47 protein-coding genes and 3 pseudogenes (2 of these 50 only partly in view) are annotated in these 57,671 nt (G+C 60.6%); 39 read left to right on the plus strand and 11 right to left on the minus strand.

Annotated elements, in window-relative coordinates:
* From NLN62_RS22955 to NLN62_RS22965, 3 genes are all read left to right on the plus strand, one after another.
* A protein-coding gene (locus NLN62_RS22955; RefSeq protein ID WP_371933015.1) for an ArdC family protein crosses the window boundary here: on the plus strand, positions 1-240 show its final stretch. 468 nt of this gene lie to the left of the window's left edge; only the last 240 of its 708 coding nucleotides appear in the window; the start codon falls outside the window, past its left edge; it ends in the stop codon at positions 238-240.
* A gap of 251 nt (positions 241-491) precedes the next feature.
* Positions 492-1,913, plus strand: a complete 1,422-nt coding sequence (locus NLN62_RS22960; RefSeq protein ID WP_254113471.1) for a site-specific integrase — start codon at positions 492-494, stop codon at positions 1,911-1,913.
* Positions 1,914-1,990: 77 nt separating this feature from the next.
* Entirely contained in the window at positions 1,991-3,694 is a 1,704-nt protein-coding gene (locus NLN62_RS22965; RefSeq protein ID WP_254108996.1) for a hypothetical protein, read from the plus strand.
* Positions 3,695-3,717: 23 nt separating this feature from the next.
* On the opposite strand, the gene NLN62_RS53545 is transcribed toward NLN62_RS22965, so the two are convergent.
* Both NLN62_RS53545 and NLN62_RS53550 read right to left on the minus strand, forming a co-directional pair.
* On the minus strand, positions 3,718-4,383 hold the full coding sequence (locus NLN62_RS53545) for a hypothetical protein (RefSeq protein WP_371932982.1): 666 nt from the start codon (positions 4,381-4,383) through the stop codon (positions 3,718-3,720).
* Between the two features lie 18 nt (positions 4,384-4,401).
* A complete protein-coding gene (locus NLN62_RS53550; protein ID WP_371932981.1) occupies positions 4,402-4,629 on the minus strand; it encodes a hypothetical protein in 228 nt (75 codons plus the stop codon).
* On the opposite strand from NLN62_RS53550, the gene NLN62_RS53555 reads away from it, so the two are divergent.
* The 5 genes from NLN62_RS53555 to NLN62_RS22990 all read left to right on the plus strand — a co-directional run bounded on the left by NLN62_RS53555 (position 4,624) and on the right by NLN62_RS22990 (position 9,934).
* Positions 4,624-5,853, plus strand: a complete 1,230-nt coding sequence (locus tag NLN62_RS53555; protein ID WP_371932980.1) for a hypothetical protein — start codon at positions 4,624-4,626, stop codon at positions 5,851-5,853. The genes NLN62_RS53550 and NLN62_RS53555 overlap by 6 nt on opposite strands.
* A 350-nt stretch (positions 5,854-6,203) precedes the next feature.
* Positions 6,204-7,109 carry an ArdC family protein gene (locus NLN62_RS22975; protein ID WP_254108994.1) on the plus strand — a complete coding sequence of 302 codons (906 nt, stop codon included), beginning with the start codon at positions 6,204-6,206 and terminating at the stop codon, positions 7,107-7,109.
* Positions 7,106-7,366, plus strand: a complete 261-nt coding sequence (locus NLN62_RS22980) for a zincin-like metallopeptidase domain-containing protein (RefSeq protein ID WP_254110304.1) — start codon at positions 7,106-7,108, stop codon at positions 7,364-7,366. The genes NLN62_RS22975 and NLN62_RS22980 overlap by 4 nt, the downstream gene beginning before the upstream one ends.
* Positions 7,367-7,411: 45 nt before the next feature.
* Positions 7,412-8,647, plus strand: coding sequence for an IS701 family transposase (locus NLN62_RS22985; RefSeq protein WP_254108561.1), 1,236 nt, complete (start codon positions 7,412-7,414; stop codon positions 8,645-8,647).
* Positions 8,648-9,604: 957 nt separating this feature from the next.
* Entirely contained in the window at positions 9,605-9,934 is a 330-nt protein-coding gene (locus tag NLN62_RS22990; protein WP_254110305.1) for a hypothetical protein, read from the plus strand.
* Between the two features lie 1,391 nt (positions 9,935-11,325).
* Here NLN62_RS22990 and NLN62_RS22995 read toward each other — a convergent pair.
* On the minus strand, positions 11,326-12,756 hold the full coding sequence (locus tag NLN62_RS22995) for a hypothetical protein (RefSeq protein ID WP_254110306.1): 1,431 nt from the start codon (positions 12,754-12,756) through the stop codon (positions 11,326-11,328).
* A gap of 362 nt (positions 12,757-13,118) precedes the next feature.
* A complete protein-coding gene (locus NLN62_RS23000; protein ID WP_254110307.1) occupies positions 13,119-13,520 on the minus strand; it encodes a CesT family type III secretion system chaperone in 402 nt (133 codons plus the stop codon).
* A 1,175-nt stretch (positions 13,521-14,695) separates the two neighbouring features.
* Between NLN62_RS23000 and NLN62_RS23005 the strand changes: the two genes are divergently transcribed.
* On the plus strand, positions 14,696-16,747 hold the full coding sequence (locus NLN62_RS23005) for an HrpF/NolX family T3SS translocon protein (protein ID WP_305881675.1): 2,052 nt from the start codon (positions 14,696-14,698) through the stop codon (positions 16,745-16,747).
* Positions 16,748-16,873: 126 nt separating this feature from the next.
* Here the strand turns inward: NLN62_RS23005 and NLN62_RS23015 are convergent, their stop codons facing one another.
* From NLN62_RS23015 to NLN62_RS23040, 6 genes are all read right to left on the minus strand, one after another.
* Positions 16,874-17,200, minus strand: coding sequence for a recombinase family protein (locus tag NLN62_RS23015; protein ID WP_254110308.1), 327 nt, complete (start codon positions 17,198-17,200; stop codon positions 16,874-16,876).
* Entirely contained in the window at positions 17,190-17,426 is a 237-nt protein-coding gene (locus NLN62_RS23020; protein WP_254110309.1) for a hypothetical protein, read from the minus strand. Before NLN62_RS23020 ends, NLN62_RS23015 begins: the two co-directional genes overlap by 11 nt.
* Positions 17,427-17,885: 459 nt before the next feature.
* The gene (locus NLN62_RS23025; protein ID WP_254110310.1) at positions 17,886-19,442 is read right to left on the minus strand and encodes an AMP-binding protein; all 1,557 of its coding nucleotides are present in this window, start codon (positions 19,440-19,442) and stop codon (positions 17,886-17,888) included.
* A gap of 83 nt (positions 19,443-19,525) precedes the next feature.
* Positions 19,526-20,497, minus strand: coding sequence for a nitronate monooxygenase family protein (locus NLN62_RS23030; RefSeq protein ID WP_254110311.1), 972 nt, complete (start codon positions 20,495-20,497; stop codon positions 19,526-19,528).
* Between the two features lie 98 nt (positions 20,498-20,595).
* Positions 20,596-21,810: an ABC transporter substrate-binding protein gene (locus NLN62_RS23035; protein WP_254110312.1), complete on the minus strand. Its 1,215-nt coding sequence runs from the start codon at positions 21,808-21,810 to the stop codon at positions 20,596-20,598.
* Positions 21,811-22,307: 497 nt separating this feature from the next.
* Entirely contained in the window at positions 22,308-23,714 is a 1,407-nt protein-coding gene (locus tag NLN62_RS23040; RefSeq protein WP_254113634.1) for a short-chain fatty acyl-CoA regulator family protein, read from the minus strand.
* Between the two features lie 122 nt (positions 23,715-23,836).
* Between NLN62_RS23040 and NLN62_RS23045 the strand changes: the two genes are divergently transcribed.
* The 6 genes from NLN62_RS23045 to scpA are packed head-to-tail and all read left to right on the plus strand — an operon-like array spanning position 23,837 to position 33,284.
* Positions 23,837-24,427: a biotin transporter BioY gene (locus NLN62_RS23045; RefSeq protein ID WP_254108933.1), complete on the plus strand. Its 591-nt coding sequence runs from the start codon at positions 23,837-23,839 to the stop codon at positions 24,425-24,427.
* A complete protein-coding gene (locus tag NLN62_RS23050) occupies positions 24,420-25,952 on the plus strand; it encodes an acyl-CoA carboxylase subunit beta (protein WP_254108932.1) in 1,533 nt (510 codons plus the stop codon). The genes NLN62_RS23045 and NLN62_RS23050 overlap by 8 nt, the downstream gene beginning before the upstream one ends.
* A gap of 7 nt (positions 25,953-25,959) precedes the next feature.
* Positions 25,960-27,975, plus strand: coding sequence for an acetyl/propionyl/methylcrotonyl-CoA carboxylase subunit alpha (locus NLN62_RS23055; protein WP_254108931.1), 2,016 nt, complete (start codon positions 25,960-25,962; stop codon positions 27,973-27,975).
* A 51-nt stretch (positions 27,976-28,026) separates the two neighbouring features.
* Positions 28,027-29,136: a CaiB/BaiF CoA-transferase family protein gene (locus NLN62_RS23060; protein ID WP_254110313.1), complete on the plus strand. Its 1,110-nt coding sequence runs from the start codon at positions 28,027-28,029 to the stop codon at positions 29,134-29,136.
* A gap of 60 nt (positions 29,137-29,196) precedes the next feature.
* Positions 29,197-31,083, plus strand: a complete 1,887-nt coding sequence (locus tag NLN62_RS23065) for a methylmalonyl-CoA mutase family protein (RefSeq protein ID WP_371933016.1) — start codon at positions 29,197-29,199, stop codon at positions 31,081-31,083.
* A 47-nt stretch (positions 31,084-31,130) separates the two neighbouring features.
* Positions 31,131-33,284: a methylmalonyl-CoA mutase gene (scpA, locus tag NLN62_RS23070; protein ID WP_254110315.1), complete on the plus strand. Its 2,154-nt coding sequence runs from the start codon at positions 31,131-31,133 to the stop codon at positions 33,282-33,284.
* 453 nt (positions 33,285-33,737) lie between these two features.
* Here the strand turns inward: scpA and NLN62_RS23075 are convergent, their stop codons facing one another.
* Positions 33,738-35,279, minus strand: coding sequence for an acyl-CoA synthetase (locus tag NLN62_RS23075; protein ID WP_254110316.1), 1,542 nt, complete (start codon positions 35,277-35,279; stop codon positions 33,738-33,740).
* A 273-nt stretch (positions 35,280-35,552) separates the two neighbouring features.
* On the opposite strand from NLN62_RS23075, the gene NLN62_RS23080 reads away from it, so the two are divergent.
* The 24 genes and pseudogenes from NLN62_RS23080 to NLN62_RS23200 form a co-directional block, all read left to right on the plus strand.
* On the plus strand, positions 35,553-36,227 hold the full coding sequence (locus tag NLN62_RS23080; RefSeq protein WP_254110317.1) for a TetR/AcrR family transcriptional regulator: 675 nt from the start codon (positions 35,553-35,555) through the stop codon (positions 36,225-36,227).
* Between the two features lie 835 nt (positions 36,228-37,062).
* Entirely contained in the window at positions 37,063-38,214 is a 1,152-nt protein-coding gene (locus tag NLN62_RS23085) for an acyl-CoA dehydrogenase family protein (protein ID WP_254110318.1), read from the plus strand.
* 17 nt (positions 38,215-38,231) lie between these two features.
* Positions 38,232-38,492 carry a hypothetical protein gene (locus tag NLN62_RS23090; protein WP_254110319.1) on the plus strand — a complete coding sequence of 87 codons (261 nt, stop codon included), beginning with the start codon at positions 38,232-38,234 and terminating at the stop codon, positions 38,490-38,492.
* A gap of 4 nt (positions 38,493-38,496) precedes the next feature.
* On the plus strand, positions 38,497-39,702 hold the full coding sequence (locus NLN62_RS23095) for an acetyl-CoA C-acyltransferase (protein ID WP_254110320.1): 1,206 nt from the start codon (positions 38,497-38,499) through the stop codon (positions 39,700-39,702).
* A gap of 24 nt (positions 39,703-39,726) precedes the next feature.
* Positions 39,727-40,353, plus strand: a complete 627-nt coding sequence (locus NLN62_RS23100) for an SDR family NAD(P)-dependent oxidoreductase (RefSeq protein ID WP_254110321.1) — start codon at positions 39,727-39,729, stop codon at positions 40,351-40,353.
* Complete coding sequence (locus NLN62_RS23105) at positions 40,350-41,525, plus strand: acyl-CoA dehydrogenase family protein (protein ID WP_254110322.1); 1,176 nt, start codon at positions 40,350-40,352, stop codon at positions 41,523-41,525. Before NLN62_RS23100 ends, NLN62_RS23105 begins: the two co-directional genes overlap by 4 nt.
* An 83-nt stretch (positions 41,526-41,608) precedes the next feature.
* On the plus strand, positions 41,609-42,589 hold the full coding sequence (locus NLN62_RS23110) for a phosphotransferase family protein (protein ID WP_371933132.1): 981 nt from the start codon (positions 41,609-41,611) through the stop codon (positions 42,587-42,589).
* Positions 42,586-43,362: an enoyl-CoA hydratase/isomerase family protein gene (locus NLN62_RS23115; RefSeq protein ID WP_256575946.1), complete on the plus strand. Its 777-nt coding sequence runs from the start codon at positions 42,586-42,588 to the stop codon at positions 43,360-43,362. Before NLN62_RS23110 ends, NLN62_RS23115 begins: the two co-directional genes overlap by 4 nt.
* 13 nt (positions 43,363-43,375) lie before the next feature.
* Positions 43,376-44,539: an acetyl-CoA C-acetyltransferase gene (locus NLN62_RS23120; protein WP_254110325.1), complete on the plus strand. Its 1,164-nt coding sequence runs from the start codon at positions 43,376-43,378 to the stop codon at positions 44,537-44,539.
* A complete protein-coding gene (locus tag NLN62_RS23125; RefSeq protein WP_254110326.1) occupies positions 44,536-45,531 on the plus strand; it encodes a nitronate monooxygenase family protein in 996 nt (331 codons plus the stop codon). Before NLN62_RS23120 ends, NLN62_RS23125 begins: the two co-directional genes overlap by 4 nt.
* A gap of 54 nt (positions 45,532-45,585) precedes the next feature.
* Positions 45,586-46,365, plus strand: coding sequence for an ABC transporter ATP-binding protein (locus NLN62_RS23130; protein WP_371933017.1), 780 nt, complete (start codon positions 45,586-45,588; stop codon positions 46,363-46,365).
* Positions 46,362-47,075, plus strand: coding sequence for an ABC transporter ATP-binding protein (locus NLN62_RS23135; protein WP_254109166.1), 714 nt, complete (start codon positions 46,362-46,364; stop codon positions 47,073-47,075). Before NLN62_RS23130 ends, NLN62_RS23135 begins: the two co-directional genes overlap by 4 nt.
* Before the next feature lie 13 nt (positions 47,076-47,088).
* On the plus strand, positions 47,089-47,967 hold the full coding sequence (locus tag NLN62_RS23140; RefSeq protein WP_027521301.1) for a branched-chain amino acid ABC transporter permease: 879 nt from the start codon (positions 47,089-47,091) through the stop codon (positions 47,965-47,967).
* Between the two features lie 2 nt (positions 47,968-47,969).
* Entirely contained in the window at positions 47,970-48,983 is a 1,014-nt protein-coding gene (locus NLN62_RS23145; protein ID WP_254110328.1) for a branched-chain amino acid ABC transporter permease, read from the plus strand.
* A gap of 27 nt (positions 48,984-49,010) precedes the next feature.
* Positions 49,011-50,222 carry an ABC transporter substrate-binding protein gene (locus NLN62_RS23150; RefSeq protein ID WP_254110329.1) on the plus strand — a complete coding sequence of 404 codons (1,212 nt, stop codon included), beginning with the start codon at positions 49,011-49,013 and terminating at the stop codon, positions 50,220-50,222.
* Positions 50,223-50,389: 167 nt separating this feature from the next.
* Complete coding sequence (locus NLN62_RS23155) at positions 50,390-51,535, plus strand: acyl-CoA dehydrogenase family protein (protein WP_254110330.1); 1,146 nt, start codon at positions 50,390-50,392, stop codon at positions 51,533-51,535.
* Positions 51,536-51,609: 74 nt separating this feature from the next.
* A complete protein-coding gene (locus tag NLN62_RS23160) occupies positions 51,610-52,587 on the plus strand; it encodes an NADPH:quinone oxidoreductase family protein (protein ID WP_254110331.1) in 978 nt (325 codons plus the stop codon).
* Positions 52,588-52,610: 23 nt separating this feature from the next.
* Positions 52,611-53,282 (plus strand): nitroreductase, encoded by a 672-nt coding sequence (locus NLN62_RS23165; protein WP_254110332.1) that lies wholly within the window; start codon positions 52,611-52,613, stop codon positions 53,280-53,282.
* A gap of 140 nt (positions 53,283-53,422) precedes the next feature.
* Positions 53,423-53,911: pseudogene (locus tag NLN62_RS23170) on the plus strand (enoyl-CoA hydratase-related protein); the annotation flags it as partial.
* Positions 53,912-54,050: 139 nt separating this feature from the next.
* The gene (locus tag NLN62_RS23175) at positions 54,051-54,725 is read left to right on the plus strand and encodes a reverse transcriptase domain-containing protein (RefSeq protein WP_256575949.1); all 675 of its coding nucleotides are present in this window, start codon (positions 54,051-54,053) and stop codon (positions 54,723-54,725) included.
* 266 nt (positions 54,726-54,991) lie between these two features.
* A pseudogene (locus tag NLN62_RS23185) lies at positions 54,992-55,261 on the plus strand (transposase); the annotation flags it as partial.
* Positions 55,262-55,825: 564 nt separating this feature from the next.
* Positions 55,826-57,022, plus strand: coding sequence for a diaminopropionate ammonia-lyase (locus tag NLN62_RS23190; RefSeq protein ID WP_254110334.1), 1,197 nt, complete (start codon positions 55,826-55,828; stop codon positions 57,020-57,022).
* A 12-nt stretch (positions 57,023-57,034) separates the two neighbouring features.
* Positions 57,035-57,466: pseudogene (locus tag NLN62_RS23195) on the plus strand (amidohydrolase); the annotation flags it as partial.
* 32 nt (positions 57,467-57,498) lie between these two features.
* A protein-coding gene (locus tag NLN62_RS23200) for a Zn-dependent hydrolase (protein WP_254110335.1) crosses the window boundary here: on the plus strand, positions 57,499-57,671 show its start. It continues 1,078 nt past the right edge of the window; 173 of the gene's 1,251 nt are visible here — the first part of the coding sequence; the start codon lies at positions 57,499-57,501; the stop codon falls past the right edge of the window.

The raw sequence follows: 57,671 nt of genomic DNA on the forward strand, positions 1-57,671 counted from the left end.
TTTGCGGCAACTGGCGCGAACATTGTCCATGGCGGTAGCCGCGCTTGCTACGTGCCGTCGACCGACAATATTCACATGCCCTGCATCGATTTCTTTTGTGATGCAATCAGTTACTATGCGACGCTCGCGCACGAATGTACGCATTGGACGAAACACGAAAAGCGCCTCAATCGCGATTTTGGTCGCAAGCGCTTTGGTGATGAAGGCTACGCGATGGAAGAATTGGTAGCGTTATCTTGACAGTCTGCACCGACTCTCAGTGTCTTGCTGACGTCGATGCAACAGGACCGACGGAGGCGATAGGTCGTGTCGCCACTTGTGTGTAGCTCGGTAGAGCAAAGCCGTCCGCACGCGCGCCATCCAATAGCGCCGTAGCGGGCGGACGGCTTTGCGGTGGTCACCGCCGGCCGCAGCGCTCCCACATAGCTGGCCGCGGCCGGCCTGGATAGCGCCGGGCAAGCTGAACGCCTTCGTTGATGCTGGTTCCCCGGATGGGGGTCCGGGGGAAGGTTGAACTTGTGGACAAGGTAACGCCGGCTTCGAACATCACCATTCAGGAGCGCCGATCAGCAGACGGGCTTGATGCCCACGTCCCCATGATCCTCCGGGACGGGGTGCTCTACGATCCTGATCTGGAGCGTTTCTTCCGTGATCTTCCTCTCAATGGCGTTCGCTCGCGGCACTCCCTTCGTGCATACGGCTATGACGTCCTCGTCTGGGTCCGCTTCCTTTCGGAAGCCTGCGGCAAGTCCGTATGGCAAGGTGACCGTCGCGACGTCCTTGCCTACCATCGAGTTCGTCGCCGGGCCGAGGCTGGCCAACGTATCTCCGCGGCTTCCTGGAATCGATCTGTTGCCTGTCTCGATCGTCTCTATCGCTGGGGTGTTCACGAGGGCTTGGTCTCTGAGGCGCCGTTCACGCACCGCTCCATTTGGAGGCAAGCATACGGCGGCCGGCGAGCGCAGATTACGGCACGCAACGACGCCTATGAGCCGGCTGCACGTCGAGCGGATGTCAGCTTTGTCACGCTCGATGACTACCGCATATTTCGGGACGTCGGCCTGAGAGGGTTGCTGCCGGATGGCGGAACGCGTCCCGGCGCCCGCGACCGCAACGGCATTCGCAATGCGTTGTTTTCCGATCTCCTTGTCACGACAGGTCTTCGGCTGGAGGAAGCCTCCTTTCTGTTTGCATCCGACCTTGCTGCCGTCGACCGGCGAACAGCTCGACAGGTGTGGCTCGATCTGCCGGACGCGATGACCAAGGGTGATCGTGGTCGCCAGATCCTTCTTTCCGGTCGACTGCTTGAACAGGCGCGAGCCTACATTGCGGTTGAACGTGCTCATGCGGTCACGAAGTTCCGGCGACGCTCCGGCTGGCAATCGTTCGAACGTCCGATCTTCGTTCACAGGGAGCGGTCAGCCTCCCGATTGCGGTTGCTCGACCGGAGCGACATCGCCCTTGATCTGCTCAGCCCTGAAGAGCGCAGCAAGATTATCGTCTGCGATGACGACGGTACACCGAGCGAGCCGGCAGTGCTGTGGCTCACAGAAGTCGGATTTCCGGTTCAACCGAACTCCTGGGAAGTGATCTTTGCCCGGGCATCCGAGCGGTGCAGGTCTCTAGGCTTTTCGATCAACATCACCCCGCACCAGCTCCGCCATACCTTTGCCGTGCATATGCTTGCGATGCTGATCCAGCATCGGCTGCGCGATGCAGCTTTGGCCGCCGGATCGATGGAGGGATATCGGCAGATCCTCGGCGATCCCTTGCAACAGGTCCAGCGCCTCCTTGGCCACGCCAGCCTCGCAACGACCTACATCTATCTCGATCATATCGCTTCGCGCGCCGATACCGTCGATGCCGCCGTCGAGGAGTTACTGGCGCTGCTTCCCTCGGAGCACTCGTTATGAGGCGGCGGCCGCGGAAGGGAACTCCAGTTCGTTTTGCGCCCGCAGATGGTGTCGTCCCGGCTCATGCCGGTGACCAGGTGCTCGGCCTGCGCTTCAACATCGAGGCGTGTTATGGTGGGATCGTCGAAGTCGATCTCACCAACCTGCGTCCGCGAGCACTCGCGATAGCCTTTGCCGGCGCTGTCCGCCGACAGGCCGAACTCGGCGGTGCGTTGGGAGCGCGCAGCACCATCAAGCAGCACATTGCCGCATATCGCCGGTTTTTCGCGTATCTGAGAGACCACTCTCATGCCACGAAGCCAGCCGAGCTTCGGGCGCAGGATATCGACGGATTCGAAGCCTCCCTTGAGGCCGCCGGCATGACGCCGATCCACCGGCACACGGTCCTCGCGAAGGCGATTCTTGCGCTGCGCTCCATCGATATAGATCAACCCGCCCTTCTCGATGAGGGGCTCCGCCGTCGCCTGAGCTACACGAGCGCGCAATCCGCAGGTCGTTCGCAGCCCCGCGACGCATATAGCCCGTTCGTCGCTCGTCAGCTACGTGACGCGGCTCGGGCCGATATCGGCAAAATCTTCCGGCGTATCGGCCGCCCGCTCGACGAAGCGGGTGATTCCAACCTCCGCAGTGCGGTTGCCGATGTTGAAGCCAGGATTGCCGCAGAAGGCAAGATCGATCACTCCGACCTCGCCTTCAAACGCCTGTACTTCATGCGCCTGCGACGTGGCCTGCCGGTCTCCAGCTTTTCCGAGGACGTCCATAACCGCCATCATTTGCTCGCATCCGATCTGCCGCCCTTGCTGACGTTCCTGTCATTGGAGACAGGGCTCGAGATCGAATGCTGCAAGACGCTGACCATCGACTGTTTACAGAACCCCGGACCCGGCACGATCGAGATCAGCTACATAAAGCGTCGCGCGCGTGGCGCCGAGCAGAAGCGTCTGCGAGTTCGTGATGGCGGCCTCGGCACGCCTGGCGGACTGATCCGCAAGCTAATCGAAGTGACAGGCTTCACCAGGCGCTTCCTTCCGGTCGAGTCTCTCTGGGTCTATCACTATAAAGGACGAGGACAGTTTCGGTCCGGCATCGATCACCCGCACCAGTTGGTGGATAACTGGGTCGCTGGACACGGCATCATCGACGACGATGGCCGTCCGCTTCACCTCATTCTCTCTCGGCTTCGCAAGACACATAAGGCGCTCTGGTATCTCAAGACCGAAGGGCACATGGCGCGCTTTGCCGTCGGCCACACGCCGGAGATCGCCGCTCGTCACTATGCGGATATTCCGTCATTGCGCCCATTGCATGAAGCCACCGTCGCCGAGGCGCTTACGGAAGTTGTCGCGGCGGCAGGACCGATCGTTTTATCACCCGACAATGAATCTCTTTGGCGCCAGGGTGCTGATGTCCCCGTGCAGACCATTAGCGTGCCGGCGCTCCTGGATGGAGATCAGGACGTTTGGCTCGCGGCGTGCTCGGGTTTCCAGAACAGTCCCTTTGCTGAAGCAGGTTCGCCCTGTCCGCAGCCATTCTGGGGTTGCCTGGAATGCCGCAACGCAGTCATCACCGCTCGCAAGCTACCCGCGATCCTTGCGTTTCTGAACTTTATCGAGGGCGAGCGGGCCGGGCTCTCTGCTGCCGACTGGAGCATCAAGTTCGGTCGTGCGCATGCGCGCATCACCCAGCAGATTCTGCCCGTCTTCTCCGAAGGTTTGATCGCCCAAGCTCGCAGCGAGGCTACCCAACAATCTCTCTATCTTCCGCCGGAGGTGCGGCCATGAGCAAAGTTGCCCTCGCTCCAAGCCTACAGGAACTGGATGACCGGCCGGTCCTCGCTTCTGCCCCGCTGAAGAAGGACTTCGATCGGAGCTGCCTGTCTCGCTATGGCGACGCAAGCTGGGATCTCGGTCCGGCCGTATTCCGCGAGAACGCCCGTCGCTGCCATGTCACCGTACATTTCCGGTCGGTCGAAGACGTCGGTACCCGCGAAGCGATCCGGGAGTTCCTCTATGCCCGGCTCAACGTCGACCTTCCTGGTCATCGCAAGAAGCTCCCACCTGCCTGTGTCCGGCAGATATTCAACAGGGCGCGCCGTTTCTTCGAGTTCGTCCGCGGCGAACTCGGCGCTGTCGATCTCTCGCGGGTCGATCAGCAATTGCTCGACCACTATGCCCGCCATCTCCAGACCGATTGCAGCCGACGGCCTGTCATTGTTGGTCACCTTCTCGAAGTGCCGGTCGACCTCTATGCTTTTCGCGATCATCTTCTCTCCGGAGGGCTGCGGTTCCAGCCATGGAGCGGACGCGCTCCAGCCCGCGTCGCTGGTTATCGCCACGTCCGCGAGAACCGCACCCCACGGATGCCGGAAGAAGTCATCGCGCCACTGTTGGCCTGGTCGATCCGCTACGTCACCGAGTTTGCGCCCGATATCTTCGCCGCCCGCGACGAGCTTGATCGGTTGGAGGCCCATTGCGCTAAGCTTGTTGGATCAGACCAGGTCCTCGACCGCAAACAGCGCCGTGACAGACAGCGCCGGTGTCTCACGGACTACTTTGAGCGGCGCCGGCGTGAAGAGCGCGGTGTGCCGATCTGGGGGACTGCTCACAATGGCACCATTTGGCGGCATCCAGAGACAGGTGACGTATCGCCTCCTGTCAACTCGCACCTGCTTCATCTCCATATTGGGATCGATGCCCGCGCAGAGTCCAGGATGCATATTCAACTTGCGAGCGGAGCGCCGGACCTGATCGATGCAGCCATACGCGAACTCGGCGTTGAGACCGGCGGCATGGACACCTGCATCTCTCTTCTGCCGGAGACCGGTCGACCGTGGCGACCCCGTTTCGACGCCAAGACGCTCGCCCAAGAAGAGCGGATGCTGCAATCAGCGGCCTATGTCCTGTGCGCCTATCTGAGCGGCATGCGCGACTGCGAAGTTCAAGCAATGCAGCGCGGGTGTCTCTCCATTAACCGCAGCGAAGATGGTCTGCTCATGCGCCACCGCGTCCGATCGGTCGCCTACAAAGGCAAGTCGAGCCATGGCCAAGCGGCCGAATGGATCACGATCGAACCCGTCGCCAAAGCCGTCGAGGTATTGGAGCGCCTGTCGTTCCCGGCGGCAACCGCCCGCGGACTCACGACACTCTGGCCGGTCCTAGCCGCTAAATCCGTGTGCAAGGATCACCTCTCTGCCGAGATCGTGCGGCAGCTCAATCTTTATCGCGATCACCTCAATAAGCTGTTCGGCACGGTTAACGAGCCGGTTATTCCCAACAGCCCCGAAGGCAAGCCTTGGCGCATCACAACACGGCAATTTCGCCGAACGATCGCGTGGCATATCGCCAACCGTCCCTTCGGCACGATCGCCGGCATGATCCAGTATAAGCACGCCTCCGTCGCTGCCTTCGAAGGCTATGCCGGCTCCAGCAAGTCCGGCTTTCGCGCCGAGGTCGAGAGCCAGCGTGCGCTTGGGCAACTCGATGATCTGCTGGTTTACTTCGATGAGCGACAGACTGGCTCGACGCTGTCCGGACCAGCGGCGCCGCGCATATCAAAGGCGCTTGATGCTGCGGCGGCAGAACTTGATCCCCTTCCAGTCATGATCGCAGATCGCGCGCGGCTTCGCACGATGCTCGCCAGTCTCGCGCGCACATTGCACGTCGGGGTGCTCGCCGATTGCTTCTTCGATCCCGGGACCGCCCTATGCCTGAAGCAGGCAACCAACGCCGACAACAAGACGCCGCTGACGGCGCTTTGCCAACCAACACGTTGTCCAAACGCCTGCATCACCGCCAGACACCGGCCAGCATGGGCGCGTTCCGCAGATGAGGCGAGAGCCGTCCTTAAAGAGAAGCGATTGTCCTCGCTACAGCGCTCCGCTCTGCAACAGGATCTCGCGCGCATCGAGGCTGTCCTCGACGATATCGATCGCGGCAACTGACGTCAGAACTCCAGGCCTGATGTTGTGGCCGCGCCGGATGGCTCTCGTCGGCGTCCGTCCCGGCATAGTCGGAGCGCGCGATGCCCCGCACGGCCGCGCAACGGCTGATCGCCGTCCTCCGCTGTCGCTTCGGCTCTGCGAGTGCGCGGTCGCGCTCTCGGGCATCGCAGGTGGCTGCTCCGCCGCCGGGGACGGACCCCGGCCGAACGGGAGCACCCATCATGATGAGACAGCACAGAACCAAAGACGGCCGCCCTGTCGGGCGGCGGGAGAGGACGAGGAGGGCCGGAATCGGGCGGCCGGTTGAGGGAGTGAGAGAGGCTTGCTCCGCCGGCCGCGGAGATTCTCCCATGTCCCATACCTCGAGTTCGGCGGAGCGCGCCGATGTCTACACCCGCATCACCGCCGAGATCGTCGCCGCGATCGAAGCTGGCGCCGGCGAATGGCGCATGCCCTGGCATCACGACGGCACCGCCATCACCCGCCCTCAGAACATCTCGTCAGGCAACCGATACCGTGGGGTCAATGTGCTCGCACTCTGGATTGCTGCGCAAGCTCATGGCTACGCCAACGGCCTCTGGGGAACCTATCGGCAGTGGCTGGCTGTCGGTGCGCAGGTGCGCAAGGGCGAACAAGGAACGACGGTTGTTCTGTGGAAGCAGGCAAAGGCGGCCATCAACGACGATGCAGACGACGGTGACGATGACGCTCGTCGCCGCGTCTTTGCACGCGCATTCACGGTGTTCAATGTCGCCCAAGTCGATGGCTACGAACCGCAGGTCGTCGAGAAGCTTCCAGAGAGCGATCGCCTCACTCACGTCGGCGAATTCATCGATGCGCTGAAGATCCCTATCGTCACCGGCAATTACAATGCGCACTACCGCATCGACCTCGACACGATCTTCATGCCGGAATATGCGGCGTTCACGAGCCCAGCCGCCCAAGCCGGCACATTAATACATGAGGCAGCTCACGCCACTGGCGCAAAGCACAGGCTCGACCGGAACTTCCTGGAACGGTTCAAGCGCGATTGGCTGCCGATCGAAGAGGCGACCGCCGAATTGACCGCTTCATTCATTCTGGCAGATTTGGCGGTCGCCCATCATCCCAGGCCCGATCACGCGGCGTACGTGGCATCCTGGTTGCGCCTCCTCAAGGACGACCCTCGCGCCATCTTCACCGCCGCCAGCAAGGCTCAACAGGCGGCTGATTGGATGCACGCCCAGCAGCCTCGAACCGAGGAGATGGCCGCATGATCAGCACCATCCCCAACGGAGTAAAATTTCAAAAGGGGGCTGGACTGTCAGGATATATCGCAGAACTCGGAGCGGCCTTTCTCGCTGCGGATCTCGGCCTTACGCCGGAGGTGAGGGAGGATCATGCGTCCTATATTGCCTCGTGGATCAAAGTTTTGAAGCACGACAAGCGCGCAATTTTCACCGCATCGTCCCATGCGCAGCGCGCGGCCGATTTCCTGCATGGATCGCGGCAGGAGGAGTGCGCTGCGGCTTAGCATCACAGTTGCGTTTTTCGCGGAGTTCTGAATCCATGGGCAACCATGATTCGAATGTCGTGGGCGCGGGCCGCGTCGGTTGAGGAGACGCTTGCGTTGTGGGCGGCGTCGCTTCGAGAGATCAAGCAGCGGATACGTCCGTTGTTCACGCAAGAGCGTGTTGCGACGAATGCGGGTCTGTTCCTGGAAGGTCTGCTCGGAGATGAGCAGCGCAAGACCGGTTGGATGCGCGCGGAGGCGGCAGGCGATCCTGGCCCATGGCGGCAGCAGGCGATTCTGGGTCGTGGGGATTGGGACGCCGATGCCCTGCGCGATATCGTGCGCGACTATGTCATCGAGCATTTGGCGGATGACGATGCGGTGCTGGTGATCGACGAGACCGGTTTTCTCAAACAAGGCAAAGCGTCATGCGGAGTGGCGCGGCAATACACTGGTTCGGCAGGGAAGATCACGAACTGCCAGATCGGCGTCTTCGCTGCCTACGTTTCGCGTCATGGCCATGCGTTCATCGATCGCGCGTTGTATCTTCCGAAGGAATGGACCGACGATCCAGATCGTCTGGAAGCCACCTATGTGCCTGCTGATGTCGGCTTTGCGACCAAACCAAAGCTTGCGACGAGAATGATCGCACGCGCGATAGCCGCGTCTGTACCATTCAAGTGGGTTGCCGGTGATACCGTCTACGGTGTTGGCAACATCGAACAGCAACTACGTCGGGCAGGCAAAGGCTACGTGCTTGGGGTCAGCAGCGCTCATGTGTTTCGATCCTGGGGCAAGCGACCGCCGGTCGCCGGTACGGCTGCAGACCTCGCCCGGACGCGACGCTCATCCGACTGGAAGCGCCTGTCGGCGGGAGCCGGAACCAAAGGACCGCGGCTGCACGATTGGTGTTATCTCGAGTTGGCCGATCTCGAGGCCGAGCAGTTCAACAGTGCAAATGACGGCTTGTGGACACGCGGTCTACTGATCCGTCGTCGCATCGCCGATGATGACCTCGCCTTCTTCACCACCTGGTGCCCAGCGGGAACCGCCATTGAAACGCTGGTCGCGGTCGAAGGCCATCGATGGGCGATCGAGGACAGCTTTGAAACCGCGAAAAACGAGCTCGGGCTCGATCACAACGAAAGCAGATCCTGGCATGGCTGGCACCGTCACGTGTCCTTGGTGATGCTCGCCTTCGCCATAATGGCCGCGATCCGACATCGCGCTAACCCGCCACCGCCCAAAAAAACGAAACGGCGCCCCCCGGCAAAAGCCAAAGCGCAACCACCCCACCGCTGATCCGTTGGTCAATCCAGGAAATCCGCCGAATTGCTATCAGACTTGCTCGAAAGCGGATTCAACCCGCACACATCATCGCATGGTCTTTCTGGCGCAGAGCTCACCAGGCTGCCGCTCAACGCGCCCACTTCAAATCAAAACAGCAACTGTAATGTTAGGCGGGGAGGGCGTCTGCCCCTACCGAAGCCCCTGCTCACCGGCGCAGCGCAAGGCTGCGCCGGTGATGCTTGTCTGCCCGGACGCTTGCTGGCGCGTACGGATCACGATGCTGGTACGTTTGCGGAGATGATCCATAACCTTGCGCAATTCGTGGCACCTGCGACGGCGTCGTCGAAGCCGAGATCATCGGGTATCTCAGCCGTCCTCGCACTTGAAGCATCGCCAGACTGGTGGGCCCTTGTCTCTTTGCGGCGAGACCAAGGTCATCGCTTGCTTGCAGCGGGGGCACATAGGGATCGAGGCTGATCGAGACATGTTGCAGTGCGTTGCACAGCTAAGCCGAAGCCGGATTAGTCGGGGGCTCGGACGGTGACAATGATGAAGCTAATTCACTCTGCGGCTTTGACACAGGCTCACCATGAGCCCTTTCCGCTAGCCGCTCAGCGAATTCGAGTACTTGTTTGCGTTCGGCCTCATCGCGTATGCGTAGAAATGCCCGTACCAGCCGAAGCCCCTGCAACTCAAGCAAGCCGGTTGAACAGTTGCCGTTCATAGTTGAAGTCCTTGCTACGATCGGCTTCTCTAGGCATTTCCGCGTCAGATTGCAACGATAGTTCTGGGCCGCTGCAGGTTGCAGACTATTTCTTGTTTTGCTGCCCGATCTCAGTCAGCGACACGGGACGAGCCCAATGAGTTGGAGTCTCGCACTGAAAAGGTCCATCGTCGCTTCAAGCCCGACACATGAGAGCGCTCGAATCGGCCGTAGCGCGCCACGAACAGTCCACTACGATTGCCTGCATGAAGGAATCAAAGACGCAGCTTGAACTCATCGGTTGTTATGACTGCGGGACGCCGGTCGCCTTTTCGGCCGTCGCTTGCCCTACATGTGGGTCGAGCGAGCCGCTCGGGCCTTACGTGCATAGTCCGCGAGAATTGAAGCTGCACCGGATTGAGGAGAAGAACGACCAGACCTTGATGAGCATGACGCTCTTGTGTTGTGGGATCGGACTCTTCCTCGGTGCGTTGATCGGAGGGATTTGGGCGGCCTTCGGCTATGGCCTGGTTGGCGCGATCATCGGAGTGCCGGCCGGCTTCATCATCAATGTGAGCCGGCGGATATTTGGCTGAGAGCCGCCGCTTCTACAATGTACGATCTTGATGATCTGGTGGTCCGAGAAGCCCTGGGGCCAAACCGACGTTCAGGCAACTATCTAGCCTGGATGACGGAGGAGGTTCGTCAGCGATGGGCGGCCTTCGTGCCCGAGGGGCGCCTTGCGGATTTTTTGAGGGGCTGTCGCCATCCGACTTTTCAGCATTTTCTCCAGGATGCCTCGCAAAGATCGCCGAAGATCTATCCGCCTACGTCGAACTATCGCGGCGTTGGGACGGAAAGCCACCTACCAAGGCCAGTAATTGATCCGCAAGAAAAGAACACGTCAGATATGGGTTATGAGCGTCGTGCTCGACAAAGGTTCGGGATGCTAAATCAACCGCAATCTGTCCTCATCAACGACATTGATCGACTGGCTGACCCGTCGCTCGCAGTAGTGCTCCGCGTTCAGATCTGCTGCAGCTGCAATCTCATCCTTTCTCATGGAAGCGCATGATGGCTTGCTGATGGACCCGGTGTGGCGACGGTTTGGGCACAGCTCTTGGTGACCCCGCAGGGGTCCGCCCCTCCTACGGCATCGATCTCGACGTCCGGAACAAGGGCTTGCGGCGTCTCACCGCAACTTTGAAAACATAGAACTGACATTCTAGGATTAACAGGCGCCACCAACACGAGAGGGCTATGGTGTCCGAAATTCCGAGCTATGCCATTATCCTAGTGGCAGGAGTCGGTTCGCGCCTGCGTCCTTTGACCGAGATTCGACCATAGCCATTAATCGAAGTGGTTGGTATCCCGATCTTGCGCAACGCTCTCCGCAATCTCGCGGCTCTTGGCGTCGCCGAAACGACGGTCGTAGTCGGGTATCGCAAGGATGACATCATAGCGTCGTGCGGCGATACATTCGGAAAAATGAACATCAGCTACGTCGAATCTTCACACTTCGATCATACCGGGAGCGTCCATTCGCTTTGGCTTGCACGCGAGACCTCTCGTAAAAGGCGACATATTCTTGCTAGGGGGCGATGTCTTTTTCGAGAGTTCCGTTCTTACTCGGATGCTCGATCATCGGGGTGATGTCGCAGCGATCGACATCTTCAATGAAACGATGACCGGATCGGCCGTGATTTCCGGAGCGGAAGGACCCCTCAAGTCGAAATCGTTGATCCAGAGAGCCCTTTCGATGATATCGCGATCTACTAATAATCCATCTGCGGCAAGAGATCATCAAGCGACGCGGCCGCACGCAGCCGATCCACCTTCTGTCGCCACCTAAATGGGCACCAGATCGGCTTTCCAAGCCGGGCCGGCAAAGGGGGATTGGGATTGGCGGCCATTATCCTGCGACGCGCTGTCCCGCGGACTGTCTCTCCCGACGCGCGAACCGGCCTGCCCGTTTAGCGAGGACATCTCACCGATGTACGCCGCCAGCTGACCCGCGGGGCTGCAGCCTAAGTTCCGGGGCGAGCATAACGTTACCGCCTAGCGGACCGTCTATGGTCGCCGCTCCACTCCCTGGCTCCATGTAGACCGTGTAGATCTGACCGTGGATCCGCAAATTTGTGCTCTCAAGCGGTGTCCTCGGCACGTCGCCCCTTCTGATCAGAGCGCCGATCAGGAAAGGCGGAGCCCGGTCGCGGCGATGCTCCCAGCCCAGGCCGACGAGGTGCCCGACCTCCCCCGAGGATTGACCCACGAAACTCGGAGCAGCCTCACCAGACGACGATGGCCCACGGATGTCTGGCGGCGGAGCATTCAAATCCCGACGCGACGGGAGTTCCGTACCTTCTTGCCGCACCGTAGGTGAAACCCCGCTGCTGCCTGCAGTTGGCGGCACACCGACCGGCGGCGGCGCCTCGGGATCACTGGAGAGCCTACTGGCACCACGGCCACGACTGGCGTTTTCGGCTTGCCAGGTCAGTTCGCGCAAATGCGTTCCGGCAGCCAGCAGTCCAATCCATGGCAAACGCAATTCCTTGGGCACGACATTCGAGATTTCTCCAACAAGTTGCCGACCGACGGCACGTTGTGTCACCCGATCGATTGCATCAATCTTAGTGAGCCTTGACGGCGGATCTGCCTCGACAGCGGTCTCCTCAGCCAGACGACCACGCCAAATTCCTACGGGCCTGTCGGGCTCGGCAAGACGAGCAACTCCGGAGGTAAAGGCAACGTCGACGGCCTCGGCCGCAGCGGACATTGCCGGCCAGCGGAGATCGGAGCTTCCAGCGTGGTCGATGTCGTTGCGTTCTCGTACCCTGTGTTGTACTGCCCAATTCGAGCCGTATTCTAGGATACTGGCCGCGAATCCTGGCCAGCTCACCAGGGCATCGTGCGAAACAAGCTGGAAGACATAAGCAACGAAGTTTGCGACCTCACGGGTGTAGCAGTAGGCTGTGTTGGCGTTGGACAGAATCACGGCTTCGTAGGCCTTGACCTTGTCCTTCGATGAGCTTCGAAGATGCGAAAGAGCACTTATGCCGGTGTGCGCCGCGACGCCGAATGTTACGACGGCCGCTGCCACGCTGGGTAACAGACGCGAGAGCTGGCTTGCGGGCACGTTGGGCGTTCCCGCGACCGAGAATGCCGACGATTGCGCTGACCGCTCACCGCGAAACCCCGTCCAATAGGCTTCCGCATTGCCTCTCCCCCGCCAGGCGTGCAAGCCCGCTCTTGCACCCGCGACCAAACCCATCGCCAGGTTGACTGCGGCATGTGCCGCCATCAACGTATCGTTGACCTCCCGTGGATCTTTCGGGTGATTGGAAAGTGCGTGCACCGCCGCCTCACCGAGGCGACCAACAAAGGTCTCGAACGCACCCTGTGCTCCGTTCGCGCCCAATAGCGCGGCCGTCCACCCCCACCATTGGGGCCGGCCGCTCGGGAGAGCATCTTGATGCTCCGGCCATGCGTCCTCAGCAGGTGGCGGCGCGGCGCCGTCCTGAAGTAGCGACTCTACCCGCCCCGCAGCATCCTCTTCTGCGGCAAGCGGGCTTCCAGCCTCTGACGTCCCCACACTGACAATGTCACTCGTCATGGACAGTTGTTCAGATGTGCTTTCGTGCGTTCGGCGCTGGTCATCGGTCAGCGTGGGCGGTCCGCTGGCGTTGTCTCGATCCCAAACGCGCGAAGGCGTTGGATCGCTTGTGCACCGGCCCTGAGTGACCGGCGCCGCTGCACGGTCCGCCACATTTGAATTGCCAGTCATCGCGCCCCGCTCCGCCCGTCCCGCCAGGCTTTGGCCTGCAGCGCCAGCGCATCAAGCAACGGCGCGAACGTTGGCGGGTCGATCTGCGCAAACTCGAACTTCTGACCTAAGACAAGGTGTCGACTCGACGGATTGACGAAGAACAGCGGCGCGCCGAGCAGGAAGTTCTCAAGGTTTCGGGATAGTGCAAGTCTGACCAAGTCATGCTCGGCGACCGTTGAAACCATGCCTGCGTCGAGTAGCACGGCAGCTATGTCGTGCAGCTCCCCGCATGGATGGACGAATGTGCAGACAACGTCGTGCACGATTAGCGTTCGATCCCGGGCGAAGTCACCAACATCGTCCAGACTCATTACATCGGAATAGTGACTAAGCCACTGAAAGAACGTGCGTGCCACAAGCGAGCATCCACATCAGTCATTTTCACTTTAAATCTTGCACGTCTCAGGCGTGTGACGTGCCAATTGCATCGACGCTCACGGCTCCCTCGAAACCAGCGGACCAGTGAGGCCATCGGTGCGTAGCCCCATGATGAAGGTCGATGTTTTCAATGGCGAGCGCTAGCCGCGCTAGCGCGCGCCCTTGGCGGTGGTAATCTGGTCGTCGCCGCGCAGATGACACTCTCTCCCAACTTGGTGTAACCGAAAACTTGTCGGCTCGCTTCTGCGAGCGGCGGCACGAATGTTGGCGTTATCCTCGGTTGAGCGCCAGTTAAGAGAATCGCATGACGCAAAATGGATAGAATCAATGTGGCGCCCATACAAAATTGGTGACCCTGTTGGTGTTTCAACAATAAGCCGCTGTGATGAGGCGCTGAAATTCGCTTATTCCTGATCAAACCTTACGTATCGGAAATTGGTGCTCGACTTCGCGACGGCTAAGCGAGATGCAACAACATGCGTTCGGTCAACTACCAAAACTGGTAGGCGATTTAGAAGACGGAAGCATGCTGACCAGACACGTCGAGAGCACGCTGCAGCTTCCGGCAAAACTCCTAGATTTGCCATCGTCATTGGTGGATCGCTTTCAGACGCGTCAGCTTCTTGAAAGCTAGCCTCCCTAACATGAGAGCCTGGGTCGCTAGACGGTGCTGTCGCCTATTGACCGTAACGGAAATGAACGTCGGGCCTGGCGCGCAGGACATGGTGGCGACATTTTTGGTGAGCCGACAGGCAGTGGGCCAGGTCCCGGTCAACATTTCCATCAGGTCTTGCGTGTTGTTCGTCGTGAACACGGCGGCGCCGCAAGACGCACTTGCGACGGTCATCAATGTCACATCCGGGGATGCACCATGTCGTTCAGTAACCTTTCGCCAGCCAGTTGCGGAAATCAGCCTCAGCCGGCGTTTACACCGGGGCCACGTTGGCTCTGGGACCTTCTGCGCAGACACCGGGCCTGACCCAGCAAAGCGCATTTTCGAACTTTGGATTGCGAGACAGTTGAGAGTGAGCGCCTTACGAAATGAACAGTCACTCAAAGGTCGACGTAACCCAAAAGTTCGGCATCCTTCTGGCCGATAGGTTGGACTCGGGCTCCTCAAACGACCTCCACCCTCACATCCGGGTATAGTGCTATGCAGCTCAACACCTCTTTGTCATCCGCCAGTGCGGTTCCAGCTCTGTTCGTGCTTGCTCGGGGAACCACGGCCGTGGGTCCTTCCGTGCAGCCGCCCGGCCAGCAAGGCGACCCCTTCGAGGCCATGTTGTCCAGTTGCGCGCGGGAAGCCAAATCCGAGCTGCCGTCCCCACCACCGGAGCTGCTGGACCCAAAGCTACCTGTGCCGGAGGATCCCTTGGATCTGCTGCCGGCGAATGTGAAGGCGGCGGTTAAGGCCGCGGAGGAGGGCGTTCCCGCACCGGAAATGTCGAACGTCACGTGGAATGGTGGCACGCTGACCAATGCCGAGTTGGAGATCGTGGCAGCGCTGAACCGGCACAAGGACCTATGGGACCTATGCACGACACAGGGTTTGGGTGGGCTGGAGCGCATCAAGAACAGTCCCTCCCTGCCACAAGATCTGAGGGCAGCGTTCGAGGGATTGTGCCAGGATCCCGGGCTATTCCAAGCAATCCACACAAGCCTGATCAACAAAGACAAAGTCATCTCGTCGCGCCTCCCGTACTTTAGGAATGTGAACACGGGCAACGATCTGTCTGAGTTCTGCCGCCATCATCCGCAGGTTGCCGCCTTCCAGGAGCAGCAGGAGAACAGCTACGAGCAGAACTACATCCCCTCCGACGGTTCCGGAAATGGCCAACCGTCAGTCATGACCGTGAACGACGCAATGCGCGAGCTTTACCGGTATTCCGACTACCTGCCCAAGAACCTGAGCCTGGCTGATTTCCAGCAGATCGTCGACGGCAACGCGCATACTGGCAAGAGCCCGCCGCAGGTGATCGCGGCGGCTCAATACTTCCTCGACCACCCGGATGCCTGGAAGCAGCTGTACGGTGGTGCGATTGATCAGGTCCACAAAGAGGATTTCCTTCAAGTCGCTTCATCGTCGATGGGCCTCACGCAAACCGAGCTGAACACGCTCGACACGATCAACAAGAATCAGGGCGCCTTCTTTGGAGGCGGCGTGCTGACCCGGGACAAGCTGGCGAGCATGGCCGAGGACAAGAGTCTTGATCCGAAGGTACGGCAAGCGGCGTCGCAGCTGCTCTCGGATCCGCTATTGTTCGCACTGCTGAACAATTCGATTACGGGCTACAAGACCCATCACAAGTTCTTCGACTTCGGTGGCGGACATAGGGTCGATTCCGGTAACATCAGCAACAACGACTTCACGAACTTCTACCGCAACATGTCGGCTGCGAACCGCACCGTTCAGCAGACCAAGACCCATATTCCCAAGACCGCGGCCGAGCAGTCCGCGGTCGCGGACATGATGATGGGCGTGGCCGACCAGCCCGATATCAAGTCTGTGAAGAAGAACGGCGGAGCGCTCATGCACGCAATCGACGACGTGCTCATTGCTGGATCGAAGACGCTTGCCTGGGCCGCCAAAAAGGTTGGCGTGCTCGACTTCATTCCAGTCCTGGGCCAGTGTTTCGGCCTTACATCCTTGACCCTCGAATGCGAGTCGGCAGCGGCGAATCTTCTCCACACCGCCGTTAACGGAGACAATATGAAGCAGGCGATGAAGCAGGGGCTCAACGACGCGAAGGCTAGACTCGATCACATGCTCGCTGCTCAATCAAAGGCGCTTGACTGGGCCGCCACAGCGGTTGGCACGCTCGGCTTCATTCCGGGCCTGGGTGAATTGGCCGATCTTGCATCAATGGGCCTCGAATGGGAGTCGCAAGCGGCGAATATTCTTCACGCCGCCATTAGCGGAGGCGATATTACGCAGGCGCTCGAAGAGGCCGGCTTCAGTGACGTGGCGCAGGTGGTGGGCTGTATCGCCGGCCCGGAGGTCAAACTCGCGATGCGCGAGGGGCTAGCGAAAGAGCTAATTGAACGAGCCGCGAATGCCGGAGTCGACTTGGCGGTCTCGGAGGCGCAATCCTATGCGGAGGACTATTTGAACAACCTGAAGGAGCACCTCGAGGCCGGTCCCATGCCAGCCGGATACGCGCCGAGCCAGGTTGGCACGACGGCATCGTCGCAGAAGGTGGCCTGACGGGCGCACTTGCAGTCCTCGACGTGGAGGGCTGCGCACTGCTGATGGTTCAGGTTAACTCGCTGTGAGGGAGAAAGCGCGAGAGCGTTAGCTTTCCTCGCGTCGAACCTGAATTGGCGTTCGCGTTCAAGTCGTCCGTCGGCTGTGCCAGTCCCGGCTATTGCGGGCGAAGCGCGAGACCTCCCGCGCACAGACTGCGCCGACCTTGCCGAGGCAGACTTCGGCCACCATCCGCTCGAAGCCCGCGCGTTGGACGCTGCCGGCTGCGGAACGTCCAAGATCATCGTCGATCACCTCGATCTTGGACCACCCCAGCGCCGTCAATCGGTCGCGCATCGCGTATTGCAACGCGCTGCTCTCACGATTGTGCAAAACCCGATGGGCGGAGGACTGGCGCACATAGAGGATCGCCTTGCGCTCATGGTGGTGAGGGCGGACCTTGTCACTGATCATGACCGTCTTCTCTCTTCGCGAGCGTTGCGCTCAGCCGCGTATGGTCCAGCACCAGCTGCGTCATTAGGTTCACCAGCGCATCCTGCGCCTCCTTCGGCAGCTCCCGCCACTCTGGAACCCCAACGGCGCTGTGCGCGATGCCACCCGCGAACAGGTCCATCTGATGCATGCCGAACCGCCGGTTGCGCCGAACCGGGTTCGCCGATATCGCCGTCCTGCTTGCCATGAGCCTCTCCCCGATTCTGGTCGTGAGAGACTCCGCATGCACCGGAAAGCGGCTCATTCAATGATGATGCCGCGCTCTTGACCGCTAAATCGAGAAGCGCCGACAACGCGTTGAGCGCTTCCTGGCTGACAAAGGGTTCTGCCGTTAGGCTGCAACCGCGAGCACATGCCGCGCGGTCGAACATCCAGGATGGGATCTCCAGAAAACGCTGCGTCTCCGATCCATCCAGCGTGCAGCGGAAAACAACGCCGTCCGCCTTGTCGATCACGGCATGGACGAAAACCTCGCGGCCTGCCCAAGGGTGAAGCGGTGAAGCCGGTACAGAACCTCACGGCATACGGTCCCGTGGGCGTTCTCAAGCCTTGTTGTACAATTGCCGCCGTCCACATTCGAGCCTTGACGGCAGCACACCGGATCAAGCCTACTTCACCTCGCTGCCGCTCCGCACGGCAGCCTAAACTAACCGACCATGCGATCGCGTCCTGTCCAGAAGTTCGCTCGTAGAATCTTCTTGTCGACTTTTCCGACGCCGGTCATCGGCAACTGTTTGACAAGCTGGACTTGCTTCGGCGCATGAGCAGAGCCTTTGCGTGATTTGACCAGGTTGATCAGCTCGTCCGGACTGGGGTTTGAGCCTTCGCGCGGAACGATGATCGCGGTGACTGCCTCTCCCCACTTTTCGTCGGGAATGCCCACCACCGCGACCATCGCGACATCTGAATGCTCCGACAGGACGTCTTCAATCTCGCGTGGGAAGATGTTGAGACCACCGGAAACGATCATGTCCTTCTTGCGATCAAGGATGAAGATGTAACCACGCTCGTCTTGGCGAGCGATGTCGCCGGTATGCAGCCAGCCGTTTTTCAGCGTTTCGGCCGTGACGTGGGGCTGTCTCCAGTATTCCGCCATCACATGCGGTGCTCGAACGCAGATTTCGCCCGCTTCGCCCGTTGCCACCTCTTGATTGTCGTCGTCAAGAATCTTGACGTCGCACGATGATATCGGGAAGCCGCAGGACAAAAATAGCTCCGGCGTCTTCGGATCGTGATCGGCTTTTCGCAGCACCGAAACAGGATAGCACTCGGTCTGGCCATAAAGCTGAGAGAAGACAGGTCCGATCCGCTCGATGCCTTCGATCAGGCGGCTCGTGGACATCGAGGATGCGCCATATAGCAACAGCTCCAGTGATGAAAGGTCGGTTCTGGAAAGCGCGGGATGATCGAGTAGCACATAGATCATGGTCGGCACGAAGAGTGTGAAGTTGATACGCTCACGCTGTATCGTCAGCAGCACAGCTTCCGGATCGAATCCTTTCAGCAAGTGAACGGTGCCGCCAGTCATCAATGTCGGAAGGACCTTGGTTCCCGCGACATGGCTGATCGGAGCGACGGCAAGATACCGAGCTGCCTCCGGAATCTCGAAGTCGGCCAGGATCGCGCCGGCAAAGCCGCCATATTGGCGGTGGTATCGAAGCGCTCCCTTCGATCTCCCTGTGGTCCCGCCCGTGTAGTTGAGAATTGCGATGTCGTCGGGTCCGGCGAAGCTGCGCGGGGTGGCGTGTCCTGCGGCTTCGGCGGCCTTCAGTAGATCGGTACCGTATTGGGCGCGACCTATGGTAAACACCGCTTTCAGGCCGGCGGCGCTCGCCGCGAGCTCGCCGCCTCGATCGTGGAACGCAGCCGCGTCGACTACCAGTATCGCGGACTCTGAGTCCTCAAGCTGAAATAGTTGATCTTGAAGGGAGCCGAGCGGGTGCAGCCAAGTAATGCCCAACCTGGCGAGCTGCGCCGCGACGCCCGCGCACCACATGTCCGCCCGGTTGGCGGTCAGGAGTGCGACGCGCGATCCTGGAGGCAGATTCATCTGCATAAAGACGCTCTGCATGCGTCCGATCAGGTCGAAAGCGCCTCGATAGCTCAGTGTCCCCTCCGGACAGCTAAAGGCTGTTCGGGAGGGGTAGCGTGCGAGCGCCCGCAGGGTTTGCTCGCAGACCGTAGGGAAAGCGTGGAGTGACATGTTTCCACCTCGTCTTGGTTGTTTCTTTTCTGGCCCTGCTCATCCAAGGAAGCTGGGCGAAGTCTTCGTTTGCGGGGCGCGGATCATCGCGCCTGGCCGGCGCCGCGGAATTCAGTGATGGTCTGCGCGATCAAATCATCAACCGACAGGATATTTCTGACTCCGGAAGTTGAATGCCCGCCGCTCCAGATGTCCCGCCACCTCTTCGGTCGAGCTTCCCGCGCGGCGATGTCGATGTCGTTGCCGATTTCGATCGAACCGTGTGGTGGCAGGTTGTCCGGATCGAGGCCCGCTGCTTCGATCGACGGCCTCAGCATGTTGGTCTGCAATCCCGTGAACGCGGTAGTCAGAAGGATATCGTCCGCAGAGCTCTCTACGAGCATCTGCTTGTGTCTCTGATCAGCCATGCTCTCGCGAGTCGCGATGAACTTCGTTCCCATGTAAGCGAGATCACAGCCCAGTGCCTGCGCCGCTCGCAGAGCGACACCGTCGCTAATGCCGCCGGCGAGCACGATCACACCGTCGAAAAACGTGCGGACCGCGCGGACGAACGCGAACGGATTGAGCCAGCCGGTCTGCCCGCCAGCCCCCGCCGTCAACAGTACGAGACCGTCGACGCCTGCTTCTGCTGCTCGTTCTGCGTGCCGAATGGACGCCACATCGGCGAGAACCAACGCGCCCGCGTCCTGGAGCGGCTGCAGTATCGGTTTAGGGGCCCCGACCGATGTGATGACCATCTCCGGCTGGTGCTTAAGGACAACCTGCAGATCGTCTGCGAGGCGAGCATTGGACTTATGGACGATCAGATTTGGGCAGACCGGCGCATGTCGTCTCCCGGCCTCGCAGTCGTGGCGGTGCAGGCGTTCGTTGATCCGGGTTAGCCAGTCATCGAGCTCGTCGGCGCTGCGGCAATTCACCGTTGGAAATGAACCGATCACGCCGTTTCGGCTGGCCGCGACGACAAGCTCGATGCCCGAGACGAGAAACATCGGGGCCGCGATCAGCGGCAAGGCTAGGCGATCTTGGAACGGTGCCAGTTGCCTCGACGAGTCCACCTTCTCTCCTAACGATCGCAATTTGGTAAGTAGCCATCTGAGAACGGAGGGTAGTCAAAAGCCGCACGGACTTCCAAATCCGTGCGGCTCGGATGCGCCTAGTTGGTCAACTTGCCTTCGATGATCGGACCAAACGTGACCCAATTGTCTCCTTCAAACTTCATCAACTGCATCTGTTCGATCGGGAAATGATCGGTAGGCGACGTGTTGAGAGTGATTCCGGGTAGCAAAGTCGAGGGTGCGAAACCATTCAGGCTTTCTGAGACCTTCATGATGTTCTCCCGGGTCAGATCTTCCCCCGCCTGCTCGAGAATATATTGGAGTGTTTGAAGAGCTGCAAAAGAGTAGGTAACGAGACTGCTATTGCGGTCTGCATCGGGCGCGTACTTCTGCAAGAAGCGTTCGCATTCCTGAATGCCAGGGTCGTCCTTCCAACGAGGGTCCGTCGGGTCTTTGTAATATCCTGCGCTGATGATGCCTTGCGCGTAGTTGAGGCCGGCCGGTTCGATCACCGCTCCTACGGAGCTCGAAACATTGTTGAGGATATGGATAGGCTTCCAATCCAGCTCGCCCATCTTTCGAAGCGCCATCGCGGCAAACTTGGGTTGGCTCAGATTGAGCAGCAAATCTGCTCCTGACGCCCTCAGCTTGACGATCTGCGAATCGATCGTGGGGTCGCTAAAGTCGTAGGTCGCCTCAGCGACGATCATCGAGGTTTTGTCGCCGAGCCCATCCTTGACACCTTTGTATATGTCCTTGCCGTACTCGTCGTTGGCAACGAGGACGGCCACCTTCGCGGTGGGATGCTCCTTTACAATCCATTTTGCGTAGATTCGCCCTTCCGATTGATAGGATGCATTGAAGGGCATCGTCCACGGAAACGCTTTCGGATCCTCGCCGAACCTCGTGCCCCCGGTGGCGAGCATGAGCTGCGGCACCTTCTTCTGGTTCATGTACTTCATGATGGCAAGATTCGGGGGAACGCCGAGCGTCTGGTAGAGGAACAGAACTTCGTCGCTTTCAACCAGCTTGCGAGCCTGCTCGACCGTCTTCGGCGGGCTGTAGGCGTCGTCATACGAGATCCAATTGATCTTCCGTCCGTGGATTCCGCCCTTTTCGTTGATCATCGTCACGTAGGCAGAAGCGATCTTTCCCACGATGGCGTAGGCGGAAGCGGGCCCGCTATAGGGCAGGATATTTCCGATCTTAATCTCGGTGTCGCTCGCGCCCGCGCCGTATTGCTTCTGGGCCATTGCTTGGTGCGAACCAATTGTGATGCCGGCGGCGACGGCAAAAAGTATCAAACCACGCATATTCAGCGCTCCTCCTGTCTTGTTTTTGCTTGATCGTTTGGACGCCTAGACGTCCCGTAGCTCTCTCAAAGTGGCGTCGTTGCCACATTTGAGTTCGGCATCAAAGCTTTCTTCTGTTGCAACAATTATGATGCGATATCAGATGCTTGCATCTTTTTTACAACAGGAAAAAATTATGACATTGACGTCATGTTACTAGAGTTTAGCTTATGGTCAAGCCCACGCTGCCCATACGCGTGCGCTCTCAACTCGCTCCTAAAAGCCGGCGTGCCTGCGCCAAGCTCGGTGGCGGCGAGCGAGAAGTGCATCGAGGCGTAGCATGCGAGAGGCAAGCTGACGCGGCCGCACCCGCATGATCTGGACGGCCAAGATGTCCTACGCGCGAGAAAGTTCGCTCCGCCCCCAACGTTCTCGCAAGCCTCTGGCGCCAACCCGAATTGAGGCTTCTAGGTTTCGCTTTGAGTCGCACGCAGAGGTCAGCAGTCGATACTCAGGACTCAGGAAATCTCATATGGCAGAACGTTTCGCCGATTGCGGTGGACAGTCAACCTGCTTTTCAATGGAGGAACGGCGCGTTGCGCACAATCCGCACGTTCGCAGATGCGGCAGGAGATTCCGATCGGATCGTAAGCGCCCTTGCTTGTCAGATCGAGCCCATCGGCATACACGAAATCTCGTGCGTAGGAGATTTCACATCCGAGGGCGATAGCATAGCGCGGCCGCAGCGTTCCGAAGCCACCGTGGCCTTTAGCCAGTTCGGTCGCAACGCAGAGAAAGCGCACGCCGTCCGGTGTCTCGGCGAGCTGCCGAATGATGCGGCTCGGTGACTCGAACGCTTGATGCACGTTCCACAGCGGACACGCTGCGCCGTAGCGCGCGAACTGCAATTTTGCCGCGCTATGACGTTTTGTGATATTTCCCGCGCGGTCGACACGTGCGAAGAAAACCGGCACGCCCTTTTGACCCGGCCGCTGTAAGGTAGAGAGCCGGTGGGCAATTTGCTCCAGGCTCGCGCCGAAACGGGCGGCGATCAGGTCAAGGTCGTGGCGCAGTTCTTTCGCAGTTGCGAGGAATGCCTGATAGGGCAGGATCAGCGCTCCCGCAAAATAGTTCCGCAGGCCGGCCTTGCATACTTCGCGCGCGTCAGCGGTGCGGAATTCGGCACGCTTCGCAATCTTTTCAATCTGGTCTTCCTGTTCAAGCGCGGCGATCTGAAACGCCATTTGAAAGCTGCGTGTCGCGGCCGGCAGATATGGGCTCAAGAAGAGAGTTCGCGATGCCGTGTCGAAGCGCCTCAAAAAGCTGTCGCCAGGATCCGTTCTCCGGATCAGCACGCCGTACTGGTTCTCTAAATGCTTTGCGAGCGCTGCGTTTGCGTCGCTGTTGGCGATGTCGAGCTCAAGTGCCAGACTCTCGGCTGAGACGTCGAGATCGTGAACGTAATTGTCGATGAAGTGAAAGAAATCGCGAACCTCCTCATAGGGGGTTGGTTCGGTGCTCCAACTGCCGATGTGGTCGTCCAGGCTTGCGAGTTGTTCGCTGTTACGCCGGTAGGCCTGATGGCAACTGAGCAGCGCCTGCGCAAAGCTAGGTGCGTTCTGAACGACGAGCTTCAGTTCCTGGAGGCTGGGGGAGTGGGGGGAGAAAACGGGATCGGCCAATGCTTCCGATAGCATTGCGATGAGCCGATCGCTGTCGTTCGTCGATATGGAACTGAGGTCTATCCCAAATCGCTCGGCCAGAAGAACCAAAACCGAGGCCGAGACTGATCGCTGGTTGTTCTCGATTTGGTTTATATAACTGACTGAAATACCTAATCTTTCCGCGAATGCCGTCTGGGTCAACTTCGCCGCTTCGCGGACCTCGCGAACCCGTCGCCCAATATAGAGCTTTCCATTCGACATCTTCGCAATTTTGCAATTTTCAATTCGCAAATTTGTATCATGTACAGATGTGCCTCTTCAAGCCTTTCGCGGAGGCGCTTTGGCCCGTACGGAGACCGTTCCGTTCTCCAATCGAGCTCATGATGACGATTTACAATCCTGGCGTGCTCCGCAGCGCACCGCGACGCGTTAGCTTCGACTTGGCGATGATCGTAAGCGCTTCGCTGCTCATTGCCGTCTCAGCGAAGGTTCAGGTCCCGTTCTTTCCGGTGCCAATGACCATGCAGACCTTCGTGGTCTTCGGCATCAGCCTAACCCTCGGTCCGATCCGAGGCAGTCTTGCCGTACTCGCCTATCTTTTCGAGGGTATTGCAGGGTTTCCTGTCTTTGCCGGCTCTCCCGAAAAGGGCATCGGTCTCGCCTACATTCTGGGACCGACGGGTGGCTACCTGCTCGCTTGTCTCCCGGCAGTGCTGTTGGCTGGTTACCTCGCTGAGCGTGATCGGAATGGCTCATTCCTCTCGATCGTAGCGAGCGCCGGGGTCTTCCTGGCGACTATTTACGTTTCGGGTCTTCTATGGCTTGGGATCGTCATTGGCTTCGATGCACCACTGCTGCGGCTCGGCTTCTTTCCATTCATTACCGCTGACTTGCTGAAAGTCACCGCAGTCGCCCTCGCGTTCTACTCCGCACGAGGTTGGACGAACAACGAGCGAGGCCAACCCGATGCTTGAAGTGATCGAGATGCTCGAAGACCGGCGCACCGGAGCCAAGCTCGGCGGCGGGCAGAAGCGCATCGAGGCGCAGCACGCCCGCGGCAAGCTGACCGCGCGCGAGCGCATCGACCTCCTGCTCGACAAGGGATCGTTCGAGGAGTTCGACATGTTCGTCGAGCATCGCTCCACCGAGTTCGGGATGGAGAAGAACAAGGTGCCCGGCGACGGTGTCGTCACCGGCTGGGGCACCGTCAACGGCCGCAAGACGTTTGTCTTCGCCAAGGATTTTACCGTGTTCGGCGGGTCTCTCTCGGAGACGCACGCGCTGAAAATTACAAAACTCCAGGACATGGCGATGAAGGCACGGGCGCCCATCATCGGCCTCTATGACGCGGGCGGCGCCCGCATCCAGGAAGGCGTCGCCGCGCTCGCCGGCTATTCCTATGTGTTCCGCCGCAACGTGCTCGCCTCGGGCGTGATCCCGCAGATCTCCGTCATCATGGGCCCCTGCGCCGGCGGCGACGTCTATTCGCCGGCGATGACCGACTTCATCTTCATGGTGAAGAACACCAGCTACATGTTCGTCACCGGGCCCGACGTGGTGAAGACGGTGACCAACGAGGTCGTCACCGCGGAAGAGCTCGGCGGCGCCTCGGTGCACGCCACGCGCTCCTCGATCGCCGACGGCGCCTTCGAGAACGACGTCGAGACGCTGCTGCAGATGCGCCGCCTGATCGATTTCCTGCCGTCGAACAACACCGACGGCGTGCCGGAATGGCCGAGCTTCGATGACACCGCCCGGATCGACATGTCCTTGGACACGCTGATCCCTGACAATCCGAACAAGCCCTACGACATGAAGGAATTGATCCTGAAGGTCGTGGACGAGGGCGACTTCTTCGAGATCGCGGAGAGTTTTGCCAAGAACATCGTGACCGGCTTCGGTCGCATCGCGGGCCGCACGGTGGGCTTCGTCGCCAACCAGCCGATGGTGCTGGCCGGCGTGCTCGACAGCGATGCATCCCGGAAGGCCGCGCGCTTTGTTCGTTTTTGTGACGCCTTCAACATCCCGATCGTGACCTTCGTCGACGTGCCGGGCTTCCTGCCCGGAACCGCGCAAGAATATGGCGGCCTGATCAAGCACGGCGCGAAACTGCTGTTCGCCTATTCGCAGTGCACCGTGCCGCTCGTCACCATCATCACCCGCAAGGCCTATGGCGGCGCCTTCGACGTCATGGCGTCGAAGGAAATCGGCGCCGACATGAACTACGCCTGGCCGACCGCCCAGATCGCCGTGATGGGCGCCAAGGGCGCGGTCGAGATCATCTTCCGCTCTGATATCGGCGACCCCGACAAGATAGCGGCGCGAACCAAGGAATACGAAGATCGATTCCTGTCACCCTTCATCGCTGCCGAGCGCGGCTACATCGACGACGTCATCATGCCGCACTCGACGCGCAAGCGCATCGCGCGGGCGTTGGCAATGCTGAAGGACAAGAAGACGGAAATGCCGACGAAGAAGCACGATAATTTGCCGTTGTGAGATAGCAGTGTTCAAAAAAATTCTGATCGCCAATCGCGGCGAAATCGCTTGCCGGGTCATCAAGACCGCCCGCAAGATGGGAATTCAGACGGTTGCGGTCTATTCCGAGGCCGACCGCGACGCCCTCCATGTCGAGATGGCCGATGAGGCCGTGCTGATCGGGCCGCCTGCCGCGGCCGAGAGCTATCTGGTGATCGAGAAGATCGTCGAGGCCTGCCGCAAGACCGGCGCCGAGGCCGTGCATCCCGGTTACGGCTTCCTGTCCGAGCGCGAGGCGTTTCCGCGCGCGCTGGAAGCCGCTGGCATCGTCTTTATCGGCCCGAACCCGGGCGCGATCGCGGCGATGGGTGACAAGATCGAATCCAAGAAGGCGGCTGCGAAAGCCAAGGTCTCGACCGTGCCGGGCCATCTCGGCGTGATCGAGGACGACAAGCACGCGGTGAAGATCGCCGACGAGATCGGCTACCCCGTGATGATCAAGGCCTCGGCCGGCGGCGGCGGCAAGGGGATGCGCATCGCCCATTCCAAGGCCGAGGTCGCGGAAGGCTTCAACCTCGCCAAGGCCGAGGCGAAAGCCTCGTTCGGCGACGACCGCGTCTTCGTCGAAAAGTTCATCGTCGATCCCCGCCACATCGAGATCCAGGTGCTGGGCGACAAGCACGGCAACGTTATCTATCTCGGCGAGCGCGAATGCTCGATCCAGCGCCGCAACCAGAAGGTCATCGAGGAGGCGCCGTCGCCGCTGCTCGACGAAGCCACCCGCCGCAAGATGGGCGAGCAGGCGGTCGCGCTCGCCAAGGCCGTGAATTACGATTCCGCCGGCACCGTCGAGTTCGTCGCAGGGCAGGACAAGAGCTTCTACTTCCTGGAGATGAACACGCGTCTCCAGGTCGAGCATCCCGTCACCGAGCTCGTCACCGGCGTCGACCTCGTCGAGCAGATGATCCGCGTGGCCGCGGGCGAAAAGCTCGCGCTTACGCAGAAGGACGTCACGCTGACCGGCTGGGCCGTGGAATCGCGCCTTTATGCCGAAGACCCGTTCCGCAACTTCCTGCCTTCGATCGGGCGGCTGGTGAAGTATCGCCCGCCGGCGGAAGTGAGCAAGGACGGCATCACCGTGCGCAACGACACCGGCGTACAGGAAGGTGGCGAGATCTCGATCCATTACGATCCAATGATCGCAAAACTCGTCACGCACGCGCCGTCGCGCGCGGCTGCGATCGAGGCGCAGGCGACTGCGCTGGATTCGTTCTATGTCGATGGCATCCGTCACAACATTCCGTTCCTGTCGGCGCTGATGCATCATCCGCGCTGGCGCGAGGGCAATCTGTCGACCGGCTTCATCGCCGAGGAATTCCCCAAGGGTTTTGCGGTGCGTGTGCCCGAAGGCGAGGTCGCGCGCCGCATCGCCGCGGTTGGCGCTGCCATTGATCACGTGCTCGGTGAGCGCAAGCGGCAGATCTCCGGCCAGATGGGCGGCCGTATCGTGCAGCGCGAGCGCCGCCGTGCGGTCTGGCTCGACCGCCAGGAGATACTGCTCGAGGTCGCGCGCGAGGGTGAGGCGATCGCGGTGCGCTTCGTCGATGCCAAGGGCAAGGCCGGCAATGCGCATCTGCTGCAATCCGCATGGAAGCCGGGTGATCCGGTCTGGCAGGGCACCATCGATGGCCATTTCGTCGCCGTGCAGGCCCGCCCGATCGCCAACGGCATTCGCCTGGCGCATCAGGGCGTCGAGGTGCCGGTCTGTGTCTGGACGGAGGCGGAAGCTGCGTCCGCGCGGCTGATGCCGGTGACGACGGCCTCCGACACCGGCAAGAAGTTGTTGTGCCCGATGCCCGGCCTGATCGTATCGATCGCCGTGACCGAAGGGCAGGAGGTCAAGGCTGGCGAGACGCTGGCCGTGGTCGAAGCCATGAAGATGCAGAACGTGCTGCGGGCGGAGCGGGACGGCACGGTCAAGAAGATCCACGCCAACGCTGGCGCCACGCTTGCAGTGGACGCGCTGATCCTGGAGTTCGGATAGCGCATTGTCTACGAGCCATCGACGATCAAAAAAACTGACGGGAGATGCAACATGGTAGCTGCTTCGGGCTCGCAGATGGTCGGAGCAAACGGCCCACTTGCCGGCGTTCGTATCGTAGAATTCGCCGGCATCGGTCCCGGCCCCTTCGCTTGCATGATGCTGGCAGACATGGGCGCCGAGGTCGTGACCCTCGACCGTGTCGGTGCTGCCAGGAACTTGAAGGGCATTGCGGCGCGTGGTCGCAAGTCGGTCAATGTCGACCTGAAGGATGACAAGAGCAAAGGCGATGTCATCGAGCTTCTCGGTACGGCGGACGCCCTGATCGAGGGCTTCCGTCCGGGCGTGATGGAGCGCCTAGGGCTCGGTCCCGACGTTATTCTCAACCGCAATCCTCGAATTGTGTACGGGCGGATGACCGGTTGGGGTCAACATGGTCCCCTCGCCAACGCAGCGGGTCACGACATCAACTACATCTCGATCACGGGCGCGCTCGCCGCAATCGGGATACGCGAAAGGCCGATCCCGCCACTCAATCTGGTCGGTGATTTCGGCGGAGGTGCCCTCTATCTCATCGTCGGAGTTCTTGCAGCGCTGATGGAAGCGAAGAAGTCGGGGAGGGGGCAAGTCGTGGACGCAGCGATGTGCGACGGAGCAGCTTCGTTGATGACCATGTTCTTCGATATGAGCGCTACGGGGGACTGGGTGGAAGGCCGCGAGCAAAACATGCTGGACGGAGGTGCGCATTTCTACGGTGTCTTCGAATGCGCTTGCGGCAACTTTGTTTCGATTGGATCCATTGAGCCGCAATTCTACGCGCTGTTGCGACAGCATGCAGGCCTGCTTGATCCTGACTTCGATGCTCAGATGGACCGCGCAGCCTGGCCAAAGCAGAAGCAAAGACTTGCAGCAATTTTCAAGAGCAAGACACGCGAAGAGTGGTGCAAGATCATGGAAGGGACCGACATTTGCTTCGCTCCGGTCTTGACGATGACGGAAGCCTCACGCCACGAGCACATGGTTTCGCGGGAGGTCTTCCTTACGCGCCATGGGGTTCTACAGCCTGCTCCGGCGCCGCGGTTCTCGAGGACCCCCTCAATGGCCCGCGACCCAGAAGAACTGCCGCTCGCGGCGGTCATGGGCTCCTGGAAGAATCGCCAGTAGGTCAATTTTCGTAGGGGGGATTGTCGATGCCGTGCAGACCCGAGCCGCAATTTTGCGCCGATGTGCAAGGGGGCTCAGACCGTGACGCCGGATGACTTGCCGCTGGCGGCGGATTTTCCCAAGGCGCAGCTTGAAGATTGGCGCAAGCTGGTCGACGGCGTGCTCAAGGGCGCGCCGTTCGAGAAGCTCGTCGGCAAGTCCTACGATGGTCTCAAGATCGAGCCACTCTATCAGCGCGCCAAGGACAAGGCTCCGGTGATGGGGCGACCGCCGGCTGCGCCGTGGCAGATCATGCAACGGATCGATCATCCCGACGCCGGCGTCGCCAACGCGCAGGCGCTCACCGATCTCGAGAACGGCGCCACGGGTCTCGCGCTGGTGTTCGCGGGCGGCAATGGCAGCCATGGCTTTGGCCTGGAACCGACGGCCGAGGCGGTCGCGAAAGTCTTGAAGGATGTTCACCCCGACGCGGGCATCGCCATCGAGCTGCAGGTCGGCCCGCAGTCGCGTATGGCGGCGATCCAAGTCGCCGAATACGTCAAGACGAAGGGGATCGATCCTGCGGCCTGCAACATCCGCTTCGGCCTCGATCCGCTCGCAGCCTGTGCGGTATGGGGTCACAGCCCTTATACCTGGGACGAGATCAAGCCTGCGGTGGCAAGCGGGATCAAGGGACTGGCGGGGCTCGGCTTCAAGGGGCCCTTCGCCTCGACCGACGGCCGCGTGGTGCATGATGCCGGCGGCTCGGAGGTGCAGGAGCTCGCCTTCGTGCTCGCCTGCGGCGTCGCCTATTTGCGCGCCATCGAGGACGCCGGCGTCTCGCTGGAGCAGGCGCAGGGCATGGTCTATGCGCGGTTTTCCGCCGACGCCGACCAGTTCCTGACCATGGCCAAATTCCGCGCGCTCCGGCTGTTATGGGCACGCATCGAGCAGGCATGCGGCTTGACGCCGAAGCCGCTGTTCATTGCTGCCGACACCGCTTGGCGCATGCTGACGCAGCGCGACCCCTATGTGAACATGCTGCGCGCGACCATGGCGACGTTCGCGGCCGGGCTCGCCGGCGCCAATGCGATCACGGTGCTGCCGCACACGCTGGCGCTCGGCCTGCCCGATGCATTCGCGCGGCGCGTGGCGCGCAACACGCAGCTCCTGCTGCTCGAAGAAAGCAACCTCGCAAAGGTCAGCGATCCCGCAGCGGGCGCGGGTGGTATCGAGGGGCTGACATCTGAGCTGTGCGACGCGGCCTGGGCGCTGTTCCAGGAGATCGAGAAGGCCGGCGGCGCGTTCGCTGCGCTTCAGCAGGGCCTGTTCCAGAGCAAGGTCGCGGCGACGCGCAAGGCGCGCGAGGCCAATATTGCAAAACGGCGCGACGTGCTGACCGGCGCGAGCGAATTTCCGAACCTGCATGAAAGCAAAACGGTGGTACTGTCCGCGAGGCCGGTCGCGCTTTCGCCCGATGGCGGCGGGAAACACAAATTCGAGGCGCTTGCCCCGATCAGGCTCGCAGCACCGTTCGAGGCGCTCCGCGACAAATCGGATGCGATCTTGGAGGCGCGCGGGGCGCGGCCAAAAGTGTTCCTCGCCAATCTCGGCTCGCCCGCTGATTTCACGGCGCGCGTGACCTTTGCCAAGAGCTTCTTCGAGGCGGGCGGCATTCTGGCTGTCGACAGCGATGGCTTTACCGATCCGGCGAAGCTCGCCGCTGCATTCAAGGCTTCGGGCGCCGCGATCGCCTGCCTCTGTTCCAGTGACAACGTCTATGGCGACCAGGCGGAAGCCGCAGCTAAGGCCCTGCAAGCGGCCGGCGGCCGACACACCTATCTGGCTGGCCGCCCAGCCGAGGCGGAGACGGCACTGCGTGCCGCCGGCGTCGCCGGCTTCATCTTTGCCGGCGCCGATGCGCTCGCAACACTGCAGGACGTCTATCAGCGGACTGAACAGGTATAAGACATGATTAAGCGCCTCGCGCGCTCAACGGCGAGATGGACGAAACGATGACCCGCATTCCCAATTTCGGTGATGTCGCGTTCGAGAAGGCCGCAAGCCCCGCACCCGCCGGCCACGCCGAGCCCTGGCTCACCCCCGAGGGCATTCCGGTGAAGAGTACTTACGGCGAAGCCGATCTCGCCGGTCTCGATTTCCTCGAAACCTTTCCCGGCGTCGCGCCATACCTGCGCGGCCCCTACCCGACCATGTATGTCAATCAGCCCTGGACTGTCAGGCAATATGCCGGCTTCTCCACGGCGGAAGACTCCAACGCCTTCTACCGCCGCAATCTCGCCGCCGGACAGAAGGGCCTCTCTGTCGCCTTCGACCTCGCGACCCATCGCGGCTATGACAGCGATCATCCGCGTGTCGCCGGCGATGTCGGCATGGCCGGCGTTGCCATCGATTCGATCTACGACATGCGCACGCTGTTTGCGGGCATCCCGCTCGACCAAATGAGCGTGTCGATGACCATGAACGGCGCCGTGCTGCCGATTCTCGCGCTCTACGTCGCCGCCGCGGGCGAACAGGGCGTAGCGCCGGAAAAGCTCTCGGGCACCATTCAGAATGACATTCTGAAAGAGTTCATGGTGCGCAACACTTATATCTATCCGCCAGCGCCTTCGATGCGGATCATCAGCGACATCTTTGCTTTCACCTCACAGCGGATGCCGAAATACAATTCGATCTCGATCTCCGGCTATCACATGCAGGAGGCCGGCGCGACGCAGGACCTCGAGCTTGCCTATACGCTCGCCGACGGCGTCGAATATCTGCGTGCGGGCCTTGCTGCCGGGCTCGACGTCGACCGCTTCGCACCGCGCCTGTCGTTCTTCTGGGCGATCGGCATGAACTTCTTCATGGAAGTCGCCAAGATGCGCGCCGCGCGCCTGCTCTGGGCGAAGCTGCTCAAGCCGTTCAATCCCAGGGATCCGCGTTCGCTCTCGCTGCGTACCCATTGCCAGACCTCCGGCTGGTCGCTGACCGCGCAGGACGTCTTCAACAACGTGATGCGAACGACGGTGGAGGCGATGGCGGCGACACAAGGCCACACCCAGTCGCTGCACACCAATGCGCTCGACGAAGCGCTCGCGCTGCCGACCGACTTTTCCGCGCGCATCGCCCGCAACACCCAGCTCTTCCTGCAGCAGGAGAGCGGCACCACGCGCATCATCGACTCCTGGGGCGGCTCCTATTATGTCGAGCGGCTGACGCGCGATCTCGCCGCTAAGGCCTGGGGCCATATCCAGGAGGTCGAGGAGCTCGGAGGCATGGCCAAGGCCATCGAAGCCGGCGTGCCGAAACTGCGCATCGAGGAGGCGTCCGCCAAGACACAGGCCCGGATTGATGCGGGCAAGCAGGCGGTGATCGGCGTCAACAAGTACAAGCCGTCAGACGAAGCGCCGATCGAGATCCTTAAAGTGGACAACACCAATGTCCGCCGCCTGCAGATCGACAAGCTGACGCGGCTCAAGTCCGAGCGCAACCAGAAGGACGTCGAAGCCGCGCTCGCTGCGTTGACGCGCTCGGCGAGCGAAGGCAACGGCAATCTGCTCGCGCTCGCGATCGACGCGGCGCGCGCGAAAGCAACGGTCGGCGAAATTTCCGACGCGATGGAAAAGGTGTTCGGCCGCCACCGCGCCGAGATCAAGTCCATCACCGGCGTCTACAAGCGGGAGGCGTCCGCCATGGGCAGCCAGGTTGAAAAGGTGCAGGCGCTGATCGACGCCTTCGAGGAGGCGGAAGGCCGCCGTCCGCGCATTCTCGTCGCCAAGATCGGCCAGGATGGCCACGACCGCGGCCAGAAGGTGATCGCGTCGGCCTTTGCCGATATCGGCTTCGACGTCGACATCGGGCCGCTGTTTGCGACCGCCGATGAAGCCGCGCGCCAGGCGGTCGAGAACGACGTGCACATCCTCGGCGTCTCCTCGCTCGCCGCGGCCCACCTCACTGCAGTGCCGGAATTGAAGGCGGCGCTGAAGAAGCACGGCCGCGAGGACATCATGATCATCGTCGGCGGCGTGGTCCCACCGCAGGACTACGACGCACTCTATGCAGCAGGTGCGGAAGCGATCTTCCCACCCGGCACCGTGATCGCCGATGCTGCCGAGGAGCTGATCCACAAGCTCAACGTGCGGCTTGGACATAACGAGGCGGCATAGCGGCCTAGCTCCCAAACCGCCGCTACATTGAGGTTTCGCTTCGATCTACCGGTTCTGAGCAGAAGAATACTCATCATGCCGACTCTTGAATGGATCCGTCACGAGATAGATCGCACGCGCCTTCAGGTTGGGCGTCATCGCAGAGAGATCGCCCGTCTCCGACGCGCTGGGATACGCGTCGATTCGTCGGAGGCAATTGTGGAAAGAATGCTGGCGAAAATCGAAGAACTGTGCCTCCAACGCAACGAGTTGGCAAAAGCCAAACCTAATCCTGCGAAGGGCAGAGTCGGCCACCGAAGATGCTGAGACGGGCGGGGCCGGTCGCCTGCCACGCCACAGAACGCGCGACCTGCCGGCACGCACGTCGAGCTTGCCCGCCGTCCGTGCAGCCTATGATTTGTCGCTCGCGCGCTGCCGTCGCGCGTTACGCCTCGGTTGCCGTCTCAGCGGTTGTCAGCCCGTCTTCTCGGGCCAATATCGCTTGCGCAACTCCTGCTTCATAAGCTTGCCCGTCTGTGAACGCGGGACTTCACGCACGAAGTCGATGCTCCTGGGCGCCTTGTAGCCGGCAAGCCGAGCCTTCACGAAGGCGATGATCTCTTGCGCCAATTTGTCGTTGCTTTCGATGCCAGGTATGAGTTGCACTATGGCTTTCACCTGTTCGCCCATTTCAGGATCGGGAATACCGATAACGGCTACGTCTGCGATAGCAGGATGAACGACCAGGATGTTCTCGATCTCTTGAGGGTAGATGTTGACCCCACCGGAGATGATCATGAATGCCTTGCGGTCGGTCAAGAACAGATAGCCGTCCGCATCGACGTGTCCGATATCGCCGACCGTCGTCCAATACGGATGCGCAGGATGTTGCGCGGCTCGTGTCTTCTCCGGCTCGTCGTGGTAGACAAACGGAATCCCGTCGCGTTCGAAATAGATGACGCCTGTCTGACCGGCTCGGACTTCGCTGCCATTCTCGTCGCAGATATGAATCCTCCCAAGGACAGCGCGACCGACTGAGCCGGGCTTTCTGAGCCACTCCTCCGGCCCAATCACGGTCATCCCGTTCATTTCGGTGGCGGAGTAGTACTCCCACAATACCGGACCCCACCACGTCATCATCTCTCGTTTGACTTCAACGGGACACGGTGCGGCAGCGTGAATGGCAACCCGCAAACTGGTGACGTCGTATCGAGCCCGGACGGATTCAGGCAGTTTGAGCATCCTGACGAACATGGTCGGAACCCACTGACTGTGGGTCACTTTGTAGTCTTGGATGGCGGCGAGAGCCGCCTCGGCGTCGAACTTGTCCATGACCAGCGCGGTACCCCCTAGCGCTTGGACGGTGGCACAGGTTCGGAGTGGTGCTGCATGATAGAGAGGCGCAGGAGACAAGTAGATAGTCGTCTCGTCGAAACCGAAGTTCGACGAGAACATCTGCACCATCGTATCGCCTGGATCGGAAACTTGCCGCTCCGGCAGCGCGTGTTTTACGCCTTTGGGTCTGCCGGTTGTGCCGGAAGAATACAGCATGTCGGCGCCACGAGGTTGGAGATATGGCATGGTGGCGCGCGCGGTTTTCAGTAGATGCTGGTATGGCTCGTAACCAGGCAGATGCCCTTCGAGACTGACGCGACACTTGAGCTGGTCGTGTGTACCAAGTCTTGAGGCTGTCTCGACTCCGCCGCGCCCCACGAACAGCGCGGCAGCGCCGGAGTTGGCGAGCATGTAGTCGACTTCATCAGAACTCAACCGATAGTTTATCGGCATCAGATACAGACCCGAACGCTGAGTGGCCCAGTAGATATCGAAGATCCAAGAGCTGTTGTCGGACAGTACGCCCACGACATCGCCAGGCCGCAACCCCGCGTCGAAGAGCCAATTTGCGACTCGCCGTGACCGATCCTCCAATTCGGCATAGGTCACAACCTCACCGGTTGCTGTCATGATGAGGGCAGGGCGGTCCGGATTTGTAAGTGCATGGGTCCCCGGATACATAATCACTCCCTGGATGCCGCCCTTCCGAGGAAGGTACGGAGTTGGATTTCGAGCGCAATTGCCTGGCGAGGTTCGTGATCATCGAGCTGGTCGCCCGAGGTCAGCCCGCCCTTGCAGCGGCATTTCACTGGCTACGTCGGTAAGCCAGGCAACGCCTTTCGCGTCTCCCGCCCTTGATTTGCTTGAAGTTCGAGCTTGAATAAGAACTGATATTGATGTCACATTACCGATTGCGAGCTGGTGGTCAAGGGACCGCGATGCTATGGATGGCAAATGCTGGAGACCGATGATTCTGCTTTGGAGCCCCTAGCCCCTGCCACGGCGAAGGGGGCGGCGATGCGTCAGCGCCTCCTCAACGCCTCGGCACGTGTATTCGCGCGCAAAGGATACGAGGCCACTCGGGTCGAGGACATCGTCAAGATTGCTCGGACGTCTTACGGCAACTTCTATCGGCACTTCCGGAACAAGGACGAAATTCTGTTGGCCGTGTTGAAGCCACTGGTTGATGAGATCTACGTCGCAAGTAAGCGCAGGATTGGCCGCTCGTTGAAGGCAACCGAAGCAGAGTTCGTTGAGAATACGGTCGCCTATCTCAAGATCTATGCGCGGCACCGCAGCCTGTTGCGCGTCATGCGGGAGGCGGCAGCTCGCGGTGAGAAAGCAACATTTCTGTCGCTCTATGTCACGGAACGTAGCCGCTTCGTAAGGCGCACCTCGACTTGGCTGACGCGGCTTCAAGGACTGGGCGAGCTAAGCCGCGAACTCGATCCCGAGATGGCTGCCGAAGTGCTGGGCGCTACGATGGAGCAGGTGTCCTACATGAAACTTGATCTCGCCTCGAAAGACCCAAGCGATGCCGAGATTGAGCACATAGGCTCGCATTGCGCGAAGATCTGGTACCGAGGCGTGTTTGGCACGGGAAAAGAAGAGCCCGTCGCTCCGAACTAAGGCGACGCGCCTATCTACTCCGGCTTCCGGCGGCACGTCGCAATTGCCCTGCTTGGCCCCAGTCGGCGCTTGAAAAATTATGAGATCTCAGTGTGAGACCAGCGTGACATGAAAAAGAGCGACGTCGTTTGTTCTGAGTGCGGCGCTGGTTTTCGTCGTCTCGAACTATCGTCACAGCCGGGCGAAAAAGGCGAGTACCGCTGTCCGATCTGCGATTCTTCCCTGGAAGTTTTCGACGGTAGTAAGTTAGTTGCCCTCCGCCTGACAATCGAGCCATCCACGAGAGCCATGCGCGATTGAGGCGGCCTAACCGAAATTTCGGGTTGTACGTCAACTTCCGTAGCCGGCAGCCTATCGCCATCGATTGATCCAGTCGCCAGCTCACCGCTGCGCCTGGGTTCAATCGGTTTGTCTTGCTTTCTCGCCCTAACATCCTGCGGTCTTTGATCGCTGCATCACCTTATTCGGTGGACCGCGACCAGCCATCGATGCGACTGCGCGTGCCGCTGCCAAAGAGGTGCTTTGCGCTTCGTTGTGGACGCCGCTCAGGGACCGCGAGCAAGCGGTCGAGCGCTCATCATCCCAAAGTGCCACGTGATTGGCTCGCAGCCTTAGCGCGAAGCCTTGACGGAACGAGTGATCAGTAATATGACGTCAATATCACTTTTAGGCGCCGATCCAGAAGCGCGGGATTTCGACAGGGGAGGGAGCCGATTAAATCGGCGCAAAGCTCAATGAAATCAGCTGTTTCGTTGCTTCTCTCCCTCGTTCCTGGCGCGTTCGCGCTCGTTCGTCGTGTACCCGTCATTGGCGGATATTCGATGGGAGCTTCGTCATGATCCTGAATGAAACTCAAGCCGCCATCCGCGACGAGGTGCGCAAGTTTGCCCAGGAGCGAATTGCTCCCCGCGCCCGCGAGTACGAATACGCCAATGGGTACCCGTCGGAACTATTTGAGGAGCTCGCGAGCCTTGGTCTGATGGGAATGACTGCTCCCGAGGCTGTCGGCGGAGCTGGCGCGGACTACGTTTCCTATGCGGCTTCACTCATGGAAATCGCGGCAGCTGATGGCGCGCTGTCCACGATATTGAGCATTCAAAACAGTCTGATCGTATCAGGCTTGTTGAAGGACGGTACGCCGACGCAGCAAGCGAAATTTCTGCCCTTGCTGATCTCGGGGCGAATGATCGGCGCATTCGCGCTGACAGAGGCGGAGGCGGGCTCGGATGCTTCCGCGTTGAGGACGCGCGCCGTTCGCGCGGGCAATGGCTACAAGCTAAACGGAGCGAAGCAGTTCATTTCGTCGGGGCGAACTGCCGGGCTTGCGATTGTCTTCGCCGTAACCGATCCTGCTGCGGGCAAGCGCGGGATTTCAGCCTTTCTGGTTCGTACCGACAGCCCTGGGTACAGCGTCGAGAGGATCGAACGCAAGCTGGGGCAGGCGGCGTCCGACACTTGTGCCCTTCGGTTCGATGACGTTTTCGTCGAAGAAGGAATGCGGCTTGGTCCGGAAGGCGCGGGCTACTCCATCGCGCTCTCCAATCTTGAGGTCGGCCGCATCGGCATTGCGGCTCAATGTGTGGGAATGGCACGCGCCGCTCTCGACGCGGCGGTTACGTACGCCGGCGAACGCAAGAGTTTCGGAGCTCCAATCATCTCGCATCAGGCCGTCGGGTTTCGTCTTGCGGATCTCGCCGCAAGATTGGAGGCCGCCCATCAACTCGTGTTGCACGCCGCTGCGATGAAGGACGCTGCTCTTCCCTGTCTCAAGGAAGCATCCATGGCCAAGCTCGTCGCTTCCGAAACGGCGGAGGCGGTAGTTTCCGGCGCGCTCCAGACATTCGGCGGGTACGGCTATTTAGAGGATTTCGCCGTGGCAAAGATCTATCGAGATGTCCGGGTCTGTCAGATCTACGAAGGCACGTCGGATATCCAGCGAATGGTTATCGCGCGCGAACTTACGCGCGTTGCGGCAGCGCGTGAGTAGGGCGTGGACTCACAACAATGCGGAAATCGGCTCGCAGCGGCTCGGCACAAACCTTCTGTTCCATTGGAGCATTGTCGCTGATGAATCAAAGCGGACATTCCGGCCGGCGCGCACCTAAGTCGCGCGTCTCTTCCGATACGACTCGAAATGAGGGCGAAGCGACGTTGCAATGGCATATCGCCTGGCTCGACATGGGGGATGAGACCTTCTGGATCATTGTCCCTTCCCTGGGCGTGGCGGCCTTGTTGGCCACAATAGTGTTGCTGCTTGGAAGGTAGGGGCATGCCCAATTTCGAGGCCAGCGAAAGGTTCTCTATGTCTGATCCAATTATCATCGCGAGTTACGCACGTACGCCCATCGGGTCGTTTCAAGGTTCGCTCGCTCGTTTCAAGGCTACCGAGCTCGGAGCTGCGGCAGCGAAAGCGGCTGTCGAGCGGGCCGGCTTGGCAGCCGAAGACATCAATCAAGTCATCATGGGATGCGTGCTGCCCGCGGCCCTTGGTCAGGCTCCCGCTCGACAGGTCGCATTAGGAGCGGAATTGCCGCTCAGCGTCCAAGCAACAACGGTCAACAAAATGTGCGGCTCGGGGATGCAGGCCGCGATCTTGGCTCACGACGCAATTGCGGTGGGCTCCGCCGATGTCGTCGTCGCGGGCGGGATGGAAAGCATGACGAACGCGCCGTATGCGCTACCCAAACATCGCGGCGGCGCACGCATCGGGCATGACCGCATCGTCGACACGATGATGATGGACGGACTGGAGGATGCGTACGCCCCCGGCAAGGCCATGGGTGCCTTTGCGGAAGATGCCGCGCGCGAATTTCACTTCAGCCGCAGTGCTCAGGACGCGTACGCACTGCGGTCCTTGGACAGAGCCAAGGCCGCAATTTCACGCGGAGCATTCGCTGACGAGATAGTGGCCCTGCCGGCGGCAAAGGCTGGATCGGTCGTTGATATCGACGAGCAGCCTAGAAAGGCGAAGCCGGAGAAGATTCCTCTCCTGAAGCCGGCGTTTGCTCCTGATGGCACGATCACTCCTGCCAACGCGTCGTCCATTTCCGATGGAGCTGCCGCCCTGGTGATGACCCGCCGAAGCATCGCCGAGAGATTGGGGCTCCCGATCGCCGCGACGATCCGGGCGCATGCTGCTCACGCCCATGCGCCGGCTCTGTTCACAACCGCCCCGGTGCCCGCAATCCAGAAGGTGCTCGCGAAGGCCGGGTGGTCGGCCGCGGACGTCGATCTCTACGAGATCAATGAGGCGTTTGCCGTGGTGGCGATGATCACCGCACGCGAACTCGATATTCCGGCCGAGAAACTCAATGTCAATGGCGGTGCGACCGCCCTCGGCCATCCCATCGGCGCCAGCGGCGCGCGCATCATTGTCACCTTGCTCGCTGCGCTTAAGGCGCGCGGTCTCAAGCGAGGCGTGGCCAGCCTTTGCATCGGCGGCGGCGAAGCGACCGCGATGGCAGTCGAAGTTTAAACGTCGAAGACAGGAAAGATAAGCATGCACATCAAGGGAACAGCCGCGATCGTCACGGGCGGCGCATCCGGTCTCGGGGGCGCCGCGGCCGAGCGTTTAGCGGCAGCCGGCGCCAAAGTGACGATCTTGGATCTCAACTCCGAGTTGGGGGAGGCGCACGCCAAGGCTATCGGCCGAGACGGCAAGGCGCTACCGCTGCGAGACTTCGCCAGAACGATCAACATCAATTTGATTGGCAGCTTCAACATCCTGTCGAAGTTCGCCGCGCGCCTTCATGTGGCCGATTCGGTCGAGGAGGAGCGAGGCGTCATCGTCAATACCGCGAGCGTCGCCGCATTCGATGGCCAGATCGGCCAAGCCGCCTATTCGGCATCCAAGGGCGGCATCGTCGGCATGACTCTGCCTCTCGCACGTGAATTCGCGCGTTACGGCATCCGGGTCATGACGATCGCACCTGGTATCTTCCTGACCCCCCTGCTGATGTCGCTTCCCGAAGAGGCGCAAAAATCGTTGGGCACGCAAGTACCCTTTCCGAGCCGGCTTGGACATCCATCCGAATTTGCTCAGATGGTCGAATCCATCATCGCCAATCCAATGCTCAACGGCGAAACGATCCGCCTCGACGGCGCAATCCGGATGGCACCGAAATGAGCGGGATCGGCGCGGAGCGTACTCAGGAGATCGCCGATCGCGTCGAGCGCTTCGTTCGGGATGTCGTGGTCCCGTTCGAGCGCGATCCTCGCCGTGATCATCATGACTGTCCAAAGGACGAGTTGGTCACCGAACTGCGTGAATTGGCGCGGGCGGCAGGCGTATTGACCCCGCACATCCTGGCTGATGGTTCGCATCTCTCGCAAGGTGAAACCGCGATTGTCCTGGCAAAGACGGGTCTATCGCCGCTTGGGCCGCTCGCATGCAACACGGCTGCTCCCGATGAGGGCAACATGTACCTTCTCGGCAAGATCGGCTCGCCCGAGATCAAGGAGCGTTTTCTGAAGCCGCTCGTCGAGGGACGCGCGCGGTCCGCGTTCTTCATGACCGAACCGGCTGAGGAGGGGGGAGCGGGATCGGACCCATCGATGATGACGACGACCTGTCGTCCGGACGGCAACCAGTGGGTCGTGAATGGACGCAAGGCCTTCATCACGGGAGCTCGCGGAGCCAAGGTCGGCATCGTTATGGCAAAGGCCGAGGAGGGCGCGTGCATGTTCCTCGTCGATTTGCCAGATCCAGCGATCACCATCGACCATGTGCCGAACACGATCGACAGCTCGATGCCGGGGGGCCATGCTGTTGTGACCATCCGAAATCTGCGCGTCCCCGCCGATCAAATGCTCGGACACCCGGGCGAGGGCTTCAAATACGCGCAAATCCGCCTGTCGCCGGCCAGGTTGTCGCACTGTATGCGGTGGCTGGGCGCCTGCGTTCGCGCCAACGAGATCGCGACCAAGTACGCCAACCGCCGACAGGCCTTCGGGAAGACGCTGATCGATCATGAGGGGGTTGGCTTCATGCTTGCCGACAACCTCATCGACCTCAAACAGGCCGAGCTGATGATCTCCTGGTGCGCGAGCGTTCTCGATACGGGATCGCTCGGTACGAACGAGAGCTCGATGGCCAAAGTTGCGGTTAGCGAGGCGCTCATGCGGGTGGCCGATCGCTGCGTGCAGGTGATGGGTGGATCGGGTGTCACCAACGAAACCATCGTGGAGCAGGTCTTCCGTGAGGTTCGCGCGTTTCGAATCTATGACGGTCCCACCGAGGTGCACAAATGGTCGCTTGCAAAGAAGATCAAGCGCGACTGGCAGAAGGCAAACCCGTGAGCGCTCTCGACGAAGCGGCGAATTCCGGACTGACTGAGCCCTCCGAGGGCTATCGTCTCGACGAGGACGCCTTGTCGCGATGGATGACGGCCAACGTCGACGGATTTCGAGGGCCTCTCAGCGTCTCGAAATTCAAGGGAGGTCAGTCGAACCCGACCTACCGTCTTCAGTCGGCAGACGGCGTCTACGTGCTCCGGCGGAAACCGCCGGGTTTGCTGGTATCCGGCGCGCACGCAGTCGATCGCGAGGCACGCGTACAGGGCGCGCTGTCGCAAGTTGGGTTTCCAGTGGCGCGCATCTACGGGTATTGCGCCGACAAGTCCGTTATCGGGAGCGAATTCTATGTGATGCAGCTCGTCGAAGGCCGGATCTTCTGGGACGCAACCTTCTCAGGCGTGAGCCGAGAAGAGCGTCCTTCGTACTTCTTCGCCATGTGCGACGTCATCGCGCAACTGCACTCCATTGATCCGACTTCGATTGGCTTGAGCGATTACGGAAAGCCGGGCAGCTACTTCGCGCGGCAGATCAGTCGCTGGTCGCGCCAGTATCAGGAAGATCCTGAGGCCGGGCGCGACGCCAACATGGACCGCCTCGTCAAAGCGCTCCCGGAACGAATTCCTCAAGGTGAGGAGGTCGCAATCGTCCATGGCGACTTTCGCTGCGACAATCTCATCTTTCATCCCCGAGAGCCTCGAGTCATCGCTGTACTCGATTGGGAGCTTTCGACCCTCGGACATCCGCTGGCGGACTTTGCCTATCACGCGATGATGTATCGCATGCCTCCTCATATCGTCGCCGGCCTTGCCGGCGCCGATCTGGCGGACCTCAACATTCCAAACGAAGCGGAATACATCAAGAGGTATTGCCGAGCGACCGGACGCGAAGCTATCCCGGACTGGCACTTCTACGTCGCGTTCAATTTCTTCCGCCTTGCGGCGATCATGCACGGCATTGCTGGTCGCGCGCTGCGCGGTACCGCCTCCTCGACGCAGGCTATCGAGCGCGGCAAGACCTTTCCAGAACTGGCTGCGTTGGCTGTCCGTGCGCTGGAGAACCTCGCATGAGCGCCCCTATCGAGTTCTCCTCTGCCGAGAAGATCGCGACCGTGACCCTGTCGCGCCCGGACCACGGCAACACAATCGATCGCGCCATGGCTCGCGCTCTTCTAGAGGCCGCCGAACGTTGCGACGACGATGATGATATCCGGTGCGTTGTTCTGACCGGGCGCGGCAAGCTCTTTTGCGGGGGCGGGGACGTCAGCGCTTTTTCCGCAGCCGGCGCCGACGTCTCGGCCTTCCTGGAGGATTTGGCGGAAACACTGCACGCGGCAATCATGCGTCTTATGCACATGAGAAAGCCGCTGATCACGCTCGTGAACGGCCCCGCAGCCGGAGCCGGCATGAGCCTTGCGATGATCGGCGACTTCGCGTTGGCAGCCCGCTCTGCCCACTTCAGCCCGGCCTATACGGCCTTGGGCCTGAGCCCGGACGGAGGAATGAGCTGGCTGCTGCCGCGGGTGGTTGGTCTCAGGCGAGCTCAGGAGATCATCCTGTCTAACCGTCGCGTGCTGAGCGACGAGGCAGAGCGAATTGGTATCGTCACGCGCATCGTCGATGGCGAGCAGCTGCTTGCCTCCGGCGCCGAACTCGCTGCGAAGCTCGCAGCTGAGCCGGTGGCAGCGCTCGGTGCGGTCCGGCGTCTCCTGCTCGAAAGTTACGATAGCACACTGGAGATGCAACTCGAGCGCGAGATGCGGAGCATTGCCGCGCTGGGTAACTCTGAAGAATCACGTCGTCGCGTAGCGGCCTTCGTCGCTCGTCGAAATTCAAACGGATGAAAGGGATTGTTCCATGGCCGAAGCTTATATCGTCGAAGCGGTACGAACGGCAGGTGGCAGGCGCAACGGCAAGCTGGCCGGCTGGCATCCCGCCAATCTGGCGGCGGAAACGCTCAACGCGGTCGTGGACCGCTCGGGGCTTGATCCTGCCGCCGTCGACGACGTGATCCTGGGCTGCGTGACGCAGGCCGGCGAACAGGCGTTCGCCTTCGGACGGAATGCGGTGCTTGCCTCCAAGCTCCCCGGATCCGTTCCGGCCGTGACGATCGATCGGCAATGTGGGAGCTCACAACAGGCAGTGCAGTTCGCTGCCCAAGCAGTGATGTCCGGTACCCAAGATGTCGTGATAGCCGCTGGCGCGGAGAGTATGACCCGCGTGCCGATGTTCTCGAACCTTTCTTTGCACCAGAAAGAAGGCATTGGGACCGGTCCAATCAGCGACCGCATTCAGAAGCGGTTCGGCGTGGAATCCTTCAGCCAGTTTGAGGGCGCCGAAATGATCGCAAAGAAGTACGGGTTTGATCGACTGACCTTGGATCGGTTCGCTCTCGAAAGTCATCGTCGCGCCGCAGATGCCACGAAATCCGGAGCCTTCCAGAACGAGATCGTTCCGCTCAAGATCGAGGGCGGAGAGCACACGGTGGACGAGGGAATTCGCTTCGATGCTTCGCTCGAGTCGATCGGCTCGGTGAAACTTTTGAAGGAGGGCGGTGTCGTCAGCGCCGCCAATGCAAGCCAAATCTGCGACGGCGCCTCCGCAGCACTGGTCGTCAGCGAAAAGGCTCTCAAAGAGCACAATTTGAAGCCGGTCGCCCGCATCGTCGGCCTGACGGTGACCGCCGGTGACCCCGTCATCATGCTCGAGGAGCCGATCAACGCCACTCGTCGGGCTCTTGCTAAGGCCGGAATGAAGATCGGCGATATCGATCTCTATGAGGTCAACGAGGCCTTCGCGCCGGTGCCCCTGGCATGGCTTCAGGCAGTAGAGGCGGATCCTGCCAAGTTGAATGTCAACGGTGGCGCGATTGCGCTCGGTCACCCTCTCGGCGCATCTGGTACGAAGCTCCTTTCAACCCTGGTTCACGCTCTCAAGGCTCGGGGCAAGCGATATGGCCTTCAGACGATGTGTGAGGGTGGCGGCATCGCCAACGTGACCATCGTTGAGGCTTTGGGATGACCTTCCAAACCCGCTTTACGGAGCTCGTCGGTATCAGCCACCCGGTCATGCAGGGCGGCATGATGTGGGTCGGGCGTGCGGAGCTCGCCAGCGCGGTCTCCAACGCCGGCGGGCTGGGTATCATCACGGCCTTGACGCAGCCGACCCCGGACGATCTGCGGAGAGAGATCGATCGCTGCCGATCGATGACCAATAAGCCTTTCGGGGTCAACCTGACGATACTTCCCTCGGTGACACCGCCTCCTTACGCCGACTATCGAAGGGCCATCATCGAAAGCGGGATCAAGGTGGTTGAGACGGCAGGAGCTCGGCCTCAAGAGCATGTGGAGGAGTTCAAGTCCCACGGCATCATCGTCATTCACAAATGCACGTCGGTTCGACACGCCTTATCCGCCGAGAAGATGGGCGTCGACGTCGTGTCGATCGATGGCTTTGAGTGCGCCGGCCATCCCGGTGAGGATGACGTACCTGGACTCGTGTTGATCCCCGCTGCGGCGGACAAGATTTCCGTCCCAATGCTGGCGAGCGGTGGCTTCGGTGATGGCCGTGGGCTTGCCGCTGCCCTGGCTCTTGGGGCTGACGGAATCAATATGGGCACGCGTTTCTGCGCCACTGTTGAGGCTCCGATACACGAAGCAGTGAAGCAGTTTCTGGTTCAGAACGACGAGCGCGCAACGAACCTTATCTTCCGTAAGTTTCGGAATACGGGCCGGGTCGCCAAGAACAGCGTGTCCGACAAGGTCGTTGAGATATCGAGCGTGCCTGAGGCCGCATTCGATGATGTCCGGCCGTTGGTCTCGGGGGCGAAGGGACGTGTTGCGCTCGAGACCGGTGACCTTGACGCGGGGTTGATCTGGGCAGGGCAAGTGCAGGGGCTCATTCACGACGTCCCCACGTGCCAGCGCCTGATCGAGCGGATCGTTGCTGACGCCAAGGTTACGATTCGTGGCCGGCTCGCTGGATTGCTGAAGTCTGAGGGGCTCCCGGTCTGAAGAGAGTGCTGGTGCACCGGCGTTGTGGGGAAGCGTATGATTCAAGTGAGGCAAATGAAGGATCAGGGGGTTCTGCTCTCGATTCGTGGCGTGACGGTCGCCTTCGGCGGCATCGTCGCACTCAACGGCGTGTCCTTTGACATGCACAAGGGACAGATCCTCGGATTGATCGGCCCCAACGGCGCCGGCAAGACCACGCTCTTCAATTGCCTGTCCCGCCTCTACCAGCCGTCGTCCGGCGACATCCTGATGGAAGGCGCGAGCATTTTGACGCGCCCGCCGCACCGGATCGCCGAGATCGGCATCGGCCGCACCTTCCAGAACGTGGCGCTGTTTCCGAACCTCTCGGTGATGGACAATGTCCGCGTCGGCACGCACGCGCGCACCTCCTCCGACATCATCAGCGACTCGCTTCGCCTCGCCTGGATTCGCCGCAGCGAAAGCAGCGTGAACAAGAAGGTGCACGAGATCCTCACCTATCTCGACCTCGAGGACGTCGCCCACACCGTCGTCTCCGGCCTGCCCTTCGGCACGCAGAAGCGCGTCGAGCTGGCGCGGGCGCTCGCGGCCGATCCGAAGATCCTGCTGCTCGACGAACCTGCCGGCGGCCTGAACCACGAAGAGGTCTACGTGCTCGGCGACCTCATCCGCAAAATCCGGGATGAGCGCCACATGACGGTGCTGCTGGTCGAGCACCATATGGGCCTCGTGATGTCGATCGCCGACCACGTCGTTGCGCTGAATTTCGGTAAGAAGCTCGCGGAAGGCACGCCCGCCCAGGTGCAGGCGGATCCCGACGTCATCAAGGCCTATCTCGGGAGCAAGGACCAATGACGATGCTGCTCAACGTCAAGGACCTGCGCGCCTATTACGGCCAGGTGCAGGCCCTTCACGGCCTGTCCTTTTCGCTCAACGAGGGCTCGCTGACCACGCTCTTGGGGGCCAACGGCGCGGGCAAGACCACGACGCTGCGCGCGATCTGCAACATGGTGCGTTCCACCGGTGCGATCGAGTTCGACGGCAAGCCGCTCGCCAGCCGCTCGACCGAGAACATCGTGCGCTTCGGCATCGCGCATGTGCCGCAGGGCCGCGGCACCTTCACCAACATGACGGTGGAGGAAAATCTTCAACTCGGAGCCATCACCCGCAAGGACAATGCCGGCATCGTCACCGACATCGAGCGCATGTATGCGCATTTCCCGGTCCTCAAGCAGCGGCACACCCAGCAGGCCGGCACGCTCTCGGGCGGCGAGCAGCAGATGCTCGCGGTTGCCCGTGCGCTGATGCTGCGGCCGCGCCTGATGCTGCTGGACGAGCCGTCCTTCGGACTTGCGCCGCTGGTCGTACGCGACCTTTTCAAGATCCTCGGCAAGATCAACCGCGAAGACAAGGTCACGATCCTGGTGGTCGAGCAGAACGCCCAGCTCGCGCTCGAGCTCGCCGACCAGGCCTACGTGATCGAGACCGGCCGCATCGTGATGTCGGGTAACGCCAAGGACATCGCGAACAACGAGGACATCCGCAAATCCTATCTGGGTTACTGAGGGAGCCGGGACGATGGAGCTTTTCACCAACCAGGTCCTGGCCGGGATTGCGACCGGCGCGATCTATGCCTGCATGGCGCTCGCAGTGGTCATGATCTACCAGGCGATCGACCATCTCAACTTCGCGCAGGGCGAGATGGCGATGTTCGCGACCTTCATCTCCTGGCAGCTGATGCAATGGGGTGTGCCCTATTGGGCCGCCTTCGTGATCACGCTGGCGTTCGCTTTCGTCGGCGGCATCGCGATCGAGCGCATCCTGTTCAAGCCGCTCGCCAAGGCGCCGATCCTGACCAACGTCGCCGGCTTCATCGCGCTGTTTGCCATCATCAACTCCTCGGCCGGCCTGATCTGGGACTTCACCATCAAGCAATATCCGACCCCGTTCGGCTCCTCGCCGTTCCTCGGCAGCCAGCTCATCTCGACCCACCAGGCCGGCATGATCGGCGTCACCTTGCTGCTGCTGGTTGGCCTGTTCTTCTTCTTCCAGTACACTCGAATCGGCCTCGCGATGCGGGCAGCTGCCTCGCTGCCTGAATCGGCGCGGCTCGTCGGCATCAACACGAGCTGGATGATCGCGCTCGGCTGGGGCATGGCATCGGCGATCGGCGCGATCGCCGGCATGCTGATCGCCCCGGTGGTATTTCTCGAGCCCAACATGATGGGCGGCGTCCTGATCTACGGCTTTGCCGCGGCCGTGCTCGGCGGCCTGTCGAGCCCGTTCGGCGCGGTGGTCGGCGGCTTCCTGGTCGGCATCTTCGAGAACCTCGCCGGCACCTACATCCCCGGCGTCGGCAATGAGCTGAAGCTCCCGATCGCGCTCGCGCTGATCATTTCCGTCCTGGTCGTCAAACCCGCTGGCCTGTTCGGCCGGCACATCGTCAAGCGAGTTTGATCATGAGCGCAGCAGAAGAAGTCGTTGCCGAAGGCCACGAGGCGGTCGAGGCCGTTCCGAAGCGGGCCATGACGCTGAGCACGACCACCTCGCTGGTGGTGCTCGCAGTGCTCCTGATCGTTCCGCTGTTCGCCAAGAACTTCATCATCTTCCAGTTGACGATGCTGCTGATCTACGGGCTCGCAGTGCTGGCGCTGAACATTCTCACCGGCGGGAGCGGCCAGTTCTCGCTCGGCCAGAGCGCGTTCTACGCCGTCGGCGCTTATGTTACCGCGGTGCTGATGGAGCAGTTCAACGTCAACTATGCGCTCACGCTGCCGGTCGCCGGCGTGATCTGCTTCGGCTTCGGCTTCCTGTTCGGCCAGCCGGCGCTGCGGCTCTCCGGCGTCTATCTGGCGCTCGCGACGTTTGCGCTCGCCACCGCCATGCCGCAGCTTCTGAAGCTGAACTTCCTCGAGCACTGGACCGGCGGCGTCCAGGGACTCGTCGTCACCAAGCCGGACGCACCGTTCGGACTGAAGATGTCGCAGGACATGTGGCTCTATTACTTCACGCTCGTCGTCACGCTCACGATCTACGTCTTCTCGGTGAACCTGTTGCGCTCCCGCTCGGGCCGCGCCTTCATGGCGATCCGCGACAACGAGATCGCGGCCTCATCGATGGGCGTCAATGTCGCGCTGTACAAGACGCTGGCCTTCGGCGTCTCCGCCGGCATCACCGGCGTCGCCGGCGGCCTCAGCGCCATCGCCGTGCAGTTCGTCGCGCCCGACAGCTACAACATCACGCTCGCGATCTCGCTGTTCCTCGGCATGGTCGTCGGCGGCGTCGGCTGGTTGCCCGGCTCGTTCGTCGGCGCAGCCTTCATCATCTTCGTGCCGAACATGGCGGAAAGCATTTCCAAGGGCCTCTCCGGCGCGGTCTTCGGCGTGCTGCTATTCCTCGTCATCTTCCTGGTGCCGCATGGCGCAAGACAGGTCGCAATCCTAAGCCAAGGCCGGATCGCCAAACTAAAATAGAAGTGAAACTCAACAAGGAGAGATCATATGTTTGCAAGGATGATAGGGACGACCGCTCTGGCGACAGCAGCAATCGCGCTCGCCTCGGGCACCGCGCTCGCCCAGAAAAAATATGATACCGGAGCCACGGACACCGAGATCAAAGTCGGCAATCTCATGCCGTACAGTGGTCCGGGATCTGCCTACGGCGTCATCGGCCAGGTGGAGGCCGCATACTTCAAGATGATCAACGACAAGGGTGGCATCAACGGTCGCAAGGTCAACTTCATCAGCTATGACGATGCGTACTCGCCTCCCAAGGCCGTCGAGCAGACGCGCAAGCTGGTGGAGAGCGATGAAGTGCTGCTCATGTTCGATCCGCTGGGCACAGCCAACAACACGGCGATCCAGAAATATCTCAACGCCAAGAAGGTCCCGCAGCTGTTCGTGGCGGCGGGGGCGACCAAGTTCAACGACCCGAAGAACTTCCCCTGGACCACAGGCTGGCAACCCTCCTACCAGAGCGAGGCTCGCGCCTACGCGAAGTACATCCTCAAGGAAAAGCCGAACGCTAAAGTCGCCGTATTCTTTCAAAACGATGATCTCGGAAAGGATTACCTGAAGGGTCTCAAGGACAAGCTCGGGGCTCAGATTGTCGCCGAGGAAAGTTACGAAACGTCAGAGCCGACGATCGACAGTCACATCGTCAAGCTCAAGGCGACGGGGGCGGATACCCTGGTCGACATCAGCTCTCCCAAATTCGCGGCCCAAGCAATCAAGAAGATCGCTGAAGTCGACTGGAAGCCGCTGCATATCCTGAGCAACGTCTCGGCGTCTGTCGGTAGCGTGATTAAACCTGCCGGCTTTGAGAATGCACAAGGCATCATTTCCGCCACCTACTTAAAGGATCCGGCCGATCCGCAGTGGGACAACGATCCAGGAATGAAGGAGTTTCAGGACTTTCTGAGCAAGTATTATTCCGAAGGCAATAAGCGCGACATCCTGCTGATCACCGGCTATGCGCTTGCAGAAACGCTGGCCCAGACGTTGAAGCAATGCGGCGACGACCTCACGCGCGAGAACGTCATGAAGCAAGCTGCGAACCTGAAGGACTGGCGAACCGAGGCGCTCTTGCCGGGAATCTACGTAAACACCTCGCCGACCGACTTTGCTCCGATCAGTCAACTTCGACTGATGCGTTTTAGCGGCGACAAGTGGGAGCTGTTCGGTGACGTGATCAACGGGGACACGAGCGAGTAAATCGCACACAGAGTACCGCGGCGCATGCCTGCGACACAGCATACCAAGTGTGACTTTGTCGAAAGGCATGCGCGGCGGCTGCGATCGGTAGTGTTCGAACAAAGATACCGAACCCGAGCTGTTTGGGAACGCGATCGTTGCGTTCGTAGAAACAATGAGTAAGGCGCATGATCACCTATCGACCCTCCTGGCTCGACTCTGACCTTGAGATGTATCGAGACACGGTCTCCCGCTTCGTCGACAGGGAAATGGCGCCACTGGACGAAGAGGCGCGCGAACGAGGCAATGTCGGCCATGAACTCTGGCTGAAGGCGGGCACGCTCGGGCTTCTTTGTTCGGACATTCCGACCGAATATGGCGGCGGCGGTGGCGACTTTCGGCACGAAGCGATCCTCTACGACGCCATGGCGCGACGCGGCCTGACGGGAATGAACCCGTCGGTCCACACGATCGTGGCGCACTATCTGCTGAATCACGGGACGGAGGAGCAAAAGCGCGGATATTTGCCGCGCTTGGCGAGCGGAGAGCTCGTCGGCGCAATCGCGATGACCGAGCCGGGGGCGGGCTCGGATCTCCAGTCCATTCGAACCCGCGCTGAAAAGCGCGGCGATAGCTACCTAATCAACGGCTCAAAGACTTTTATTTCCAACGGTCTTCTTGCCGGCCTCGTGCTCGTCGTTGCGAAGACCAATCCGGCCGAGCGGGCGAGCGGAATGTCGATCATCCTGGTCGAAACGGCAAAAGCTCCAGGCTTCAGGGTCGGTCGCGTGCTCGATAAGCTCGGACTGAAAGCTCAGGATACTTCCGAGCTGTTCTTCGACGACGTCGCTGTACCGACCTCGAATCTGCTCGGCGGCACGGAGGGGCGCGGCTTCTATCAACTGATGTCGGATCTGCCCTATGAGCGCACGATCATCGGCGTCATGGCGGTGGCGGCAATGGAGGGAGCGCTGGAGGCGACGCTCGCCTTTGTTCGGGAACGCAAGGCGTTCGGAAAGTCGATCGCTGACTTCCAGAACACCAAGTACCGGCTGGCCGAGGTGGCAACGATCACGAAAGTCACGCGCAGCTTTGTCGATGAGTGCGTCCAATCGTTGGTGTCCGGGACGCTCGATGCAGCGACGGCCTCGATGGCCAAGCTCTGGGCATCGGAACAGCAGGGCAAGGTCATAGACGAGTGTTTGCAGCTGCACGGCGGGTACGGCTTCATGAACGAGTACCTTATCGCGCGCATGTATGCCGATGCGCGCGTGCAGCGGATTTACGGTGGAACCAGCGAAATGATGAAGGAAGTGATCTCCAGAGCTCTCTAGATTTTGGAGGTCTCCGAACTTAATCGCGCGAACTCGACGGCCGATCCAGATCGGCGCTCGCTCAAGGGGATGTCATGAAAGCAGTCCTGGTCGAAAACTACGATCGCATCGAAAATATCGCCATCCAGGAAGTGGCCAGACCTGAATTGTCACCGGGAATGGTCCGCGTTCGGATTCAAGCGGCCGCCGTCGGTTTCGTGGACGGCTTGAAGGTGCAGGGCCTGTATCAGACCAAGGACCCTTTGCCGTTTACGCCCGGGTCGGAGTTTGCAGGCGTCGTCGACGAGGCGGCCGCAGATGTTCAGGGCTTCGCGCCCGGCACGCCCGTCATCGGGATGGTCAGAAATGGTGGCCTTGCCGAGTATATTTGTGTGCCGGCAGGGGACCTTTTCGTCACGCCGAAGGGCATAGAGCCGGAGGTCGGCGCCTCGTTCTTTGCTAACTACCTGACGGCGCTGTACGCGCTCAGCGCTCGGGGAAAGCTACAAAGCGGCGAGACACTCCTGGTTCTGGGAGCCGCTGGCGGCGTTGGAATTGCTGCTGTTCAGGTTGGAAAGCTGCTTGGCGCCCGCGTCATTGCGGCGGCTTCGACTGATGAGAAGCGACAATTTGCGATCGATCATGGTGCAGACGCGGGCCTGGATTATACCCGCGACGGATGGCGCGACGAGTTCAAGGACCTCACCGGCGGTCACGGTGCGGATGTGATCTATGATCCCGTTGGAGGGGATCTGAGCCTACAGGCCTTTCGTTCGATCGCCTGGAACGGACGACATCTGGTGATCGGCTTCGCTTCCGGAACGATTCCGGCGCTGCGGTTCAATCTGCCTCTTCTAAAGGGAGGGGCGTTGTTGGGTGTCGACCTCGCACAGATTGGCCGTCGTGAGCCTGCGGTGCGAGACCGCGTCATCGCCCAGCTGTTCACTTGGTTGAGCGAAAAGACGCTTGTTCCTGTCGTGGGAAAGGTCTTTGCGTTCGAGGAATTTCACGAAGCGTTCAAAGCGATGACGACGCGCTCGGCTCTAGGAAAGATGGTCGTCCGGATCGGATGAAAGAGGTCTTCGGAGAAATCTTCATGAAAGTTTCGGACGCGTTGAATTCGCGGACCTCCGTGCGGGCATTCCTGGACTTCCCGGTCCCCGGAGAGATTGTCCAAGATATTTTGGTTGCGGCGAGTCGCTCGCCTTCCGGTGGCAATCTACAGCCGTGGCACGTTTGGGCGCTAGGCGGCCAGGAACTCGCACGCTTCAAGGCGTTGATGGCCGAGCGGATCAAGATCAACCCGGCGGGTGAACAGCCGGAATACAATATCTATCCGCCGGAATTGAAGGAGCCATATAGAACCCGGAGATTCAAGAACGGCGAGGATCTCTATCGCACGATCGGGATTCCGCGCGAAGACAAAGCTGCGCGTCTCAATCAGCTCGCAAAGAACTTTAATTTCTTCGGTGCGCCCGTTGGTCTGTTTTTCGCCATCGATCGCCAGATGGAGCCTGGGCAATGGGCCGATCTCGGCATGTACATGCAAGCCATCATGTTGCTCGCATTGGAGAAGGGGCTGAGCACCTGCCCGCAAGAAGCCTGGGCGCTCTGGCATAACACCGTTGCGGAATTCATCGGCTTGCCTCCCCATCTGATGCTCTTTTGCGGTATGGCTCTCGGCTACAAGGATCCAGCACATCCGATCAACAGTCTGCGCGCGGATCGTGCCGAGCTGTCGGAATTCGCGACGATCAGGGGGTTTTGATTGCAAAATGCGCCGAGACACACTGCGTTCATAGCCGATGTGCCGAACCCCGACTGTCTGCAAACCGATCGTCCCGGACGCCGGCCGTCCATCTCCCGCTTGCTATCCAGCACACTCCACTTCGAAAGGCTAAAGCCGCAATGACGTACGAACATGTCAAGGTCGCCCGTGAGGGGCACTGCACAATCGTCACGATTGATAGGCCCGAGGCACAAAACGCCTTGAACGCCGTTTGCCATTTCGAGCTTGAAGAGGTCTTTGACAAATTTTCTGCCGACGACGAGCAGTGGGTCGCAATCATCACGGGAGCCGGGCCGAAAGCCTTCTGCGCGGGGCATGATCTCAAACAGCAAGCCGCTGGCGGTGGGCTTGCCACCCCACCCAAGGGTTTCGGTGGTCTGACGAAGCGCTTTGACCTGGCGAAGCCGGTGATCGCAGCAGTCAATGGGGTTGCGATGGGGGGCGGATTTGAGATTGCGCTGGCATGCGACGTCGTGGTCGCCTCTGAGAATGCCGTGTTCGCCCTGCCGGAGCCGCGCGTCGGCCTGGCGGCGCTCGCCGGAGGGATTCAGCGTCTGCCTCGTGAGATCGGCCTCAAGCGAGCGATGGGTATGATGCTGACCCTGCGGGCCAGCATGCTCATGCAAAGAATTGCAAAGCAGAACCCGTCTTTGTTCGCCCACTGGCGCTTTGGAGGAATCGGCGCGTTTGTCTGATGGGAGCGGTGTGAGTTGAGAGGCTCATGCACCGTTCTGCGAGCGGCCGGAGGTGAAATCCCTCCGGCCGACTCTCCACACGTTCGATCTTTGGGCCGAACGCTGGCGACGGCAAGAGGCCCATGGCGACATGACTATCGTGCGCTATGCCGATGATCTCGTGGCTGGCTTCGAGCATGAGGATGACGCTCGCCGCTTCCTTGATGCGATGCGTGAACGGTTTGAAGCATTCGCGTTGACACTCCACTCAGACAAGACCCGCCTGATTGAGTTCGGTCGCCGTGCGGCGGCCAATCGCAAGGGGCGCAGGCTTGGCAAACCGGAGACCTTCATGTTTCTGGGCTTCACCCACATCTGCGGTAAGTCACGCCGAGGAAACTTCCTGCTCGAAAGGAAGACCCGGCGCGACCGTCTGCGGAGGAAGCTTCAGGACATCAAGGAAAAGCTGCGGCGTCGGATGCACCAACCGATCCGCGTCCAGGGTGCATGGCTGAGACAGGTCGTCACCGGCCACTTCGCCTACTACGCGGTTCCTACAAATGGACCGGCGCTCTCAGCGTTCCGCTACTACGTGACCGATCTCTGGCGTCGAACGCTTCGGCGGCGAAGCCAACGAGACGGCTTCACGTGGGACCGCATGACGAAGTTGGCGGATGAATGGCTCCCTCAACCCCGTATCCTCCATCCCTGGCCACAACAGCGCTTCGCCGTCACATATCCAAGGTAAGAGCCGGATGCCTTAATTGGGCTCGTCGCGGATCCGCGCGGGGGGCGCTCAGCAATGAGCGTCCCTACCGCAAATCTTTTCTGGAGTTTTCTGAATCCATGGGCAACCATAATTCGAAGATCGCGGGCGCGGACAGCCTCCGAGCAGGCCCTCCAAAAACAAGCCCGCATTCATCGCAACACGCTCTTGCTTGAACAGCGGACGTCGCTGCTTGATTTCCCGAAGCGACGCAGCCCATAATGCAAGCGTCTCTTCAATCGACGGACGAACAGCGCAAGACAGGTTGGATGCGCGCGGAGGCGGCCGGCGATTCCGGCCCGTAGCGACAGCAGGCGATCCTGGGTCGCAGGGATTGGGACGCTGATGCTCTGCGCGATATCGTGCGCGACTATGTTATGAGCATTTGGCCGATGACGATGCGGTGCTGGTGATCGACGAGATGGCTTTCTCGGTAGGGTAAAGCGTCATGCGGAGTGGCGCGGCAATACACTGGTTCGGCAGGCAAGATTACGAACTGCCAGATCGGCGTCTTCGCTACCCGCCCGAAATGCTGATTCCGCTCGATGTCGCCCACCATTCCGGGATGATGTCGCCCAGGGTGACGAGGCCTCTTCTGGCTCCGATACGGTCCCGCCTTTCGGCTTTGCGAAGGGGGGACCTGGATGCCGACGGAGAGACTTTGCGATGCGCCATGTGCGCGATGTAATCAGATTGAGCAGAACGGCTGGTCCATGAATAGGAAGTGGCCAACTCGGGCTTTTCAGGGCGAGCGAGTCGTCGCAATTCCTGCTCGGCATCGATCGGCGCGCATACCAGCCGTCTCAGTTGAGGAATCTCGCCCTTTAAAACGCGAGTCGCTCGCATCGGACGCGAAGCGGGTCCAGGGTTCTTCGGCTCCCATTTCTGCCGCTCATGTTCGCCGCAATTGGGCTTGTGGGTGGCGCTCCCCTTCGAAGCGCTTCGTCGTTCATTGAACTTTCGCTCATTCCAGCCACTCATTTAGAGGCAAGATTGCAACCTAGACCCACAAATTGAGCGAAATGACCAATGCATAAGCAGCATCATTCCATAGCGGGGTCAATTAGATAGAGCCAGTCGAGATGTTCAATATTAATCGGCACGTCGACCACGGGGCGCAGCTTGACCACGCGGATGCCACGATACTTGGCATAGAGGCTGCACGTGAGGTGGAGCGATTTCTGAAGCATCGCGATGGCCACACACCGACGCCGCTCGTCGCTCTACCGGCCCTTGCACATGAGCTCGGCGTAGCAGCGATCCACATCAAGGATGAGGGGCACCGTCTCGGACTTGGCAGCTTCAAAGCGCTCGGCGGTTCTTACGCGGTGATCAGACTCGTCCTCGAAGAGGCGTCGCGACAACTCGGTCGACAGGTTGACGTTGGTGAACTGCAGACATCCGAGGTCAAGGCCGCGGCGAGCAGTATGACCGTCTCCTGTGCGACCGACGGGAACCACGGGCGATCGGTCGCACAGGGCGCTCAGCTAGTCGGCGCCAATTGCGCGATATTTGTCCATGCCGGCGTCAGCGACGAGCGTATCGCAGCAATCGCGCGCTTTGGTGCGGAGATCATCCGGGTTGACGGAAACTATGACGAATCCGTCGCTTGGGCTTCCCGAGTCGCGAAAGAGAAGGGTTGGATAACGGTATCCGACACCTCTTGGCCCGGCTACGAGCGAATCCCCGGCTTCGTTATGCAGGGCTACACCGCGCTTTTAAGCGAAGCCTTGCGGGAGCTGCCGGAGCTTCCTACGCATGTTTTCGTTCAGGCTGGCGTAGGTGGTATCGCCGCAGCGATCGCTGGTCATCTCTCCATCCTTCTCGGAGACAAGCGGCCCTTCTTCGTCGTCGTCGATCCTTCGCGAGCCGCGTGTCTATTCGAGAGTGCGCGGGCCGGCCGCGCCATCAAGGTGCCTGACGGTGAACCGACGGTCATGGCAATGCTTGAATGCTATGAGCCTTCGCTTGTTGCTTGGCGAATTCTCTCGCGCGCGGCCGACGCCTTCATGACGGTCGACGACGATGAGGCGATCGCCGTGATGAAGCGCCTTGCCTCTCCGCTTTCCGGCGACCCGGCCATCGTCTCCGGCGAGAGCGGCGGCGCTGGATTGGCCGGGTTGATTCAGGTCGCCTCCAGCAAGGAGCTGCGCGAACAGGCCGGTCTTGGCCCGGATGCACGGGTCTTCCTCATCAACACGGAAGGTGCCACCGATCCAAAGCTTTATCAGGCGCTCGTCGGCGCTTCCCCCGCAGAGGTCGCGGCGCGAAACTGCTGAGGAGGCGCGGTGATGGTTGAGCTATCGGCGTTGCAGCGTGAGATGACAGCGTGGAAGCCCGATCTTCACCAGCATCCAGAATTTGGTTTCGAAGAGCAACGCACGGCTGCATTCGTGGCCACCAAGCTGCGTGAATTCAGGTTGGACGAGGTCGTCGAAGGCGTCGGTGGCACCGGCGTTGTCGGGACGCTGAAGCGGGGCACCGGTAACCGCTCCATCGCACTGCGCGCCGATATGGACGCGTTGCGTATCCCAGAGCAAGGCGCTGCAACCTACAAATCGACCAATCCCGGTGTCATGCATGCCTGTGGCCATGATGGCCACACCTCGATGCTTCTCGGCGCAGCCAAGCTTTTGGCCGAAGAAGGGGGATTCGACGGGACCGTGCGCTTTGTGTTCCAGCCTGCCGAGGAGTGGGGTCAAGGCGCGCTTGCCTCAGCCGCTTCATGTATGCGTTCTAGTTCTATGGAGGTTATATGACTGTGCTCGGAAGCCACTCGATAAATTCGGAGCGTCTTATTGACCGCATCCGCGAGCTTGGCAAAATCGGGCGTGACGATACGGGCAGGCTTGTTAGGCTCGCTGCGTCCGACTCCGAAAAGCAAGGGCGTGACCGTTTCGTGTCCTGGCTGAAGGATGCCGGCCTGGA

Source organism: Bradyrhizobium sp. CCGUVB23, assembly GCF_024199885.1.
Classification (GTDB): domain Bacteria; phylum Pseudomonadota; class Alphaproteobacteria; order Rhizobiales; family Xanthobacteraceae; genus Bradyrhizobium.

What these genes read in the sequence shown, in the direction of transcription:
- NLN62_RS23045 (WP_254108933.1), top strand. Translation starts at nt 23,837, where the DNA reads ATGACGATTTACAATCCTGGCGTGCTCCGCAGCGCACCGCGACGCGTT.
- NLN62_RS23080 (WP_254110317.1), top strand. Translation starts at nt 35,553, where the DNA reads ATGCTGGAGACCGATGATTCTGCTTTGGAGCCCCTAGCCCCTGCCACG.
- NLN62_RS22960 (WP_254113471.1), top strand. Translation starts at nt 492, where the DNA reads ATGGGGGTCCGGGGGAAGGTTGAACTTGTGGACAAGGTAACGCCGGCT.
- NLN62_RS23190 (WP_254110334.1), top strand. Translation starts at nt 55,826, where the DNA reads ATGTTCAATATTAATCGGCACGTCGACCACGGGGCGCAGCTTGACCAC.
- NLN62_RS53555 (WP_371932980.1), top strand. Translation starts at nt 4,624, where the DNA reads ATGCATATTCAACTTGCGAGCGGAGCGCCGGACCTGATCGATGCAGCC.
- NLN62_RS23130 (WP_371933017.1), top strand. Translation starts at nt 45,586, where the DNA reads ATGAAGGATCAGGGGGTTCTGCTCTCGATTCGTGGCGTGACGGTCGCC.
- NLN62_RS23105 (WP_254110322.1), top strand. Translation starts at nt 40,350, where the DNA reads ATGAGCGGGATCGGCGCGGAGCGTACTCAGGAGATCGCCGATCGCGTC.
- NLN62_RS23035 (WP_254110312.1), bottom strand. Translation starts at nt 21,810, where the DNA reads ATGCGTGGTTTGATACTTTTTGCCGTCGCCGCCGGCATCACAATTGGT.
- NLN62_RS23140 (WP_027521301.1), top strand. Translation starts at nt 47,089, where the DNA reads ATGGAGCTTTTCACCAACCAGGTCCTGGCCGGGATTGCGACCGGCGCG.
- NLN62_RS23020 (WP_254110309.1), bottom strand. Translation starts at nt 17,426, where the DNA reads ATGGCAAGCAGGACGGCGATATCGGCGAACCCGGTTCGGCGCAACCGG.
- NLN62_RS23120 (WP_254110325.1), top strand. Translation starts at nt 43,376, where the DNA reads ATGGCCGAAGCTTATATCGTCGAAGCGGTACGAACGGCAGGTGGCAGG.
- NLN62_RS22985 (WP_254108561.1), top strand. Translation starts at nt 7,412, where the DNA reads ATGATTCGAATGTCGTGGGCGCGGGCCGCGTCGGTTGAGGAGACGCTT.
- NLN62_RS23085 (WP_254110318.1), top strand. Translation starts at nt 37,063, where the DNA reads ATGATCCTGAATGAAACTCAAGCCGCCATCCGCGACGAGGTGCGCAAG.
- NLN62_RS23050 (WP_254108932.1), top strand. Translation starts at nt 24,420, where the DNA reads ATGCTTGAAGTGATCGAGATGCTCGAAGACCGGCGCACCGGAGCCAAG.
- NLN62_RS22990 (WP_254110305.1), top strand. Translation starts at nt 9,605, where the DNA reads ATGAAGGAATCAAAGACGCAGCTTGAACTCATCGGTTGTTATGACTGC.
- NLN62_RS23160 (WP_254110331.1), top strand. Translation starts at nt 51,610, where the DNA reads ATGAAAGCAGTCCTGGTCGAAAACTACGATCGCATCGAAAATATCGCC.
- NLN62_RS23095 (WP_254110320.1), top strand. Translation starts at nt 38,497, where the DNA reads ATGCCCAATTTCGAGGCCAGCGAAAGGTTCTCTATGTCTGATCCAATT.
- NLN62_RS23015 (WP_254110308.1), bottom strand. Translation starts at nt 17,200, where the DNA reads ATGATCAGTGACAAGGTCCGCCCTCACCACCATGAGCGCAAGGCGATC.
- NLN62_RS23060 (WP_254110313.1), top strand. Translation starts at nt 28,027, where the DNA reads ATGGTAGCTGCTTCGGGCTCGCAGATGGTCGGAGCAAACGGCCCACTT.
- NLN62_RS23155 (WP_254110330.1), top strand. Translation starts at nt 50,390, where the DNA reads ATGATCACCTATCGACCCTCCTGGCTCGACTCTGACCTTGAGATGTAT.
- NLN62_RS23110 (WP_371933132.1), top strand. Translation starts at nt 41,609, where the DNA reads ATGACGGCCAACGTCGACGGATTTCGAGGGCCTCTCAGCGTCTCGAAA.
- NLN62_RS23125 (WP_254110326.1), top strand. Translation starts at nt 44,536, where the DNA reads ATGACCTTCCAAACCCGCTTTACGGAGCTCGTCGGTATCAGCCACCCG.
- scpA (WP_254110315.1), top strand. Translation starts at nt 31,131, where the DNA reads ATGACCCGCATTCCCAATTTCGGTGATGTCGCGTTCGAGAAGGCCGCA.
- NLN62_RS53550 (WP_371932981.1), bottom strand. Translation starts at nt 4,629, where the DNA reads ATGCATCCTGGACTCTGCGCGGGCATCGATCCCAATATGGAGATGAAG.
- NLN62_RS22980 (WP_254110304.1), top strand. Translation starts at nt 7,106, where the DNA reads ATGATCAGCACCATCCCCAACGGAGTAAAATTTCAAAAGGGGGCTGGA.
- NLN62_RS23090 (WP_254110319.1), top strand. Translation starts at nt 38,232, where the DNA reads ATGCGGAAATCGGCTCGCAGCGGCTCGGCACAAACCTTCTGTTCCATT.
- NLN62_RS23040 (WP_254113634.1), bottom strand. Translation starts at nt 23,714, where the DNA reads ATGTCGAATGGAAAGCTCTATATTGGGCGACGGGTTCGCGAGGTCCGC.
- NLN62_RS23005 (WP_305881675.1), top strand. Translation starts at nt 14,696, where the DNA reads ATGCAGCTCAACACCTCTTTGTCATCCGCCAGTGCGGTTCCAGCTCTG.
- NLN62_RS23100 (WP_254110321.1), top strand. Translation starts at nt 39,727, where the DNA reads ATGCACATCAAGGGAACAGCCGCGATCGTCACGGGCGGCGCATCCGGT.
- NLN62_RS23025 (WP_254110310.1), bottom strand. Translation starts at nt 19,442, where the DNA reads ATGTCACTCCACGCTTTCCCTACGGTCTGCGAGCAAACCCTGCGGGCG.
- NLN62_RS22975 (WP_254108994.1), top strand. Translation starts at nt 6,204, where the DNA reads ATGTCCCATACCTCGAGTTCGGCGGAGCGCGCCGATGTCTACACCCGC.
- NLN62_RS23145 (WP_254110328.1), top strand. Translation starts at nt 47,970, where the DNA reads ATGAGCGCAGCAGAAGAAGTCGTTGCCGAAGGCCACGAGGCGGTCGAG.
- NLN62_RS53545 (WP_371932982.1), bottom strand. Translation starts at nt 4,383, where the DNA reads ATGGGCCTCCAACCGATCAAGCTCGTCGCGGGCGGCGAAGATATCGGG.
- NLN62_RS23075 (WP_254110316.1), bottom strand. Translation starts at nt 35,279, where the DNA reads ATGTATCCGGGGACCCATGCACTTACAAATCCGGACCGCCCTGCCCTC.
- NLN62_RS23135 (WP_254109166.1), top strand. Translation starts at nt 46,362, where the DNA reads ATGACGATGCTGCTCAACGTCAAGGACCTGCGCGCCTATTACGGCCAG.
- NLN62_RS23115 (WP_256575946.1), top strand. Translation starts at nt 42,586, where the DNA reads ATGAGCGCCCCTATCGAGTTCTCCTCTGCCGAGAAGATCGCGACCGTG.
- NLN62_RS23150 (WP_254110329.1), top strand. Translation starts at nt 49,011, where the DNA reads ATGTTTGCAAGGATGATAGGGACGACCGCTCTGGCGACAGCAGCAATC.
- NLN62_RS23065 (WP_371933016.1), top strand. Translation starts at nt 29,197, where the DNA reads ATGTGCAAGGGGGCTCAGACCGTGACGCCGGATGACTTGCCGCTGGCG.
- NLN62_RS23165 (WP_254110332.1), top strand. Translation starts at nt 52,611, where the DNA reads ATGAAAGTTTCGGACGCGTTGAATTCGCGGACCTCCGTGCGGGCATTC.